We start from the raw sequence: 56848 nt of genomic DNA on the forward strand, positions 1-56848 counted from the left end.
TCCCGGTTGGCCAGTTCCCTGGCGCCAGCAAGGACGACGCTCTGGCGTACTTTGCCCGCAAGTTCGAGGACATCACGGCGGCCATCACCTTGCTGGAGCAGCGGGTTGAGGCCAAGGCCGCCACCGCTGACATGCCCAAGACTCTCGCGCACCTGCGTGAGCAGCTCGGCGAGCGGGTCTCGGTGGGTGACGTCAAGGGCGCACTGGCACGTGTGGACGCCCTCGAGGTGGGTGTCAAGGCTCTGCAGGCCCAGGAACGGGCAAGCCATGAGGCGGCACGTGCGGTTGAGCTGGCAGCCCGTGAGGCGATTGTCGCTGAAGCCGAGGCCGTGGCCGGCGAGGACCCCGCCACCATCTTGTGGAAAGTCAGCAGCGCCCGCATGAACGAACTCTTTGAAGCCTGGAAGCATGCGCAGAAGACCGGCATGCGGTTGGGTAGGGCCACCGAGGAGCAGCTGTGGAAGCGCTTCCGCAGCGCCCGCACCATTTTTGACCGCCACCGCCGCGCCTACTTCTCACAGCTGGATAACAACAACGCCGAGGCAAAGAACGCCAAGGAGGCGTTGATTGCCGCCGCTGAAGAGCTGGCGACCTCTACCGACTGGGGTTTTGCCGCAGGCGAGTACCGGCGCCTCATGGACCAGTGGAAGGCGTCACCTCGCGCCAGTCGAAAGGATGACGACGCGTTGTGGAACCGTTTCCGTGCGGCCCAGGACAAGTTCTTCCAGGCCCGCCAAGGCGCCAATGACGCCATCGATGAGGAGTTTGGCGCCAACCTAGTCGTCAAGGAAGTGCTGCTCACCGAGGCCCAGGCCCTGCTGCCCATCAAGGACCTTGCCTCCGCCAAGAAGAACTTGCAGTCGATCCGTGACCGCTGGGAGGGCGCCGGGAAGGTACCCCGGGCGGACATGGCGCGTATTGAGGCAGCATTCCGTAAGGTTGAGGATGCTCTCAAAGCCGCCGATGAGGACAACTGGCGCCGCAGCGATCCTGAGGCCAAGGCACGCACCAGCAGCGCCTTGAGCCAGTTGGAGGCCACGATCGCTTCCTTGAAGGAGGATCTGGCGAAGGCTGAAAAGGCCGGAGATGCCCGCAAGGTCGCCAAGGCCAGTGAGGCGTTGGCAGCCCGCGAGCTGTGGCTGGAACAGATTCGCAAGGCTGCGGAAGACTTCAGCTAGAAATCTTTTGCTCACATAAAGCCTCCGGGCGCGGGTTGTCCACAATCCGCGCCCGGGGGCCTTTTTTGTGGCTTCCGTTGGGGGCAAGGTGGAGGCATGAGTATTCCGCCGGTGGCAACACCAATTTTGACTCCTGGGTGCGAGTTCACCGTGGCCGAGTTGTCCGCCATGGCCCTGGACGGGGTTTTGGTCAGCGTGTATGGGCTGGCGTTTCGCCCCGTGGCGGAGGCTGAATCCACTTCACTTCGCGCCGCTGCGCTGGCCCACCAGATCCCGGCGGCCCTTGCCGATCGTGCGGCACTGACCCGCCTTTCAGCTGCATGGGTGTATGGTTGCGCACCTGCGCCGGCACTGATTTCCCTGGCGATCAACAGCGCTCACCGCAGCACTGCCCTGCCGTCCCACAGTGGCTGTGTGCTGCATGAGGTCCGGCTGGAGGCGTACGACGTCGAACGCCAAGGGGGTGCGCTGCTCACCAGTGCGGTCCGGACGGCTGTTGACGTGGCCATCCATGAGCGGCCTGAAACCGCCACGGCGGTACTCCGGGCCATGGCGGTCCGCCCAGAACTGTACTGCCCGCTGGGCCGCATCCGTAGCGCCCTGGCTAACACCGTACACAGGCCCGGCAAGCTCCGGGCGCAACAGCTCCTCGAGGACATGCTCAGCCGCGGTGGCTGACTACACGCGTGTCTGACTAGCTCCGTGGATGACTAGACGCGGCGCTGGGTCCCCGAAGTCCTGTAGACGTCGTAGACACCGTCAATGCGGCGCACAGCGTTGAGGACGTGGTGGAGGTACTTGGGGTCGCCCATTTCAAAAGCAAAGCGCGAGACAGCCACCCGGTCGCGGGAGGTGTTGACGCTGGCGGCCAGAATATTCACATGGCTCTCGGCCAGTACCCGTGTCACATCGGAGAGCAGGCTCTTACGGTCAAGGGCTTCCACTTGGATCTCCACCAGGAAAACCCCGGACTGTGTGGGTGCCCAATCGACTTCCACCAGTTTGTCCGGCTCACTCTTGAGGTGCAACAGGTTCGGGCAGTCCTGGCGGTGGACTGACACGCCGGAGCCCTTGGTCACATACCCGGCGATGGGGTCCGGCGGCACGGGGGTGCAACAGCGTGCCAACTTGACCAGCACCTCGCCCACGCCGTGCACTATGACACCGGAGTTTGACACCCTGGAGCGCGTGGTGGAGACGTGCGTGTCAATGGGAGGCGCCGCATCCTCAATGTCATCGTTGACGCCCAAGACGTCACGGAGGCGTTCCATGACGGACTGGGCCGAGGTATGTCCGTCACCCACAGCAGCGTAGAGGCCGGCGATGTCAACATATCTAAAATGCTGGGTGACGGCCATGAGCGCATCATGGGTCATCATCTTTTGTAGTGGCAGGTTCTGCTTGCGCATGGCCTTCGTGAGAAGTTCCTTGCCCTTTTCTATGGACTCTTCGCGGCGTTCCTTACTAAACCACTGCCGAATCTTGTTTCTGGCCCGTGGACTCTTGACAAAGTTCTGCCAATCCTGGCTCGGCCCGGCACCCTCGGCCTTGGAAGTGAAGATCTCCACGGTGTCACCGTGTTCGAGCTCGCTGTTGAGCGGGACCAGCTTGCCGTTGACACGAGCACCGATGGTGCGGTGGCCAACCTCCGTATGGACGGCGTAGGCAAAGTCGACGGGGGTGGAGCCGGCCGGCAGGGAAATCACCTGCCCCTTGGGCGTGTAGACAAACACTTCCCTGGCGTTCATCTCGTACCGCAGGGAATCCAGGAATTCATTAGGATCGGTAGTTTCCTGTTGCCAGTCAACTAGGGTGCGAAGCCAATTCATGTCTTCCTGGCCGGAAACGGTGCTCTTGTTGCCGGTCTTGTATTTCCAGTGCGCTGCCACACCATATTCTGCACGCTGGTGCATCTCGTGGGTGCGGATCTGAATTTCAACCGGTTTGCCGTCGGGCCCGATCACCGTGGTGTGCAGCGATTGGTACATGTTGAACTTGGGCATGGCTATATAGTCTTTGAAACGGCCCGGTAGCGGGTTCCACCGGGCGTGGATGGCACCCAGCGTGGCGTAACAGTCCCGTACTGTGTCGACCAGGATCCGTACACCCATCAAGTCATTGATGTCATCAAAGTCCTTGGCGCGGACAACCATCTTTTGGTATACGGAATAGTAGTGCTTGGGCCGCCCGGTGATCTCGGCCTTGATCTTGGCGGTCTTCAAATCTTCGTTGATTTGGCGCCGAATGACGCTCAAGTGCTTTTCCCGCTCGGGCGAACGGTCTTGGACCATGCGCACCAACTCTTCGTAGACCTTAGGGTACAGGGCGGCAAAAGAGAGATCTTCGAGTTCCCACTTGATCGTGTTCATGCCCAGCCTGTGGGCTAGGGGGGCAAAGATGTCAAGCGTTTCTCTGGCTTTTTTCCCCGAGGATTCAGCCGAGACAAATCGCCAGGTCCGCGCATTGTGCAATCTGTCAGCCAGTTTGATGACAAGCACTCTAATATCCTGGGCCATGGCGATGACCATCTTGCGGACGGTCTCAGCCTGGGCGGACTCCCCAAACTCCACCTTGTCCAGTTTTGTAACACCATCGACAAGTTTGGCGATCTCCTCACCGAACTCCTCACGCAGCTCCGCCAAGGTATAAGACGTGTCCTCTACCGTGTCGTGGAGCAAAGCGGCTGCAAGGGTGGCCCCGCTCATGCCAAGTTCAGCCAGGATGGTGGCAACGGCCACCGGGTGCGTGATATAGGGGTCACCGCTTTTGCGTTTCTGGCCCTCATGAAACTTTTCAGCGACACTGAACGCACGCTGGATGAGCTCAAAATCCTCTTTGGGATTGTTCGCCCGGACAATGCGCAGCATGGGTTCCAAGATGGGCGAGTAGCTTTCGGTGGACCACCCGGTCAGCCGCGCCAGGCGGGACCGCGTCCTTTCGCGACGCCCCGGAAAGGTGGGGCGTACTTCCACGGGATGGCGAGCCAGCTCGTTGCCGGGACCGTTTCCGGTGCCCTTCACCGACTCTTCGTTTGCCAATACCTCATGCGAGGGCGACGGATCGTTCACAACGCATCACCTCCCTCTGTTCCCATTGTGTCCACAGCCCTTTCATAAAAAGGCTTATAGGGCACATGCTTCAAGCATCTCCCTAGTCTAATCCCGGTGCCTTTGCACTTCTGACCAGCCTTGTGCCCGCTGCCGCGCCAAAAAAAGGAAGGCCGGGATATGGATTCCCGGCCTTCCTTGAACACGCTACTGATCGAGGTTATGCGTCTACTGTCTCCGCGCCGCGGCGAGCCTGTACCTTCTTGGCCTGCTTCGCCAGGGCCGGCTCGTTCTGACGCAACCACGCATACATGGGCGCGGCGATGAAGATCGTTGAGAAAGTACTGACGATGATCCCGATGAACAAGGCCAGGGACAAGTCCCGCAGGGTACCGGCACCAAGGAGGAACGCCCCGATGAACAGGATGGACCCCACCGGCAGCACAGCCACCATCATGGTGTTAATGGAGCGGACCAGCGTTTGGTTGACGGCCAAGTTGACCTCTTCACCAAACGTCCGCCGGGTAGAGGTGGCAATGTCGGCCGTATTTTCACGTATCTTGTCAAAGACAACCACTGTGTCGTACAGCGAATAACTCAGAATCGTCAAGAACCCGATGATGGCCGACGGCGTCACCTCAAAGTTGGAGGCAGCGTAGAAACCTGCCGTCACCACCATAACGACCAACAAACCAATAATTGCGGCGATGGACATGCGCCACGTTCGGAAATACAGGGCCATCAGTACTGTGGCAAGCAACACGAAGACGAAGAAGCCGATGATCGCCTGCCGCGAAACGTCCTGCCCCCAGGTGGGCCCAACAAATGTTGAGGTGATGTGTTCCTCGGTAACACCGTAGGCAGCCTTCAGGCTGTCCTTCACCCTCAGGGTCTGGTCATCTGAGAGCCTGTCCGTCTGAACTTGCATGGTGGAACCGGCAATGTTCGTCACCACGGCGACAGTGCCTGGCACCGCCTCAGCAACAGCTTTCTCGCCCAGGGCAGACTCCTTGTGTGCAACATCGGAGATGGTGAACTGTGAACCACCCCGGAACTCAATGCCAAAGTTAAAACCGCCGCCCAGCATGGGAAAAAGGATGGAAAGCAACACGGCAATACCGGCGATGCTGAACCAGATCTTGCGTTTTCCCACAAAATTGTAGGAACGCTCACCCGTGTAAAGCTCATTACCAAAAGTGGCGAAACTCTTCATTATTTGCTCTCCTTGGAGTCGTCACTGGACTCTGACTTCGAGGAACCGGACACCCGGCTACCGGCCATTTGTTCCTGTTTGGCAGCGAGGCGTCGCTCAGCAATTGTTTGGCGGCGTTCTGCTTCACCAGCTGCACGGGCGTTCTTGCTCTTCGAGAAATCGGGGCTGTCCTCGGGTGTGCGGAACCGTCCGGCGCCACGATACAAGGGAACTGCACCGAGCTGTTTGGGATCAAGCCCGGAGAAGTGGTGGCCTTCACCAAAGAACTTGGTACGGGCCAGTAACTGCAAGGTTGGATGCGTGAACATGAAGACCACGATGAGGTCGGCTACGGCCGTCAAACCAAGGGTGAAAGCGAAGCCCTTGACGTTGCCCACGGAGACGAAGTAGAGCACCAGTGAGGCCAAAATATTGACAGCCTTGGAGGCCAAGATGGTGCGCTTGGCACGCATCCAGCCATTTTCGACGGCGGCAATCAGGCCCCTCCCGTCACGAAGCTCATCCCTGACTCGTTCAAAGTAGACGATGAACGAGTCGGCTGTCTGGCCAATGGCCACGATAATCCCCGCTATACCTGCCAGGGAGAGCCGATAGTTTTCCGCCCAACCCAGCAGCACAATGGCCAGGTAGGTCAAGATGCCGGCAATGACCAGGGAGAAGATGGTGACAAGACCGAGGGCACGGTACTGGAACAGGGAGTAGATGACGACCAGGCCCAAACCAATCAGGCCCGCCAACATACCCATTTCTAGTTGTTGCAAACCAAGGGTTGCTGAAATCTGCTCATCAGATTGAATCTCGAAACTGATAGGCAGGGCACCAAACTTCAACTGATCGGCTAGGGCCTTGGCACTGGCCTCCGTGAAGTTTCCGGTAATAGAGGACTGCCCGTCGGTGATGACCGCCATCGACGCCGGGGCGGAGATGACATTTCCGTCCAGAACAATGGCAAATCGTGCCTGGGGATCGTCACGATTGGTCAGGTATTTAGCATTCAGGCGTTGGGTGACTTCCTTGAACGCCTGGGCACCTTCAGGCTTGACCAACGTCAATTGAACCGCCCACGTGTTGGTGGTGACACCTTGGGCGCCGGGCTGTAGGCCATAGGAGGCCGTCTTGATCCACTTGCCGGGAATCTCGACCGGCCCAAGGATGTACTTGACACCGGAGCCGGCCTCGCACGCCACCATGGGTTTGCTGGGGTCGGTCACGGTCGGCAACGGTGTCGTGGGCGCAATGCAGCTGGTCGCCTCAAAGGACTGCATCAAGGCCGCGTCAACCCAGTTGGGGTCGCTGGCGTTCAGCGGTGCCGCTGCCGGCTTAGGCAGCTGGTCCGCTGGTGTGCGAGAGGCCTCGGGCACAGCGCCTGCCGGAGCATTCGTGGAGACGATGACAGGGCGGAAATTCATGTTGGCCGACGCCTTGATGAGATTGCGCTCTTCTGTGGTGGGTACGCCGGGCATCTGAACGACGACGTTCTTGCCACCCTCAGTGGATATCAGCGCCTCAGAAACACCCGATCCGTCAACACGCTGACGGATGATCGACACAGCCTGATCCAATTGTTCGGACGTGATTGCAGCGCCGCCCTCAACTTTGGGCGCCAGAATCATCTGTGTACCGCCCTCAAGATCAAGGCCAAGCTTTGGCGCCCAGGAACTGACTGCTCCTGAAAGCACGCCACCACCTACCGCAAGAGTACAAACAATAATGAGCGCACCAAGCCACAGAAGAGTTCTGCGAGCTGTGGACGTCGGACCAGTTCGTGCCATCAAGGGATCCTTCTATTTGTCACGGGTTCAGTGAACATGGCAAAACTGCCGCGGCCTATCAATGCCCGCAGCAGTTGCCAACTCCGAATAAGGCTAGTTGTCTTTGCTGTTGTCTTTGTTCAAGCGCGCCAACGTCTCTTCAGCCGATTCCGTCGAAGCATCCCGCTTCTCCAGGTCAAGGGTCAAGGAGGAAACATCGTCGGGAATTGAGGCGTTAACATCGTCCATAGGCGCCGTCTCGGGCTCAATGATTTTTGCAACGGTCTGGCTGTGCACTGCCACCGTGACACCCGGGGAGATTTCCAGGTGCAACTTGTTGTTCTCTGCATCTACACCGACAACGTGGCCAAAGAGGCCAAAGTTGGTCATGATGTCTACGCCGGGCGCAAGCTTTGCTTGCTTCTCTTGTGCTGCCGCCTTGGTCTTCTTCTGCTTGCGGAACATCATGAAGATGACGACCCCAAACAAGGCAAACAGTATATAATTCATGGGCTGAAAACCGCCGGACGCGGGGGCCGTACCTTCGGCCAAGATACTACTCAGGGTCACAACAATTTCCATTCCTGTTGACTAGTGGTGTTTACCGGGCGCGAGGACGTGCCGGATGTGGTTACAGTCTAAGGGGTTAAACTGGGTGTCAGGCGTTAATCAAGGAACGACTGGCCGATTTGGGAGGCGCTAGCGATCCCGTTCCTCATATTCCTCGTCGTTAAACGGCAGCATGGCAGCAGCGACTGCGTTGCCTGGCATTTTCAGGCCAAGGTGTTCCCAAGCCGCCGGCATGGCTATGCGGCCACGTGGTGTACGCCCCAACAGCCCTTCACGAACCAGGAACGGTTCAGCCACGGTTTCGACAGTCTCGGGCTCCTCCCCCACAGCAATAGCCAGGGTGGACAAGCCGACAGGGCCGCCATTGAACTTGCTCACCAATGCCATGAGAACCGAGCGGTCCAGACGGTCCAGTCCGCGAACGTCCACCTCATACATGTCCAGGGCCGCCGACGCAGTGCGGGCATCGATGGTTTCCATGCCATGCACCAGCGCCCAGTCACGAACGCGGCGCAGCAGGCGGTTGGCGATACGTGGCGTGCCGCGTGAGCGGCCAGCAATCTCCGCAAATCCAGCGCTCGTCAATTTCAGCTCAAGCATCCCCGCCGAACGTCGCAAGACCAGTTCAATCTCCGCCACGGAGTAAAACTCCAAGTGGCCGGTGAACCCGAACCTGTCCCGCAGCGGGCCGGGCAACAACCCCGCACGGGTGGTGGCTCCCACCAGTGTGAAGGGCGGCAGCTCCAAAGGGATGGCCGTGGCCCCTGCCCCCTTGCCAACAATGATGTCGACGCGAAAGTCCTCCATCGCCATATAGAGCATTTCCTCGGCGGGGCGGGACATTCTGTGGATCTCATCTAAAAACAAGACTTCACCCTCCGAAAGGGAGGACAAAATGGCCGCCAAATCGCCCGCGTGCTGGATGGCCGGGCCGGAGCTTATCCGTAGGGGTGCGTTCATTTCGGCGGCGATAATCATGGCCAACGTTGTCTTGCCCAGGCCAGGGGGGCCCGACATCAACACATGGTCGGCGCTGCGGCCGCGGATCCTGGAGGCTGCCAGGACGAGGGAGAGCTGCTTGCGTACGCGTTCCTGGCCAACAAAGTCATCGAGGTTTTTGGGGCGAAGGGCAGCTTCGAGTTCGCGCTCCTCAGGTGCGGGCACGGGGGCCAGCTCAGCGGCGGGGTGAGGGGCGCCCGTACCACCTCCCAAGGAGATCTGGCCCGGCAGCAGGCCATCGTCATTCATCGCAGCCATGGACTAGCGCATCCGGCTCGACTGGCGGGCACCGTCTTGGCCCAGCCAGCGTAAAGTGGCCCGCAGGATTGCCGCCACGCTTTGGCCCTCCGCAAGCTCCGGCTCGGCCGCGATGGCCGCGTCAATACTCTTGAGGGCATCTTTTTCGTTCCAGCCCAGGCTTGTCATGGCTGCCACCACCTGGTCCTTCCATTCCATGGCGACGGCGGCGGGCGCCTGGGATACGCCAACGCCTGTGGGGACCAGCTTGCCCTTGAGCTCCAAGACAATCCGCCCAGCCACTTTCGGGCCCACGCCGGGGACTTTCGTGAATGCCTTGCCGTCACCGTTCGCCACACCGATCCGGATACTCTCGGGCTCGAGCACCGCCAGGATGGCAAGAGCCAGCCGGGGTCCAATACCACTGACACTGAGCAGGACGTCAAAGACTTCACGTTCTTGGACGTCGGCAAACCCGTATAGGGTCATGGAGTCTTCACGGACGATCATAGACGTGGTCAGACTTGTCTCCTCCCCCAGCCTGAGGCCACCGAGTGTCTTTGGTGTGGCATGGACAAGCATGCCAACACCGTTGACGTCGATCACGGCCTGGGCAAGGGAAAGATGTGCCACCGGCCCGCGGACAAAACTGATCATTGCAACTGCTCCTGACATGCCTCTACCGAACTACCAAACAAGCAACACCCAAGTGTATCGAACATACATACTAACAACTAGCTCCATGTGGCGCCCGGCTTTTCTTTGTTCTTCGTGACCCGCGCCTTCGTCTCGGCGTCGCGCCACAACTGTTGTGCCGCCGTCGTGCCCTGTTTATCCGGCGAGAACGCGTTTCCGCTGCGCCAGGCATGGGCAATGGCCAGGGCCAGTGCGTCGGCGGCGTCCGCTGGCCGGGGAGCCTCGGAGAGGCGCAAAAGTCTGGTGACCATGGCGGTCACCGACGCCTTGTCCGCCCGCCCATTGCCTGTCACGGCCGCCTTGACTTCCGACGGCGTGTGCATCGCCACCGGAATCCCGCGCCTGGCCGCCGCAACCATGACAACTCCCGACACTTGGGCGACGCCCATGACGGTGCTGAGGTTTGTCTGGGCAAAGACCCGTTCGATCGCCAAAACGTCTGGCCTAAACGCCTCCAACCACTGGTCAACGGCATCTGCGATCACCAGCAGCCGGGCGTCCAACAACAATTCATGCGAGCTACCCACCACCCCCACGCCCACCAGGGTGGCCGTACGGTTGGGGGCGACATCTACCACGCCCAGACCGCAACGGGTCAGGCCCGGGTCGACGCCCAGGACACGCAGCGCTAGTCCTCTTCGAGCGCGGCAAGGACCTCCGCGCTGATGTCGGCGTTGGTGTAGATGTTCTGGACGTCGTCAAGGTCTTCCAGTGCATCGTAGAGTTTCATGAACTTGCCGGCGTGCTCCACGTCGAGTTCAACCCGCATCGAGGGGACAAAGCCGGCCTCATCGGTTTCATATTCGATGCCAGCCTCAGCGAGGGCGGCACGAATGGCGGGCAGGTCCGCAGTGTCACAGACAATCTCAAAGTTCTCGCCCTCGTCCTTGACTTCCTCGGCCCCGGCTTCCAGCACGGCCATGAGCAGGTCGTCCTCGGTGAGGCCATTCTTGGGCAATCCAACAATGCCCTTGCGGGTGAACATGTACGCCACCGAGCCGGGGTCGCCCATGTTGCCGCCATTGCGTCCCACGGCCAGACGAACCTCGGAAGCGGCACGGTTCTTATTGTCTGTGAGGCACTCGATCAGGATCGCCGTGCCCTGGGGTCCGTAGCCTTCGTACATGATGGTCTGGTACTCCACGGCCTCGCCGAGTAGGCCTGCGCCACGCTTGATGGCACGCTCAATGTTGTCCGCCGGCACGGAGGTTTTCTTGGCCTTGGTGACAGCCAATTCCAGTGCCGGGTTGCCTTGGAGGTCAGCTCCGCCACCGCGGGCGGCAACTTCAATAGTTTTGATCAGTTTGGCGAAGGACTTCGCGCGGCGGCTGTCAAGAATCGCTTTTTTGTGCTTGGTTGTTGCCCATTTGGAGTGGCCTGACATGGTTACGCTTCTCCTCTAATCATTCGGATAAACAGTTCATGGATGCGGCGCTCACCCGTCACTTCCGGGTGGAACGAAGTGGCCAACAAATGCTGTGAACGAACGGCTACCGCACGGACTTCTGCCACAATTCTATCGTTTTGTGCCCCTGCCTGCGTTGCGCCCTCCGTGGCAGCGCGCTTTTCCACACTGGCCAGCACCTGCACCGACGCTCCGACCCGCTCCACCCAGGGCGCCCGGATGAAGACCGCGTGGACAGGGGTTTCGGCCTCCCCTACGGGGGCAAGCCCCGTAAAGTCCAGGGCCGTTTCAAAGGAATCGACCTGCCGGCCAAACGCGTTGCGTCGGACCGTAATATCCAGCCCGCCCAGTGTTTGCTGGGCGTTGCCGTCCCTGTCCTTGGCAGGATCGGCGATCTCGTTGGCGAGCAAGATCATGCCGGCGCAGCTGCCATACACGGGCAACCCTGCGGCTATGCGATCACGCAACGGATCGCGCAGGCCAAAGATCCGGGTCAGCTTGTCGATGGTGGTCGATTCGCCGCCGGGCAGGATCAAGCCGTCCACGGCAGCCAATTCGGACGGGCGCCGGACGCTGGTCACCGCCGCGCCGCACGCTTGAACCGCCCGGGCGTGTTCGCGCACGTCGCCCTGCAGGGCCAAAATGCCTATCAGCGGCTGTTTGCGGGTGGTGGATGACTGGTTTTCGGGGTTGTTCTCGCTCACTTTCCCATCATAGGTGGGCGCAATCTCACACGATGCACTTCTGGCACTCGCCGCACCTCTTGGCGGGGTGCCAAGCCACAAGCCGGTAGCATTGTGCGAGGACTGACGTACTAAAGATGAGGTAAACCAAGTATGTGCGGAATCGCCGGTTACTACGGTTACGGGACAGATGAAACGCTCCTGCAGGAGATGAACGCGTGCATTGTGCACCGCGGCCCCGACGGTGAGGGCATCTACACGCATGGCAACGTGGGACTGGCGCACCGCCGCCTGTCCATCATCGACGTGGCCCACGGCCAGGAACCCATGTATAGCGCGGACGGTGAAACCGTGCTCGTCTACAACGGTGAGGTCTACAACTACCTTGACCTGCGTGCAGAGCTTGAGGCCCTGGGCAGGACGTTCAGCACCAAGTCCGACACCGAGGTGGTCCTCCAATCCTACGAGGAGTGGGGTGACGCCGCGTTCGATAAGTTCAACGGCATGTTTGGCTTTGCCATCCACGACCGCAAGAACAACCGTCTGGTCCTGGCGCGCGACCACTTCGGTATCAAGCCGCTGTACTACGCCACCGCTGGCACGGCACAGGCCCCCACCTTGCTGTTTGGCTCGGAGATCAAGCCGCTGCTGGCCGCGTCCAAGATCGACACGGCCGTCAATGAGCGGATCCTGTTCCGCTACCTGCAGTTCCGCATCCATGATGAGGAAGCAGAAACCTTCTTTGAAGGCGTCCACAAGCTCATGCCCGGTGAGAAGCTGGTCCTGAGCACGGTGGACAGCGAAGCCGGTCCCGCCGGCACCATCACCATCTGCCCGTACACCCGGTTCAAAGAAGAACTGGCCGAACTGGCCAAGATCGAGACCCCCTACTCACAGGCGGTCATTGCCGAGTACCGGGAGCGGTTCACCGAGGGCGTGCGCCTGCGCCTTCAGTCAGAGGTCCCGGTCGGGACCGCACTGTCGGGCGGACTGGACTCCTCCGCCGTCGTCGTGACCATCAACAAGCTCATGCAGGAGAAAGCCGCGGCCACCGATTCACTCGGTGCGCAGCAGCAGACGTTCTCCGCGGTGTTCCCGAACTCGCTCAATGACGAGGAAAAGTACGCCGACGCCGTGCTGGCCCGCTGCGAGGGCAATGTCATCAGCCACAAGATCCGCCCGCAAGCCTCCGAGTTCGTGCAGGACCTGGAGGACTTTGTGCGCACCATGGAAGAGCCCATCATCTCCTCCGGCCCATACGCCCAGTACCAGGTCATGCGTGAGGCCTCCAAGCACGTCAAAGTCCTCCTTGACGGCCAAGGTGCCGACGAGATGATGGCCGGCTACATCCCGTACTATTTCGCGTACCTGCGCCAGCTGAAGAAGAACGGCCAGAACACCAAGCTAGCCAAGGAACTCGTTTCAAGCTCGGACATCTTGTTCCGCCTGGCCCGGTTCCGCATCCAGGGCGCCCTGACCTTCAAGAAGGCCGCCGGGATCACCCCGCTATTGAACAAAAAGTTCACGGCCAAGTACAAGTCCGAGACGTTCTCCAATATCCCGGACAACCTGAAGCTACGCCTCATTGACGACCTCTTCCACAAGTCCTTGCCGGCCGTGCTCCGCTACGAGGACAAGAACACCATGCGTTTCTCCCTGGAAGGCCGTGTGCCCTTCCTGGACAAGGAAGTGGTGAAGTTCCTCTTCAGCCTCTCCGATGAGTCCATCATCAAGGGCGGCTGGAACAAGCGCATCCTCCGGGACGCCACCCGCGAACTGTTGCCGGAAATGATCAGCAACCGCCGCAACAAGATCGGCTTCACCACCCCGGAAGCCGAATGGTTTGGCTTGATGCAGGAAAAGATCTACGAAATCTTCCTTTCCTCCTCCTTCGGCTCACGCCCGTACTGGAACCAAGACGCCGTCATTTACGCCTTCGAGGAATACCTCAGCGGCAAGTCCGCCGGCTCCACCATGGTCTTCTGGCGCCTGATCAACACCGAGCTGTGGCTGCGCGAATTCTTCGACGAGCCGGCCGTCTTGGCAGGCATTGAGGGCAAGAGCGACTATGTCCCCAACGCCGACAAGAACCTGGACATCACGGTTCCGGACGATGCTGGCACCTTCCGCCGCTACCCGTTGCGCACCGAGGTCTTCTTCAAGGAAACCGACTTCGACCCCGCCGTCATGAAATACGTCAAGCGCTTCTTCGACGGGCTTCCCGACGCCGGCACAGAGCACCTGGCTGCCACCTCCGACACCCCGTGGTACTTGTTTGTCTCGGAGAAGATCGTGGCCATGACTCAGGGCCGGTCCATTCCGGTCTGGGACATCAAGGTCTCCAACGCGGCCCGCTTCTTTAGCAAGTTCGTCACCCGCAACCCCGGCGGCATCGGCCTGGCCAGTCCCTGGTCCATGCAGCTGGCCATCGACGAGGTGGGCCTGCCCCGCATCATGTATGCCTCCGCCCGCAGTGTCCTGGGCAAGCTGCAAGGCAAGTCGGGGGTCTTCTACGAGGTGGTGGGGCACAACATCAACGCGATCGACGGTGCCGCCGGCTACCAGGTGGGCACCTCCACCCACTCGGTGAAATATGCGCCCCTGGACCCCGACGGCGTCGCGGCCCGGCTCAGTGCCCTGGTGAAGGAGCTGGTGCCGGCCGAATACGCCGCCACCTTCGCCGGGACCGCCATCATGGACGCCAACGACCTCGGCGTGGTGGCCCTGGGCCACGACACCAAGCTGTCCAAGACGGTGCTGGAAAACATCTTCCGCGACAACCCGCAGGGGCAGACCACCGAGACGACCCCCATGTCGCTGGTGTTCACCCAGAAGTAGCTCCAACCCCAGCAGGAACGACGGCGGAACCCGGATCCCGCCGTCGTTCCTGCTTAATGTCCCAGCCTGTAATACACGACGAAAGACTCTCATGGTCACCCTTGCCGACTGCCAGCGAACCCAACATGCCTGGTTCAAGGCGTTGGCGGCTGCCACAGGAGGGCGTTCGTTTAGCACTCACCGGATGGAATGGGTGTGGCTACCACGGACCAAGGAGATGCTGTGCATGTTCCCCACGGAAATCAATGAAACGGGGTTGCTGCCAGCCCTGGCCGAGGCCGAACGCCGCGGCGCCGCCGTGGTGGGTGTGTGGCTCAATGCCGCCGTGAAGGGCGCCATGCTGGCCGAATACCGTTTCGAGCCGGGGTGGCAGCCCTGGTGGATGACGCTGCCGTTGGACTTGGAGAGGGTGGCGGCGTCGGGGGACGCTGACACCCGGGTGAGCATCAACAACCCGGCCGGGGAGGTGTGTGTCCTGGAACCCCGCCAGGCCTGGCTTGGCACCGCCCGGGTGGACGGCGACTGGGCCGGGCAGTCATACGTGTTCATGCCGCCCGCCGAGCGCAAGAAAAACCTGGCCGGCATCTTTGACCTGCAGGTGGCTCCCGAGCACCGCCGCAAGGGCCTTGGCACGCAGCTGTTGGACAAGCTTTCGGAAACCGCGTTCGACGCCGGCGCCGAACATCTGCTGCTGAACGCCACCCCCGAGGGCCAAAGGCTATTCAGGAACTACGGATTCGAGCTCATCGGTAAGGGCCAGACCTGGTGGTATCACCTGCCGAGGCAGCCCTGAGACGCCGTCTCACCTTTGACGGGGCACAGGCTACGGCTTGATTGCACAGCGCAAAAGCGCGAATTCTTCCTTGGTGGCAGTGGCAAAGGGACCCCGGGGGCCGTCCGTGGAGAGACCCAAACAGTTTGCAAGGCCGTGGAGCGCCCCCACGGCATGGGGCAACTTCGACAATGCCAAGGCAACGGTTTGCAGGCGGTCCAGTTCGGGGCCTTGGGCGCTTCCGGAAAGGGCTTTGCGCCACACCTGCACGTAGTGTCCGGCAACAGGGCGGCCATGCCACTATGCCAGGCACCGACGCCGGGCAGTTGGGCAAGCAACTGGACATCGGAGCTCAGCCCGATCAAGAACGCGGCACCCACGGAGTCCCGCAACTGCTGTACACGGCCCGCTATGTCCTCCCGCCGCATGGTTTCCTTCACGGCCACCACAGTGGCGTTCTCTGCCAGGAACGCGAGGGTTTGGGGTCTGAGGTCGTACCGCGTCTGGAGCGGCTTGTTGTAAAAGCAGACGGGCAGACTGGTACTTTCAGCCACCGCCGCGAACAGCGACCTAACTTCCCCGTCCGACAACGGCAAATAAGCAAATGGTGCCAGCAAGAGCCCGTTGGGCGTCCTTGGCCAAGTGCCCCACCTCCCTGGTGGAGGCGGCACTCACCGCTGCATAGACCGGCAACCGTAGTCCACTCGTTTCACCGGCCCTGGCAGCTTCAACTGCCGTTTCCACGACGGTATTCCGCTCACCCCGGTCGAAGGTGACCCCTGCCCCGAAGTTGCCAGAACGGTGACCGCCGAAACCCCGGCCGCGGCCGCGTTGCGCACAAGGCCGGTCAAGGCACCCAGCTTGGGTTCGCCGTCGTGCGTCACGAAGGTGATGGGATAGGCGAGAAGGCCTGTGAATGTCTGTGTCACTAGGAAGCTCCCTAGGAGAAGGAAAGTGTGCACAGCGTAAACAGTTGAGGGAGAAATGAATCTCCCTCAACTGTTTACGCAGGAGGCGATACGGGGTTGGTAGGTGTTACCAGCCGCGCTCGGAAAGCCGGTGCGGCTCCGGCAGGTCGGCGACGTTGATGCCTACCATGGCCTCGCCCAGGCCGCGGGATACTTCGGCAATGACGGCCGGGTCGTCGTAGAAAGTGGTGGCCTTCACCACGGCGGCGGCACGCTGGGCCGGGTTGCCGGACTTGAAAATGCCCGAGCCAACGAACACGCCGTCGGCGCCAAGCTGCATCATCATGGCGGCGTCGGCCGGCGTGGCGATGCCACCGGCGGTGAACAGCACCACCGGGAGCTTGCCCGTCGCGGCAATCTCCTTGACGAGTTCGTATGGGGCCGAAAGTTCCTTGGCGGCAACGTACAGCTCGTCCTCGGGCAGCGCCGCCAGCGCGGCGATCTGAGCGCGGATCTTGCGCATGTGGCCGGTGGCGTTGGAGACGTCGCCGGTGCCGGCCTCACCCTTGGAGCGGATCATGGCAGCACCTTCGTTGATGCGGCGCAGGGCCTCACCCAGGTTGGTGGCGCCGCAGACAAAAGGAACCTTGAAGTTCCACTTGTCGATGTGGTGCTCGTAGTCGGCCGGGGTCAACACCTCGGACTCGTCCACGAAGTCCACGCCGAGGGATTCCAGGACCTGGGCTTCAACGAAGTGACCAATGCGGGCCTTGGCCATGACGGGGATGGACACGGCGGCGATGATGGCGTCAATCATGTCCGGGTCGCTGGCGCGTGAAACGCCGCCCTGGGCGCGGATGTCGGCGGGCACGCGCTCCAGCGCCATGACGGCGACGGCACCGGCATCTTCGGCAATCTTGGCCTGCTCAACATTGACAACGTCCATGATGACGCCGCCCTTGAGCATGTCCGCCATGCCTCGCTTGACTCGGTTACTGCCGGTTACGGGTACTGCTTCGGGTGTTGACACAAAAAACCCCTCTGGGAAGGAACAGTATATGAAAGCCCGCAAACGTGATCCGTCGCACGGGCTGGCTAGAGTCTATTCCGGGGCTCAGAGGGGATAAAAACTGCTGTTACTGTCCGTTGAGAGATTCCGCTGCCAGCGCCTGGCTGCGCACCGTAGCCACCCGCTGAAACACCGTAACAAGGCTTGCCAGTGCTAGCAGGACAAGCACGACGGCGAGCACGGCTTCAGGGATGCCCAGCCCTACCAGCCCGGTCGCCACCAGCACCACCACCAGCCTGTCGGAGCGTTCGGCGATGCCGACGTTGGCGCTCATACCCAGGCCTTCGGCACGGGCCTTGGAGTAGGAGACGATCGAGCCAAGCACCAGACAGGTCAGCGCCATGGCGGCGATGAGGTGGTTGTTTCCACCGGTGTAGAACCAGATCACGATGCCAGCAAACACCGCCCCATCACCCACCCTGTCAAGGGTGGAATCCAGGAAGGCGCCCCATTTTCCGGAGCGGCCCAACATGCGCGCCATGAGCCCATCAATGATGTCCGAGAAGACAAACACGGTGATGACCACGGTGCCCCAGAACAGCTCCCCCAAGGGATAGCCAATGAGTGCGCCGGCGGCAACGCCAAGCGTGCCAATGATGGTGACCGCGTCAGGCGAAACTTTCAGGCGCACCAGCAGCGCCGCAACCGGTGTGAAGATGGCTGCAAAGAGTGCACGGGCATACTTGTTAAGCATCAAAAACCCTATTCGACGGTGTTCCAGGCGTTGGCGACCTGTTCGCGCACATCACCCAAGGTTTGGGTGATGGCTTTGGTGCCGGCGATGATTGGTAGGAAATTTCCGTCCCCACCCCAGCGGGGCACAATGTGTTGATGCAGGTGCGCGGCAATGCCGGCACCCCCGGTCACCCCTTGGTTCATGCCCAGGTTGAATCCCGAGGAGTTCGCAACAGCCCGCAACACCCGCATAGCCTGCTGCGTCAGTGCCGCAAACTCGGCTGTTTCAGCCACTGTCAGGTCTGTGTAGTCGGGGACATGGCGGTAGGGGCAAACCAGCAGGTGTCCGGGGTTGTAGGGGAACAGGTTCAGCACCACGTAGGCCAGCTCGCCCCGGTAAACAATGAGTGATTGTTCGTTGCTGCGTGAGGGCGCCTCACAGAACGGGCAGTCGTGGGTGCCCGTGACCTGCTCACCGTTTTTGACATAGGCGAGCCGGTGCGGCGTCCAGAGCCGCTGGAAGGCATCAGGAACTCCTGGGAGTTCAAAATCATCCATCACCGGCCCGGACGCCCCACCGAGTTCACTCACGCTGTACGGTTCCTGACTGCTTCGACGATCCGCGATACTGCCTCTTCAACGGGTACCCCGTTGTCCTGGCTGCCGTCGCGGAAACGGAAGGAGACCGCGTTGGCGTCGGCGTCGTCCCCGCCGGCGATCAGCACAAACGGAACCTTGTCCTTGCTGGCGGTGCGGATCTTCTTTGGGAAACGGTCGCTGGAGATGTCCACCTCGGCACGGATGCCCGCCTTCTTCAACTGGGCGACGACGTCGAACATGTAGTCGTTGAACGCCTCGGCCACCGGGATGGCCACCACCTGTACGGGTGAGAGCCAGGCCGGGAACGCGCCGGCGTAATGCTCGGTCAGCACGCCCATGAAACGCTCCACCGAGCCGAACAAGGCGCGGTGGATCATGACGGGGCGCTGGCGGGAGCCGTCTGCCGCCTGGTATTCCAGCTCAAAGCGCTCCGGCAGGTTGAAGTCGAGCTGGATGGTGGACATCTGCCAGGTGCGGCCCAGGGCATCCTTGGCCTGCACCGAGATCTTGGGGCCGTAGAACGCGGCGCCCCCGGGATCGGCGACCAGTTCCAGCCCGGAGGCTTCGGCAACCTCGGCGAGTGTCGCGGTTGCCTCCTCCCAGATGGCGTCCTCACCCACAAACTTATCCGGATCCTTGGTGGACAGTTCCAGGTAGAAGTCGTTCAGGCCGTAGTCCTTGAGCAAGGAAAGGACAAAGTTCAGCGTCTCGGTGAGCTCGTCCTTCATCTGTTCCTTGGTGCAGTAGATGTGGGCGTCGTCCTGGGTCATGCCGCGCACGCGGGTCAGGCCGTGGACCACACCAGACTTTTCGTAGCGGTAGACCGAGCCGAATTCGAACAGGCGTAGCGGAAGTTCCCGGTAGGAGCGCCCGCGAGAACGGAAGATCAAGTTATGCATGGGGCAATTCATGGGCTTGAGGTAGTAGTCCTGGCCGGGCTTGCGCACCGTGCCATCCTCATTCAGTTCCGCATCCACGTGCATGGGGGGGAACATGCCGTCGCGGTACCAGTCCAGGTGGCCGGAGACCTCGTACAGGTTGGCCTTGGTGATGTGCGGGGTGTAGACAAAGTCATAGCCGGCCTCAACGTGGCGCTGGCGCGAGTAGTCTTCCATCTCCTTGCGGATGATCCCACCCTTGGGGTGGAACACGGGCAGGCCGGATCCCAGCTCGTCGGGGAAGGAGAACAAGTCAAGTTCCACACCGAGCTTGCGGTGGTCGCGACGTTCGGCCTCGGCAATGCGTTCCTGGTACGCCTTCAGAGCATCCTTGGTGGGCCACACCGTGCCGTAGATGCGCTGCAGCTGCTGGTTGTTCTGGTTACCCAGCCAGTAGGCGGCGGAGCTGCGCGTCAGCGCGAACGCGTTGGAGATCAACTTGGTGTTTTGCAGGTGCGGGCCGCGGCACAGATCGCACCACACTTCTTCACCGCTCTTACGGTCAATATTGGCGTAAATGGTGATGTCACCGGCACCCACCTCGACGTTCACGCCCTCGGCGGTCTCGGCAGTGTCATCGTTTTTTTTGCCCAGCAGCTCCAGCTTGTAGGGCTCGTTGGCCATGGCCTCGCGGGCCTGATCCTCGGAGACCACGCGGCGGGCAAATTTTTGGTTTTGGTTGACGATCTTGAGCATCATCTTCTCAAGGGTCTTCAAGTCATCGGGGGTGAACGGCTCTGCCACATCGAAATCGAAGTAGAAGCCGTCGGTGATGTACGGGCCAATGCCCAGCTTGGCGTCGGGGCGCAATGCCTGCACTGCCTGGGCCATGACGTGGGCGGTGGAGTGGCGCAGTACGTCCAAGCCGTCCGGGGAATCTATGGTCACGCCCTCAACGAGTGCACCCTCCGCCAGTGGCTGGTCAAGGTCCTTCAGGACCCCGTCCACCCGGGCAACAACTACCTCGCGGCGCTCGAAGAACAGTTCCGCGCCGGTGGTGCCGGTGGCCACCGTCGTCGCAACGCCCTCGACATTGATGGTGATCTGTGTATCCACTGGCACGGTAACTCCTTGATTTGTCATGTGCGGCTCCTTGTTTAAGCAACATACGGGGGTTGCTGTGAGCCACTTTGATGGTATCGGTTCACCGGCGCACCAACCAACACGGGCTGGTGAACCTGTTTGGCTACCGGCAGGATCTACCGGCAGGCAAGAGGACCCGCGGATAAATCCTTAGAAACGCCCGGCGGAAGCGGCTGGCTCAAATCCCAGGCCTCGAGCGCCTGCAAGCTGATACCCCGGGGTCCAGTGCGCCGGGTCAGCCCGCGGATCAGCAGCATGCGGGTGCCAAAGAGCAGGGGGCCGGACTTTTCCTGCGCCTCGGTGAAGAAGGTGGCATCCACGCACCCGGTGCCGTCGTCGAGGCTGATGAAGACCACCCGTTTTCCCCCGCGCATGGGTGGTGTCTGGGTGGCTACACGGACCCCGGCCACCAGCACCTCGGTGTTGTTGCGCAGCCCCAGTAACCCCTCCGCACGGGTGACCCCCAGCCGGCTCAGCAGCGGCGCGTAACTGTCCATCAGGTGGGCGCTGGCATCCAGGGACAGCAGGTCCAGCTCGGTGCGCACCGTCTGCTCCACGGTGGGTGCCGGCAACAGGGCCGGTAGGGTGCCCAGCTCCAGTTCGCCGAGCGGAAAATGCAGTTGCCCGACCATGGGCTCGTTGCGCTTGCCCGGCTTCAGTGCCGGAAGGCTGTTCACATGCGCAATGAGATCGGCCCGGTTGGCCGTATTGCCACTGATGCGTTGGGCCGATTGCTGCAAGGAATCCAACGCCCCCAGCTGGGCCAGGCGTTTGAGGATGGGCAAGGACACCTTGGCCCTCTCACGCAGGTCCGCCAGCGAATCATAGGGCTGCCCTGCCACTATCCGTCGCAGTTCAGCCCCGGAGAGGCCATAGACGTCCGCAAGGCTGAGGCGGATACCCGTGACGGGCTTCGTTCCGGTCACGGCCTGCGTGCGCTCGGCCCTGTATTCGCCGGTGCTGGCGTTAATGTCCAGGGGCAGGATGGGGATGCCCATGCGCCTGGCCTCCGCCACGAGCAGCCGCCGCGGGTACATGCCAGGATCGTGCTCCCACAACCCGGCAAGGAACTCGGCCGGGTGATGTGCCTTCAGCCACGCCGACTGATAGGTGGGCACGGCAAAGGCTGCGCCGTGGGCCTTGCAAAAGCCGAAGCTGCCAAAAGCAGCCAGCGTCCCCCACACTTCCTCGATGACAGCCTGGCTGTAGCCGCGTCCGGCGGACTTGTCCCTAAAATCCTTCTCCACGGCAGGTTCCTGTGCCGGGTTGCCCAGCCTGCGTCGGTGTTCGTCGGCCTGCGACAGGGAACACCCCGTCATGACGTGGAAGGTGCGCAGTACCTGCTCATGGAACACCGTCACCCCGTGAGTCTCCTGCAGTGCCGGAACAAGATCGGGGTGGGCGTAGTGTGCGGGGGCAAATCCTGCCCTGTATTCCAGGAACGGTTTCACCATGTTCGATTTCATGGGCCCTGGCCTGAACAAGGAGATATCGATGACCAGGTCGCTGAACTCGCGCGGGGCCATCTTCCCCACCAGTTCGCGCTGACCAGGAGATTCAATCTGGAAGCAGCCCAGCGTGTGGGTGCTGCGGATCAGCTCAAAGGTGGGTTCGTCGTCGAGCGGGATGGCGTCAAGATCAAGGTGACCGGCCTCAGAGACATAGGCCGGCCCCTGCCCCTGCTCGTCAACAGGATGCTTTCCAGCCTCCACCACCTGGGCTTTGGATGGATGCAGGCGGATGATTTCACGCACCGCATACGCCATGGCGCTTTGCATCCGCACGCCCAGGACGTCCAGCTTGAGCATGCCCATGGCATCCATGTCGTGCTTGTCGAATTGGCTCATGGGCAGTCCCATGCCGCTTGCCTGCACCGGGGTCCTGTTCAGCAACTTCGAATCCCCCAGGATCACCCCGCACGGGTGCATGGAAATATGTCGGGGCAGCCTGTCCAGCCGTTCGGTCAGGTCCACCAGGAGATCAAGCTGGCCCTCCCCCTTTCCACCCAGGCGGCTCCGTTCAACTCTTGCCGCAAATTCCCGAAGTTCCGGCTTTTCCGCCAGGGCTTCCCTGAAGGAGCTGGCCGAGAACCGCCACAGCTCCTTCGCAATCCCGTCGATCTCCCCTTGCTCCATACCCAAGGCAAGGCCGGCATCACGCACGGCACCCCGGGCCCGGTACCCGTTTTGCATGCTCATCAAGGTCACGCGTTGGGAGCCAAACCGTTCAAAAATCTTGTGGTAGACCTTGTGCCGTTGGGCGCTTTCCACATCAAGGTCAATGTCCGGCAGGGTGGAGCGGTCCCGGGACAGGAACCTTTCAAAGAGCAGGTCGTTGGCGATGGGGTCCACGGCGCTGATCCCCAGCAGGTAGTTCACCAACGACGACGCCCCGGAACCTCGCGCGGCCCGGCGCACCCCCATGGTGCGGATCATCTCGGACACTTCGGCGACAGTGAGAAAGTAAGAGGCGAATCCCAACTCGTTGATGGTGTCCAGTTCAGTGGTGAGCCTGTGCTGGACCGCCTGGAGTTGCTGGCCCCTGAGCCCGGGGAAACGGTGCTCTAGGCCGGCATGCGTGCGCTGCCACAGTTCTGCGGACGGGGCCTGGGTCAAACCCATCACGGAGGCTTCCGGGGTGGTCGGCGTCTTCCAGCCAAGATCCGCGGAGGGATCCAGCCGGCACTTGTCAGCGAGCTGGTGGGTGTTGGTCCACAGCTGGGTCAGCTCAGCAGTGTCAAAGCCGCCTTGATGGACGATCTCTTGGGCAACCTTGCGCATTTGCCCAGCACTTTTGAGCCAGCCCTGGCCCGTGGGCTGTAAATCATGGACCTGCCTTAAGGGTGCAATAGCCCTGGCCGCATCCAATACATCAGCGGTGGGAGCGTCATCTTCGCTGCTGTAACGCACGGCGTTGCTAAGCACTGCCGGGACATCAAACTCTTCGGCCAGTTTCAGCATGCGCACAGCGTGTGCAGTGCTCAGCGGTGTGCCGGGTGCACTGAGATGGCTCAGGATCTCCACCGCCAAGGTACCCGGTGGCATGGCGGTATTCCAGGCCCGGAACTTGCTGCGCGGCAGCAGATACTTGCGCCCGTTCATGGCCTTGCCTACGTCTGAGAACGGGCCCAGCAAAACCGTCAACGCCGGCTCCCGGGATTCCGGGTCCAGCACCCCTGCCGCCAGTTCCGCCAGCGTGAGCCCCACCGGCCCCTTGGGCCGGGCGTGGGCCGTGGAGATCAGTCGGCAAAGCGCCGCATAGCCAGCACCTGCCGGCAGACTCTGACGGCCGTGGGCCAAAATGACAACCCTTCCGCTCTCCACCAGTGCCTGCCTTCCCGCACCAAGGTCCACCATGTCAAGAACCGCCAAGTCCACACCCAGCAGCGGGTCAATCCCGGCAGCCATGCACGCCTTGACGTGCTTGACCGCGCCGTAAAGGCCGTCCCTGTCGGTGCTTGCCACGGCATCGGCCCCGTCGGCAATGGCGGCCTGCACCAACTCCTCCGGCCAGGAAACGCCGTAATGGGCGCTATACGCGGAGGCAGTATGCAGGTGCACAAATCTAGCTCCCATAACCTTGCTCCTCCACCGGATCAGCCGTACCGGCCGTGTCCTTTGTTTCGTTGAGTGCGTCATGGACCTTGATCACCCGCCAGCGCCCTGCCGGCAGGTACTTCACCAGATCAAGGGTCAATAGGGGCACCCCTGGCGGTGTGCCGTCGCGGCGCACCTGGACCCGCCAAACCTCGCGGTCAACCAGGCCCCCGCCGAATCCCGGGGGTGCCCGGAGTTCCTCATCCCACCAACAGCGCCGTTCGTACCAGCGCAGGGGCTCGGCGGCGAGCGTGTAAGAACGCCCCTGCCACAGTAAGTGCAAGGGCACTCCTGCCATGGTTTGCACCACGTCAATGCCATCGCTGAAGATGCCCATCCGTGCCTGCCACCTCCGCCTGCAGTCCCTTGCACACCCACAATGTACGTAGACCAATCGTGTAACTAGAATATATATTCTAAGAGATTTAAGTGTACGCTCACTTTACGCGACAAGAAAGTCGCCAATTGGGAAGAATTTCACAAAGAGCAACCACTCGCCAGCTCCATATTGCGTGATACAGATAGCTGTCAGGGCGCCATACGTCTAGCATGGCTTTATAGTCATCGACGTGACTTATGCTGCTGGCGACTCAACGATTCTAAGGAGCGTTCCATGACTGACATGGTCACCCTCATCGCTAAAACCACACCCCTTGAGCGGGAACTGAAAACAACGTCCCGCACGGTCCATGAGTCCGATCTGCCCCGCCTGGGTGAGCTATACTTCACCGCCTATGAGCCCGGCATCGCTGGCGATTCCATGCAGGCTGCCATCGACGACATCAGGGCCTCCATGGCAGGGAAATACGGACAATTCCTGCCCGACGCTTCCCATGTTGCCCTCGATGAAACCGGCAAGATCGTGGCGGCAGTGCTGGTTGTTGAGCGTGCGATCGGTGATGACACACCCGAGTCCCCCTTTATCATTGAGCTCATCACGGACCGCCAGCACCGCCGCCGCGGACTGGCCGAGGACCTGGTGCTGCTCACCATGGACACGCTTTTCAACGCCGGCCAGCACGATGTGGCCCTGCGCGTGGAGGGAACCAACTCGGCAGCGCTTGCCCTCTACCTCTCCCTGAACTTCCGCCGCTGGAGCCCGGAAGAGAACGAGGACTGAGCCTGCCGTTGGCTGTGAATCAGCTAAGACTTTGCACAAAAACAACCGCCACAGGAGGGTTTCCCCAGCGACGCATGTGAACATTGTTGAACGCTGGCAGCACGCCGGCATGGACAATGCGGCTTGGGGACGCGGCGAGGAGCGCACCCTTGAGCTTGTACGAGCAACTTCGTTCACGGGATGTCTCGCGTAAACGACGCAGGCGCATCACCTACTCCATTGTGGCGGCCCTGGCCGCCATCGCCCTGTCGGTCACCGGCTACGTCGCTTTCGTAGCGGTCCAAGCCAACAGCAACGTCAGGCGTTCGAACGCACTGGCGGCCCTGGCCGGGGTGCCCAAGCTGACGAAGGACACCAACATTTTGGTGATGGGCCTGGACTCCCGGGTTGACGAACAAGGCAAGCCGCTCTCGGTGGCGCTCTATGACGCACTCGACGCTGGGGACCAGAGCATTGGCGGCTACAACTCCAACGTGCTCATGCTCATCCACATCCCCGCCAACGGCCAAAAGGCGACGGCTATCTCCATTCCGCGGGATGACTACGTGCAGATTGAGGGGATCCCCGGACAGTCGTTTGAGGCCAAGATCAAGGAAGCCTATGGGTACGGTCTGGCCGCCGAGCAAACCGCCCTGCTGGCAGCCGGCAAGCCCCATAACGACACCACGTACCAGCAGGCGCGCGACGCCGGCCGCCAGGCCGAGCTGGCCACCGTTTCAGCGTTTTTGGGCAGCGTGCACATCGACCACTTTGTGGAGGTTACGATGGCAGGATTTTATGAGGTATCCCAGGCTGTGGCCCCCATCACGGTCTGCGTGAACCAGGCCACTTTCGACACGTATTCGGGCGCCGAGTTCAAAGCTGGCATGCAACAAATCGACGCAAAGCAGGCCATGGCGTTTGTCCGCCAACGCAGAGACACCAGTGATCCACGCTACGACTTCTCCGACCTTGACCGTGAACGGCGCCAGCAGGCGTTCATCGCCTCGGTCATACACCAGCTCAAGCAGGCAGGCACATTCACCGACATCCCTAAGATGGAATCGGTGCTCAACGCCGTGAGCAAGAACATCGTGGTGGACTCCGGGCTGAACCTCATTGAGCTCATCCAGCAGGCCGGCTCCATCACCTCAGGCAACATCTCCTTCACAACCTTGCCCATCACCGGCTTCGGCACCTCTCCGTCCGGGGAATCCATCAACACCGTAGATGTGGCGGCGGTGCAGGCCACCGTGCGCGAACTCCTCACTCCGGCGGCGCCGGCACCCACCCCCGCACCGGGCACCTCCCCAACGCCCGGGGCTCCTGCCCCAGCGCCGACAGCCTTGGCAAGTCCCAGCAGTGGGGACTCCAGCTATTCCGACTGGACCGGGGCCCTGCAGGGCGGTTCCATCCCGTGCGTGAAGTAGGGCCCCACACCATGATGGGGATCAACTTTGCCGTCCTTCTCTCCATCACCGTCCTGGCCGGGGCCGCCCGGCTCCTCACGGCGGGCCCGCTCCCAGCCAAGCTCGACGCCGTCACGCTCACCGTCGCCGCCCTGGCACCGGCCTCGCTCATAGGGGCCTGGCCGGTTGACTGGGCACCGTACCTGGCACTTGCCTGCGCCGCACTTTGGTTCCTGTGGCGCGTGGTGGCACCGCGCACCGCGGGTCAGGGCACAGCTGGTGCCGGCAGAGGTGCGGCCTTCTACAGGCTCCTGTTCACGGGCGCTGCCGCGTGGATCACTGTGTCATTGGCCAGCTCACATGCGTTGGGACCGGGTGGGCAACTGGGCGGCATACTCTTGCACACGATCGCGGCCGTGGCTTTGGTCTTTGCGGCTGCGGCTTGGCTCTTGGTGACATTTGCCCTGCCGCAAGAAAGTGCGCCGCAAGACAGTGCGCCGCGATACAGTACGGGAGGGAAGATCCATCCCGCCGTGGGCCTTCATGAGGCCCTCGTGGCCGGCGTCGTGGCGCTCTGCTTCTTTGCCCTTGTTTAGAATGATTTGTCTAGAATGGCTTGTCTAGAACGAGCCGAGTGGGACAATCAATTCTGGTCCGTCGTTGCGGACGTTGCCAACCTCAGGCCGCACGGCGTCCACGCTCCAGCTGGCCGCGACTGCGTATGCTTGGGCCAACACGCTCTCCAGCAGGGCCGCTGGCTCCCTCATATCCGGCGCGAGCCACTTTGCCATTGTTTCTTTCTCCAGTGGAACCGGAAGCCTGTCGTGCAAGGTAGCCAATTCGCCGTCGGGCGGGGATGCCATGGTCAAGATGGTGCACGAGAGCAGCCACTGATCAGAGGCGCCCTCCTCCTTGGCGGGGTCCTTCCACCACTCATACAAACCGGCAAAGACGATCAGTGACCCGGTCGCACTGTGCACAAAATAGGGTTGTTTGGACTTGCCGTCCCTGCCTTTCTTCCACTCGTAGTAGCCCTGGACCGGGACGGCGCAGCGCTTGGATTTGATCGCTGCGCGGAAGGTGGGTTTTTCAAGGACCGTCTCAGCCCTGGCGTTGAACGCCCGCACACCCGCCGATGCATCCTTGGCCCAGCTCGGCACCAGCCCCCATTTCGCCACATGGACCTGACGGTGCACCTCCTTGCCGACAAGGCGCTCCAAGACGATAGGTACATCGGTGGTGGGCGCCACATTGTAGGACGCCCGCAGTTCCAAGCTGGCCTCCGCCTCGGCTTCCAACTCCGCCACCAGGTCACCAACAGCCTTGGCCATCACGTATCGTCCGCACATGCCCCTATGCTGTCACGGTTGCCGCAAAGGTGGGAATAGGCCTCCCAGCCGGTAGCGTTGTGACTTAAGCACGCAAAAACCTATGCCTAGGAGCAAAAAACGTGGAGTACACCCCTGAAGCCGGCACCATCACCATGTTTTCCACCGTTTGGTGCGGATACTGTAAGCGTCTGAAGAAGCAGCTTGAGGCCAAAGGCATCGGCTATACCGAAATTAGCATTGAGGACACGCCCGGTACCGCCGAGCTTGTGGAGAAACTCAACGACGGCAACCAGACCGTTCCCACCGTGATCTACCCGGATGGCACGTCCGCGACAAACCCGTCATTGAACGATGTCATGGCAAAACTGGGCCTCTAACCAGTCCCCGCAATTCAGCACTTCTAAGGAGCAAAAAATGGTACACAAGGTTCAAGGCGCCGTGGTCCTTTCCAAGGATGCCCCTGTCACGCTGCTGACCGTTCTGGTCCCTGACCCCGGCCCGGGCGAGGTGCTGGTGGATATTCTCACGAGTGGCGTCTGCCACACCGACCTGCACTACAAGCAGGGTGGGATCAGCGATGACTTCCCCTTCCTGCTCGGCCACGAGGCAACAGGCGTCGTAAACACCGTGGGCGCCGGTGTCACCAATGTTGTCCCAGGCGACAGGGTCATCTTGAACTGGCGCGCAGTGTGCGGTAACTGCCGCGCATGCGCCAAGGGCCAAGCCCAGTACTGTTTCAACACGGCCAACGCGACCCAGAAGATGACGCTCGAGGACGGCACAGTGCTTTCTCCCGCACTGGGCATCGGCGCCTTCATTGAAAAGACCCTGGTCGCTGCAGGGCAGTGCACCAAGGTGGACGCCGACGTCGACCCCGGCACCGTCGGCCTGTTGGGCTGCGGCGTCATGGCCGGCATTGGCGCGGCCATCAACACCGGCGGCGTCAAGCGCGGGGACACCGTTGCAGTGATCGGCTGCGGCGGGGTCGGCTCGGCCGCCATCGCCGGTGCGGTCCTGGCTGGCGCCACCACCGTCATTGCCGTGGACCGCGACCCCAAGAAGCTCGTTGTAGCCAGGGCCCTTGGTGCAACCCATGCAGTTGATTCCTCGGTTGAGGACGCCGTGGAAGCCATCCGCAACCACACCGGCGGGTTCGGTGCCGATGTGGTGATTGACGCCGTCGGACGTCCCGAGACCTACAAGCAGGCGTTTTACGCCCGGGATCTGGCCGGAACGGTTGTTTTGGTGGGCGTGCCCACACCCGAGATGACCCTGGAACTGCCGCTGCTGGACGTGTTTGGCCGCGGCGGTTCGCTGAAGTCCTCTTGGTACGGCGACTGCCTGCCCTCGCGTGATTTCCCCATGCTCGTGGAGCTGTACAAGCAGGGCAAGCTTGACCTTGACACCTTTGTCAGCGAACGCGTCACCATCAACGATATTGAGGCCGCGTTCACGAAAATGGGCGAAGGCTCCGTGCTGCGTTCGGTGGTGGAGTTCGCATGAGTGCCCGCATTGAACGTCTGATCACCTCGGGAACTTTTTCGCTCGACGGTGGCACCTGGGATGTTGAGAATAATGTGTGGATCGTCGGTGACAACGCGCAGGTGTTTGTGATCGACCCCGCCCATGACGCGGCAGCCATCAAGAAGGCTGTGGGGGAACGTTCCGTCAAGGCCGTTTTGCTGACGCACGGACACGACGACCATATCCGCTACGCCCGGAAGTTTGCCGAAATGGTGAGTGCACCGGTAGTCATGAACCCGGCCGACCAGATGCTGTGGGAGGACATTTACCCGGGAACCACCCCGGACTCCCCCATCGCAGAAGGCGACGTGTTTGAGGTGGCGGGAACACGTTTGGTGTCACTGCACACCCCAGGGCACTCCCCCGGGTCAACGTGCTTCTACGCAGCGGACCTCGGCACGGTGTTTACCGGCGACACGCTGTTCAACGGCGGCCCCGGGGCCACAGGGCGATCCTACAGTGACTTCCCCACGATTGTGAAGTCGATTTCCGAGCGGCTCATGACGCTGCCACCGGAGACCGTCGTCAACACCGGCCACGGCGACTCAACCACCATCGCGGCCGAGGCTCCTGGTATCAGGGCAGCGCAACCCTAAGGTCGGTGTGCTGTGCGTACGCCGCCAGGACTGCTGCTTCCACGGCCTCCACTGTGAGACCGGGAAGCAGGTCCTCGGCGGCGCCCGCGGTGGCCGGATCCCAGTCAAGGTCCAACGCCGCATAACAGTCTGAAAGAACCTGGCGAATGGGTGCCGAGTTTTCCACCACAATCACGGAACTGAACAGCCACGCTCCGGAAACCACCCGCTGTGCTGTACCTACCAGCTTGATGCTGTGAGCCGGGCCGCGGCCGTAAACACTAAACTCTCCGGGACAGTACTCCCCTGGAATCTCGCCCACCCCCGCGTCCACGCCCAAGGAGCGCAGGGCTTGTGTGAACAATCCGCCAAAGAAGCCAAAGCGCGCCTTAGCCAGTGCAATAGCGTCGTGATCGGTCTGGATGTGATCAATAATCAGCGTGCCTTGATGGTATGCCGCCGCGCGGCCCCCAGCCCGGCGGACGGTGGGAGTGAAACCTCTCGCCAGTGAGGCCCGGCTCGCCTGTCCAAATCCCGGCAGCCGGGTGTCACGCTGCCCAAAGGCCATCGTGGGTTCTGGTCGGTAAAGGCGCAACATGGCGGGAGTTTCGCCGTTCCTTACCTCAGCCAGCAGGTCCAGGCCCCGGTTTAGGTCTGCCTCAGCCCCGAGACTCACCTGTTGGCGGTGCACTTGAAGCCGCGGCGCCACCATCGGCATCATTTGGCGAGCGGGATGGGGCGAACCGTCAAGATCTGCTCCGTACGGCCAAAGGGGCCCTTGATGTCGTTGAGGACGGAGGAGGTCAAGCCTATACCGTCACCGGCGAGGGTGACGTGCGTGTCCAGACCCAGCCATTCGCCCACGGGTTCGCGGTAAATGTGGATAGACAGGTCAACATTGGGGAACATGTAACCTCCGGGCACCGGCGCCAGCCGGGCCGCGACGCCGTTGGCGCTGTCGGCCAGGCCCAGCAGGCGTACCAGCGGGGAGGCTAGTTCCCCGCCGTCGAGCATGGTGAAGGGGCTGTGCAGCCAGGCACGTCCGCGGCCGGGGCGGTGACCGGGGACCGAACGGCCTTCAAGGGTCTTGATGAAACCGCCGGGCCAGACGCTCATGCCATCCCAGGGGACAGAGCTCTCCAGACTGGCCAGGGCCTGGTCTTCATAGGCTTCAACGGCCGTGGTGTCATTTTTTTGCAAGCGCCAAGCCGTGACGCGTACGGCTACGCGGCCCTCAGAGAGAAGTTCCCCCTGCAGCAATTCGATGGTTTTGCCCGGACGCAGAAGAGTGGTTTCAATGGTGAACTCGCCGGCGGGGATGAGCCCTAGAATGTCGAAATTCAGGCGGGCCAGGCGCATGTCGGGCCGCGGCTGGAATTGCTCCAGGGCATGGACCATGAGGCCGCTGACCGGCGCCATATGCTGTTCGTGTGTGTTCCACGCCCCCTGGGCGTGGATGGTTGACTCATAGTGGTTCCCGCCCAGGTGGCGGTAGTACGAGCTGGCTTCAACGGCTGCTTGCATTGTGGTCTCCGACATGGTCACGACTCTACCGCCAGCCAAGGCACACACAGCACATTACCCATGGCAGCTCCTGCGCCGGGCGCTCAGGCCCCGAAGGCGGTAGGGCGCTCGACTGCGGGGACGGGGATCTCTGCACCCATGACAGGGCAGTCATCCATGGCGCTTTGGTCAAGCTTGCGGGTGCGTGAGACCCGGAAAAGGTGGATGCCCAAGACCAGGGCACCCACGGCCAGCACCAGCAGGATCAGGGCCATCGGGGAACCCGCGGCGGCGGCAATCGCAGCCTCAAAGGCGGCCAAGCCGACCGTTGCGTAGATGCAGGCCCAAACAATGGAACCAACCACTGTGGCGGGAATGTAGCGGCGCAAGGGCATGCGGCCCAGACCGGCGGACATGTTGATCGCGGTTTGGACGCCGATAGTTAGGAAACTGACACTGACGGCGGGGGCACCCCAACGGGCAATGATCTTCTCAGCACTCAGCACAGCTGGCGAATCAAGGTGCTTCTGCAATTTAGTCTTGCGGCCACCAGCAGCAAGACCACGGCCTACCCAGTAGGTAGCGTTGGAGCGCAGCATGACGATGAAAAACAGAATAAGGAAAGCCCACACGAACGGAAGTGAAACGATGCTGTCCATCATGAGTGCGAGGTACCCCCGGGGGAAGAAAATAATATAGCCACAGAATGCTGTGCTATTAGCATTACCTTATCCTATAAACAATTGGTTAGCGAAGCCTAATTCGACGGGAGTGATAATGCACGCACCGGCCACGGCTACCAGCCGTGGGGCAGCATCCCGAATCTGGATCGGGCTTCCTGGAACCGCACAGTCTTGACCCCGGGGTTCGCCACGCCACCCTGTTGGATTCAGGCGAACCGCTCGGGATGGCTCACGCGGCTGTATGCGTCCTGCGGCACATCGTACTGCCGCCATTGGGCGCCGGACTCAACAACTGAACCAGCACGGTCCCGGAGCACCGCTGACGCAAACTGGGGCCTGACCAACAGGTTTTCCATACGCCGCACCTTACCTCGGTGAGTTAGCTCGCATTAACCCAACGCCGTACTACCATCGTCACATGACCACTGACGTTCATTACTCCTCCGCCTCCGGCACCTCCTCGACACCCCTGCTGGAGGAAACCATCGGCGCGAATTTCCAACACGCCGCACTGCGCTTCCCCGACCGTGAGGCCCTGATAGACAGGCCGTCCGGGCGCCGCTGGAGCTATGCGGAGCTAAACCACGACGTCGATGCGCTGGCCCGCGGCCTGCTCGCCGCCGGGGTGGCCAAGGCAGACAGGGTGGGCATCTGGGCGCCCAACGTACCCGAGTGGGTGCTTTTGCAATACGCAACGGCCAAAATCGGTGCCATCCTGGTCAATGTCAACCCCTCCTACCGGGTACACGAGCTCAAGTACGCCATCCAACAATCAGGCATGTCCATGATTGTGGCACTGCCCGAGTTCAAGGGCTCCAATTACCAGGCCATGGTCGAAACGGTCCGGCCGGAATGCCCGTTCCTGGCAGCGGCAATATACATCGGGACGTCTTCCTGGGACGCGCTCGTGGCGGGCGGGGAATCCGCCCCGGCGGACGCCGTCGAGCATGCCATGGCGGGCCTTGACCCCGACGAGCCGATTAACATCCAGTACACCTCCGGCACCACCGGCTACCCCAAGGGCGCCACCCTTAGCCACCGCAACATCCTCAACAATGGCTACTTCGTCACCGAAACCATCGGATTCACGGAGCAGGACAAATTGTGCATGCCGGTGCCGTTCTACCACTGCTTCGGCATGGTCATGGGGAATCTGGGTGCCACAACGCACGGGGCGGCAATCATCATTCCGGCCCCGTCCTTTGACGCTGCCGCCACGCTTCGGGCTGTCCAGGAGGAACGTTGCACCGCCCTGTATGGCGTACCCACCATGTTCATTGCCGAGCTAAACCTGCCCGACTTCGCCAACTACGACCTCTCCAGCTTGCGCACCGGCATTATGGCAGGCTCGCCGTGCCCAGTGGAGGTCATGAAGCGGTGTATGACGGAGATGCATATGGGGCAGGTGTCCATCGCCTATGGCATGACGGAGACCGCGCCAGTGTCGATGCAAACACTGCCCGACGACGACGTTGCCCACCGCACGCGGACAGTGGGCAGGGTGCACCCCCACCTCGAGGTCAAGATCGTAGATCCGGCGACGGGACTGACGGTCCCTCGCGGTACGCCGGGTGAATTCTGCACGCGCGGCTACTCGGTCATGCTGGGTTACTGGAACGATCCCGAAAAAACTGCGTCCGCGATTGACGGTGGCCGCTGGATGCACACCGGGGACCTCGCCGAGATGCTCCAAGACGGCTACGTGAACATTGTTGGCAGGATCAAGGACATGGTGATCCGGGGCGGGGAAAACCTGTACCCGCGCGAAATTGAGGAGTTCCTGTACACGCACCCTGACATTGCAGATGTCCAGGTGATCGGGGTCCCGGATGAGAAGTACGGTGAGGAACTGTGCGCATGGATCCTCATGAAGCCCGGGTCGGCAGTCCTGGATCAGGCTGGCATGGCGGCTTTCTGTGAGGGGCACCTGTCCCGGCACAAGATTCCTCGCTACGTGCTGGCGGTGGACGAATTCCCCATGACTGTCACCGGCAAGGTGCGCAAGATGGACATGCGGGCAACGACTGTGGAGTTGCTGGGGTTAGGCTAACCGGCGCGCAACGGGCTGCCACATCCGGCCACGACCAATCCCCGGCCCGGACGGCTGTAGCCTTGGCACATGGACAGCGAGAACTTATGGGAAGCAAAAAAACGAAACAATCCCGGCCATTCAGCCTGGTTCATTGCCCGCTTCGCCGGTGTGCGTGCCGAGGGCCTGGACCTGGACGGGGAGGCCAGGCTGGCAGACGCACTGGCGTCCCGCTCATCCCGGATCCTGGATGCCGGATGCGGCACCGGCCGGGTCGGCGGGGAGCTGGCCCGGCGCGGGCACCGGGTGGTGGGAGTGGATTTGGATGCTGAACTCATCGAGGCCGCGCGGCTGGACTACCCCGACGTTGACTGGCGGCTGGGCGACCTGAGCACTTTGTCACTGCCCGGAGAGGAATTCGAGCTGATCGTGTGCGCCGGGAACGTCTTGCCGTTCTTGGCCCCCGGCACCGCGGCGTCGGTACTCACCGGCTTCCGGGACCATCTGGCACCGGGCGGCCGTGTAATCGGGGGCTTTGGCGCTGGCCGCGGCTATGACTTTGCGGATTTCTTCGGCGACGTGGAGCGCTCCGGGCTCACGGTGGCCGGCCGCTTCGCCACCTGGCAGCTGCATCCGCTGACGCCGGAGTCGGACTTTGTGGTGGCACTGCTGGAGCTGCCCGCCGCCAGCGCCTAAGGAAGACACGCGGTGAATCAGCCGCCGCCTGCTCCTTCGAGCCGCTGTCTTAACGCCGGCCAGGCCGCCGCGAACCCCGGGTGCAGCGACAGCTTCGCGACATCCTCCGGGGTGAACCAATCCAATGCCAAGCTTTCGGGATCGCTGATGACCGCCTCAAACGGGACGACGGCGGCCACAGCCACCGTCGTGTAACTCCAGTAGCCGATGTCCCAGGCGGAGGTGAACAGCAGTTCAACGTTCGCCCGCGGGACGCCGGCTTCCTCCCACGCCTCCCGAAGGGCACCGTCGACGGCTGCCTCTCCACTGTGCAGGGCTCCCCCGGGAAGGCCCCAGGTGCCGCCGTGGTGGGACCAGATCGCCCGGTGCTGGAGCAGAACTCCGCGCCCGGCGTCGAACACGAGCAGACCGGCGGAACCAAACTTTCCCCAGAACTTACCGGCGGGACCCTCAACCCAGGCGTCACCAGCATCGCGGATGCCACCCAAATGCCCCGGACGCACCACAGCCGCGGCATCCCGGACAAAACGGGCTGCCGCGGCTGTTGAATGGTTCTCAGACAAGGGCTAGAAGTCCCAGTCCTCGTCTTCGGTGTTGACGGCTTTGCCGATGACGTAGGAGGATCCGGAGCCGGAGAAGAAGTCGTGGTTCTCATCCGAGTTCGGCGAGAGCGCGGACAGGATCGCCGGGCTCACATCGGTCACGGCGGCCGGGAACATGGCCTCGTAGCCCAGGTTCATCAGCGCCTTGTTGGCGTTGTAGTGCAAGAATTTTTTGACGTCCTCGGCCAGGCCAACGGCGTCGTAGAGGTCGTGCGTGTACTGGACCTCGTTCTCGTACAGCTCGAAGAGAAGCTCGAAGGTCCACGCCTTCAACTCGTCGCGGCGCTCCTGGGAGACCTTCTCTAGGCCCTTCTGGTACTTGTAGCCGATGTAGTAGCCATGCACGGCCTCATCACGGATGATCAGGCGGATCAAATCTGCCGTGTTCGTCAGCTTGGCCCGTGAAGACCAGTACATGGGCAGGTAGAAGCCCGAGTAGAACAGGAAGGACTCCAGTAAGGTGGAAGCAATTTTGCGCTTGAGCGGGTCGTCTCCGTAGTAGTAGGACTCAATGATCTGCGCCTTCTTCTGCAGGTTCACGTTCTCCACCGACCAGCGGAACGCCTCGTCGATTTCCTTCGTGGAGCACAGGGTGGAGAAGATCGAAGAGTAGCTCTTGGCGTGCACCGACTCCATGAACGCAATGTTCGTGTAGACGGCTTCTTCGTGCGGGGTGATGGCGTCCGGGATCAGCGAGACGGCGCCCACCGTGCCCTGCAGGGTGTCCAGCAGGGTCAGTCCGGTGAACACGCGCATCGTCATGAGCTGTTCTTCAGGGCTCAGCGTGGCCCACGACTGGATGTCGTTGGACAGCGGCACCTTCTCCGGCAGCCAAAAGTTGTTGCACAGACGGTTCCAGACCTCAACGTCCTTCTCGTCCTCTATGCGGTTCCAGTTGATGGCCGTTACGTGGTGGGCCAACTTCAGCTTGTCCGGTGTCATGACTGCTTCTCTCCTCATTTAAATCTTGGGGCCCTCAAGGCCAAATCAATCTTAAGCCAAAGGCACGACGGCGGGAACTACCCGCCGTCGTGCTGTTCAGTTATGTGGTGCTACAGCTGACATGAAACACAGTTTTCCACTTCGGTCCCTTCCAGCGCGAGCTGGCGGAGACGAATGTAGTAAATGGTCTTGATGCCCTTGCGCCAGGCGTAAATCTGCGCCTTGTTGATGTCACGCGTGGTGGCGGTGTCCTTGAAGAACAACGTCAGGGACAGGCCCTGGTCCACGTGTTGCGTGGCAGCGGCGTAGGTGTCGATGACTTTCTCGAAGCCGATCTCGTACGCATCCTTGTAGTACTCGATGTTGTCGTTGCTCAGGTACGGGGCCGGGTAGTACACACGACCCAGCTTGCCTTCCTTGCGGATCTCGATCATGGAGGCGATCGGGTGGATCGAGGAGGTGGAGTTGTTGATGTAGCTGATGGAGCCTGTGGGCGGGACGGCCTGCAGGTTCTGGTTGTAGATGCCGTGTTCCATGACGGAGGCCTTCAGCTCACGCCAGTCCTCCTGGGTGGGGATGTGCACGCTGTCGAACATCTGCAACACCTTTTCGGTCTGCGGCAGCCACTGACCATCGGTGTACTTGTCGAAGAAGGCGCCGCTGGCGTAGGTGGAGTTTTCAAAGCCGGCGAAGGTGCTCCCGGTTTCGATGGCCAACAGGTTCGAAGCCCGGATGCAGTGGTACACCACCGTGTAGAAGTAGATGTTGGTGAAGTCCAGGCCTTCAACGGATCCGTAGTGGACGCGTTCCCGGGCCAGGTAGCCGTGCAGGTTCATCTGGCCCAGGCCGATGGCGTGCGACTGGTCGTTGCCCTTGGCGATGGAGGGCACGCTGGTGATGTTGGACATGTCAGAGACAGCCGAGAGTGTGCGGATGGCCGTCTCGATGGTGCTGCCCAGGTCGGGGGAATCCATGGCCTTGGCAATGTTCAGCGAGCCAAGGTTGCAGGAGATATCCTTGCCGGTCTCGTTGTAGGAGAGGTCATCGTTGTACGTGGTGGGCGCTGAAACTTGCAGGATCTCCGAGCACAGGTTGCTCATGATGATCTTGCCCTCGATGGGGTTGGCGCGGTTTACCGTGTCCTCGAACATGATGTAAGGGTAGCCGGATTCGAACTGGATCTCGGCGAGGGTCTGGAAGAACTCTCGGGCCTTGATCTTGGTCTTCTTGATCCGCGCGTCGTCAACCATTTCGTAGTACTTTTCGGTGACCGAAATGTCGGAGAACGGCATGCCGTAGACCTTTTCGACGTCGTACGGGGAGAACAAGTACATGTCCTCATCGCGCTTGGCCAGCTCAAAGGTGATGTCCGGGATCACCACACCGAGTGAGAGGGTCTTGATGCGGACCTTTTCATCGGCGTTCTCACGCTTGGTGTCCAGGAAGCGGTTGATGTCGGGGTGGTGGGCGTGCAAGTACACGGCGCCGGCACCCTGGCGGGCGCCAAGCTGGTTGGCGTAGGAGAAGCTGTCCTCGAGAAGCTTCATAACCGGGATGACGCCGGAGGACTGGTTCTCGATCTGCTTGATGGGTGCGCCCACTTCGCGGATGTTGGTCAGTGCAAAGGCCACGCCGCCGCCGCGCTTGGACAGCTGCAGGGCCGAGTTGATGGAACGGCCAATGGATTCCATGTTGTCTTCAATGCGCAGCAGGAAGCAGGAGACGAGCTCGCCGCGCTGGGCCTTGCCAGCATTCAAGAAGGTGGGGGTGGCGGGCTGGAAGCGGCCGTCGATGATCTCATCGACGATCTTGGTGGCCAGTTCCTCGTTGCCGCGGGCCAGGTGCAGGGCCACCATGCAGACGCGGTCCTCGTAGCGTTCCAGGAACCGGTTGCCGTCGAAAGTCTTCAGCGTGTAGGACGTATAGAACTTGAACGCGCCTAGGAACGTCTCGAAGCGGAACTTCTTCTTGTACGCGTGCTGGTAAAGCTCGCGGATGAAGTTCATCGTGTACTGGTCAAGGGTTTCGCGTTCGTAGTACTCGTTCTTGACCAAGTACTCCAGCTTTTCTTCCAGGTCGTGGAAGAACACGGTGTTGTTGTTCACGTGCTGGAGGAAATACTGGCGGGCTGCTGCCTTGTCCGCGTCGAACTGGATTTCGCCGTCCGCGTTGTACAAGTTCAGCATGGCGTTGAGCTCGTGGTAGCTCATACCTTCCCATGCCGCAGGCATCGACTTGGACGCCTTCACTGTTGAGTCTTGTTCTGAGACAATCGTGTCCAAAATTCTTCCAATCCTTCGCGAACCCGGTCCACGTCTTCCGACGTGCCCATCAGTTCAAAACGGTATAAATGCTGTACGTTGCACTTTTCAGCGACGATGTCACCGGCGAGGCAATAGGTTTCGCCAAAATTTGTGTTTCCTGCGCCAATGACGCCACGGATCAAGTTCCTGTTTTCTTTTACGTTGAGAAACTTGATGACCTGTTTCGGAACTGCGCCCAGCCGATTTTCCCCGCCGTAGGTGGGAAGAACCAAGACGAAGGGCTCCTGTGCCAGGAGCGTTTCCTCAGAGGTGTAAATCGGTAACCGGGCCCCGTCCACACCCAGTTTCAGGACGAAACGGTGGGTGTTGTCCGAGGCTGAGGAGAAGTAGATCAGCCGGTTGGCGGTGTATCGCGACGCTATCTGACCAACAGCGGTTTCTGCTGTTAAGGCTGACATGAGAATCACTTTCCAACAATTTACTTGCGGTTGTGGGGCCGAACGACTAACTGCTCGGCCCCACTTATCTGCGCTGGCGCAGGCTAACGGATGACGCTCCTGCGGGTCGGGGACCCGCCAGTCGTTACGCTACGTTCGAGGCTTCCTGGACGGCGGCAGCCAATTCGGCGATCTTGTCCGGGCGGAAGCCCGACCAGTGGTCGGCGTCCGTGATGACCACGGGGGCCTGCTGGTAGCCCAGGCTCAACACATGCTCCAGGGCTGCCGGATCCGTGGAGATGTCCACGCTCTGGTACGTGATGCCCTTTTTGTCCAAGGCCCGGTAGGTGGCGTTGCACTGGACGCATGCAGGCTTGGTGTAAACCGTGACGGTCATGATCGAGATCCCCTTTTTTCCTGAAAAAATTCTATGTTGAAGCACCGCTTCGAGTTGGCATTCGCAGGCCCTTGAGGCCACTCACTGTCGGTGGGGCCGAACAGCTTCCGCTATGGCCTCGCCAGTGTTTCAGGCCCTGGCCCGAAACACTTGAAATGATGTATTTGATACTACATGTAGTGCACGCCGCAGGGAACGACCCCAACATGATGTATTACAAGTATGTCATTTTATGCACCGACAGTCCACAGCTTCGAAGAGTTAAAAGTGCGAAAATTCAACGTTTAACCCCCGACTATCCACAGGCTGTGGAGTACTTCCTCACTTAATCAGGCACGGCGTGTCGGAAGTTCCGGCGTGTCGTCCGTAGTGTCCTGCGTTCGGCTGGTTCGCGCTGACCGGGTGCTAAGGACGGGTGAGAATACCAGCACCAAGATTCCGGCCAGGGGCACTACCAGCAGCCCCACGCGCAAGGACGTGACATCGGAAATGGCTCCAACCACAGGTGGGGAGATCAAGAAGGCCACACGCATCAACCAACTCACCACCGTCAGTCCCGTCCCCGCCGGCAGCCCGGGCAAGGTGTCGGCAGCGTGCATGGCCGCTGGCACCAACGTGGCCACGCCCAAGCCCGCGGCCGCGAAGCCGGCAATGGTTCCAGGTACGGTGGGCCACAACAATGCAAGCCCCATGCCGAGTGCCACTATCAGGCCACCGGCCCGGGCGACTTGCCGCTGGCCGAAGCGGTCAACCAGTCTGTCACCGAGCATCCGGCCCACAAACTGGGCAGCCACCAAGGCAACGAAACCCAGCCCGGCCAGGGCCAACGGGGCTCCGAGTTCGCCGGCGAGATAGACAGAGGACCAGGTGCTGCCGGCATCCTCCACCAGAGTGCTGCCGGCCGCGATCAGCACCAGCGCCGTCAGGACAAGGTACTTGTGCCGCCACCAAGGGCTCCGCACCACGGCACCGCCGCTCGTCGCAGGGCCTCCCAGATCGACGGCGTCGACCATCGTTGGCTCCTGCCCGGCCAGCAAGAGGTGCAGGCAGGACAGTGAGACGGCTGCTAAGACCGCCCCCGACACACCAAGGTGCAGCAGCAATGGCGCCCTCCATCCCGCAGCTGCGGCTCCCATGAGCCCGCCGGCCACCGCCCCGATACTCCACACTGCATGGAAGGAATTGAGGATGGAACGGCCATACAGCCGCTGCACACGCAACCCGTGCGAATTTTGTGCCACATCGGTGATGGCGTCCATGGCCCCAGCCAGGCACAGTGCCGCCGCGAACACTATCCCCGACGGCGCCGCACCGACAAGCATGATGCCCAGGGCCGTCAGCACGGTTCCGGCCACGGCCACTCTGGAGGAGCGGAAGCGCCTGATCAGGAACCCGGAGGCCAGTCCTGCGGCCAGCGCCCCCACCGGGAACGACGCCACGGCAAGGCCAAACTCAGCATTGGAAAGCCCCAGCGCCTCCTTGATGGCAGGATAGCGGGGAACCAGGTTCGCGAACAAGGCACCGTTGGTGAAGAACAACGCTGCTACGGCAACGCGCGCCCGGCGCAGTTCGCTGGCGGGTTTCATGCCTTACCAACCATTCTCTCAGCAACGTCCTTGACCGGCTCATTGGGAACCGAATCAAAGGCCACCCTACTGCGGGCCAGTGAAAGTCCCAGTTCAGAGTTGACCGAAGCCATGGTGGCAGATGCCGTGATCACGTGCCAGTGGGCCACATATGCTTGCAGGAATACCCTACCCGTTCCGCAAAGGAGCACGCGGTGATCAACCCGATCCACCTCAAGACCCTGCAGGAAGTGATCCGTCGAGGATCATTCGCCGCTGCAGCCACACAACTGGGCTATACGGCGTCGGCCGTGTCCCAGCAAATGTCGGCCCTGGAACGCGATACCGGCGTCGTACTTTTCCGCCGTTCGGCACGAAGCGTTCAACCCACAGATGCGGCCCTGGTGATGAACCGGCACGGCGCCAAGGTTCTCACCGACATCGACGCCCTGCTTGCTGCCAGTTCCCGCACCCAGGAAGGCACCAGCCAGGAACTGCGTTTGGGCATCTTTCCCTCGCTGGCCACCTATGTCCTCCCCCGGCTGTTGCGCAGTCCACAATGGCCAGGCCTGGGCATCAACCTCCATGTTTCCGTGGGTGAACCTCAGCAAACCATCGCCGGGCTGCGCGCCGGTGGCGAGTTGGATGTGGCACTGGTGTACCAGGTGGGCCAGGCGGGTTTGGCCTGGCCCCACACCATCAATCGGCAGTGGATTGGCGACGACAACTTTCGGGTGGTGTTGCCCAAGGAGTGGGGTATTCAGGCTGGCTCCGAGGTGGCCGCGGCGCAGTTGTCGGACATGCCCTGGATCATGCATCACCCCGGGACCAGCGATGCCACAGTCATCGAAAGGCTCTTTGCCAGCTGTAACCTGCACCCGCGCGTTGCAGCGTACAGCGACGACTTCAATGCAAGCCTGCAGCTTGCCTCGGTAGGCTTGGGCGCGGCCCTTGTCCCTGAACTGGCGCTGACACACCGCCCGGACAACGTGGTGGTGCTGGACGTACCCGAGATTCGGCTGGCCAGAAACATCTTTGCCCTGCTGATCAACGACAAGCACACGGCCCGCATTGGGGTTTTCGTCGACCAGCTGGCGGGCATTCTCCACGAACTGAACCAGACAAGTTCGCTGAAGGGCCCCACATGAGCATCCACTTCCGGCTCAATTCCACCAGTACTCAGCCACTGGAAACCCTGTTTGGCCGCTCGCTGAACATCGAGGACCATGTGGCCTCCATGGCCGCGTCCGGAGAAAACGCCGTTGGTGGTGTGAGGGCCGGAGAAATTGGGCTTGGCGAATCCGTCACCTGGCAGGCGCGCCACTTTGGCATCAACTTTCGCATGACGTCCCTGATCACGGAGCTGGATGCACCCCACGGCTTTGTTGACCAGCAGATCAAGGGCCCCTTCAGGGACTTCCGCCATGAGCACCGCTTCACAACGGACGATGGCTGCACCACGATGATCGATGACATCACCTTCACGGCGCCTTTTGGTCCGCTGGGCTGGCTTGTTGAACGACTCGTGTTGGCCAGGTACCTCCGGCGGCTGATCGAGGCCCGCAATGACTACCTCTGCAGATCCGTCTAAGCCTTCCGGAATTTCTTGGCCGGAGCAACAAATCGCTTGATGATTTGCTTGGTGATGGCACCAAACGGCGGGTAGATCAGGGACAAGGTATCAGGGGAAAGCGGCTTTTCCAGGATGGCCTTGTGGTGGGAGAAGGTATCGATGGAATGCTTGCCGTGATAGCTTCCCATGCCGCTCTCCCCTACCCCTCCAAAGGGCAGGCCGGGCACGCTCAGGTGCACCACGGGAACCCCAAAGTTCAGCGCCCCCGACGACGTCTGTTCCGTAAAGGCCTTCCGCACGTCCTTGTCTTCGCTGAAGACATATAGGGACAGCGGCTTGTCCCGGACGTTGATAAAGTCAATGGCCGCCTGTGCTGACGCCACGGTCACCAGGGGCAGGACGGGGCCGAAAATCTCGTCTTGCATTAAGGCGGACTCCGCATCGACGTGCATCACCGTCGGTTCAATGTAGCGGGTGGCAGCATCTGTTGCCCCTCCGGAAATCAGGGCCGAGCCGGTATCTTCTCGCAGATCCACCGCCAGCATCCCGGCCACCCGGGAGAAAGCGCCGTCGTTGATCATGCGCCCGTAAGCCAAACTATGAGCCGGCTGGTCCCCGTAGAGGGCACGGATGGCACCAGGAAGTTCATCGGCCAAGCGGGCCAAGGCTGTATCGGTCCCCAAAACATAGTCGGGCGCCACACAGGTTTGTCCCGCATTCATGAACTTCCCCCAGGCGATACGGGCTGCGGCGGCCCGGGCATCCACCGTGTCGTCAATGTAGACCGGGGACTTGCCACCGAGCTCCAAGGTCACCGGCGTGAGGTTTTTCGCAGCGGCCGCCATGACGATTCTGCCCACCCGGCCGTTGCCCGTGTAGAAGATGTGGTCAAAGCGTTGCGCCAGCAAGGTGGTTGTTTCCGGTACGGCACCCTCTACGATGCTCACTGCCCCGGCTAGATACTGGGGAACGATCCTGGCAAGGACAGCGGAACTGGCCGGCGCCAGCTCGCTGGGTTTGGCCACCACAGTGTTCCCGGCTGCGAGCGCACCGATGATGGGTGCCAGGAGAAGTTGGATGGGGTAGTTCCACGGTGCGATGACCAGGACGACGCCGAGAGGTTCCAGTACCGTTGTGGCCTTGGCTGGCAGCAGTGCCAGCGGCACGGGCGTCTTCCGTGGCGCCAGCCATGTGGACAAGTGTTTGACCGTGTGGGCTATCTCCGCGGTGAGGAAGCCGATTTCGGTGAGCCATGCCTCTGCCGGGTGTTTGCCAAGGTCGGCTGCGAGCGCGGCGGTGAAGTCGTCCCGGTGCTCGGTTAGCATTCGGTTCATTGCCTTAAGTTGCTCCAGCCGCCAGTCGAGAGGTTTGGTGATTCCCGAGGTGAAGAGTTGGCGGGCGGCATCCACCGCGGCCGGGATGGTGTTCGTTGCCGTGATGTCTAGTTCCTGTGCGCTCATGGCCCCAATCTACTCCTTGCCTGTTACTTGTCCCGCCTCCTGTCAGTTCCGGGAAGGGTTGGTCTGGTGGAGGCGTACTGGTGCCCGGTGGGGGTGATGACGGCCCCGTCCGGGGCGTTTGCCCAGCCGAGACTCTCCTTGGCCAGGTTGCATGCCTGGCACAGCCCCTGTCCGTTGCCTACGGTCGTTCTTCCCCCTGCGGCGAAGGACTTGATGTGGTCGTACTCGCGGATGGGCGCGTCGCACCATGGTGTGGCGCAGAGTTGGTCCTGGTCGAAGAGGAATCTCTTCATCCCGTCAGGGAAGAGTCTGGCCTTGGAGTCCATGGCTATGAGCTCTCTTGTATCCGGGTGGGTGTAGAGGCGCCTGAGCCATACCTGCGCCTGGCCTGCCGTGTTCATCACCATCCGTTGCGCCACAGGTGCTGGTATGGGTTGATAGCCGGTGAGAACTGCAGGCTCGTTTGCTCCGTCGAAGAGCGAGCCGTCGGTCATGATGAGGTCCAGATGGACATCTGCCTCCCGTGTGGAGAAGCAGTCCCCGCGCCTGGAATTCGCAGCTTGGTCACCGTTGCCCGTTGGTGTGGGTTCCCCGTCACCTACGCATGGCAGGTGACAGGCAAGTCTGTGGACCAGGGCGTCGGCCATGAGCTGGCCTTTGCCCCTGCCGTCCCCTTGCGCGCGGGCAGAGTCTGCCGCTTGGGTGAGTGATTTCAAGGCAGCTACCCCCTGCCGCAATGGCAACAAAGCGGATAGGTACGTCATCCCGTCAGCTGCCGGGCGCAGGGTGACGCATCGCTGTGACTCCGCCTTGGTCAGCCGTTTCACAAAGGCGTCCGGTTCCATCCTGTAGGCCATAACCCGAACTGCTGACACGAGCTGCTTGTTGCCCATGGTTTCCAAGACCCCTGGATCGGTAGCCAGTTCCGCGTCGATCCGCGAGCGCTGCTCGGGAGAGAGGAATTCTGACTCGGTGGCAATTATCTGGCCCCTGTATTCGGTGAGGGCACCGGTCGAACAGACTGCCAGGACCTCAGGGAATTCGCGCACCAGGCGAATCGCTGACTTCAGGAGGCGTGCACCAACAACGGGCGACTCACGCCGTGCCAGCGCTATCTGGGCCGCAGTCCCCTTGCCAAGGTCTTCCCCCCTGACACCTGCGTACAATTGACGGGCTTGTTCCACTACGGCAAACAGCACCTCGGCTTTTGCTTGCGCGGCGGCGGCAGCATTTTTGGCGTTCTCCAACTCTCTGATGGCCCCTATCAGGGCAGCACCTGCCTGGGCCAGGACAGTGTCCACTGAAACTGAACAAGCGTCGACGGATACTTGTGGCAAGCGGGCAGCCTGCGCCATGGCAAGGGCCACGTCAACGGCTTCGAACACGGGCGCGCCGAAGCCATATAGCAGGGCATCAATGAATTCCAGGGAGTGCGCCACCGCCTCAGTTGCGGAGTGGACGACTCCAGGGACATCCGGTCCGGGCTGCCCGGTACGTGGGGCTCGCAGCCCAGCCCCACCAGCACCGTCCTCCCACCCAGGTATATTCACCACGTCATCCTTACCGTCTTTTGCAGGGTATCTCCCTGCCCTGGTTTTCAAGCCTAACCATCGACAGTTCCAGCACAAGACGCAAATTAGAATATGTGTTCGAGCGCGGTTCTGGAGGTGCCTGTGGAGGGCTGAACCCGGCGTAAAGTGCCAAGCGGCGGTCCTTGCCTCCCCATGGGCAGGCAAGGACCGCCGTCGACCATCAATGGATGAACACCAGGGGTGGGGATCAGACCAGCTGTGCGCGGACCTCCCTGGTGGCCTGGACCAGGTTGCGCAGGGACTCCTCGGTCTCGGCGTAGCCGCGGGTCTTCAGTCCACAGTCGGGGTTGACCCAGAGCTGGCGGGCGGGGACGTGCTTGACGGCCGTGCCGAGCAACTCGGTGACCTCGGCCTGGCCGGGGACGCGGGGGCTGTGGATGTCATACACTCCCGGGCCCACGCCGCGGCCAAAACCGTGCGCTTCCAGGTCGTTGACAACATCCATGCGGGAGCGGGCGGCCTCGATGGAGGTCACATCGGCGTCCAGCCCGTCAATGGCGTCGATGATGACACCGAACTCGGAGTAGCACAGGTGGGTGTGGATCTGGGTGCCGTCAACAGCACCGGCGGTGGCCAGACGGAAGGAGTTCACGGACCAATCAAGGTAGGCGGCCTGGTCGGTGCGGCGCAGCGGCAGCAACTCGCGCAGGGCGGGCTCGTCGACCTGGATGATCTTGATGCCGGCAGCTTCCAGGTCCGCGATCTCATCGCGCAGGGCCAGGCCCACCTGGTTGGCGGTATCACCCAGGGGCTGGTCGTCACGGACAAAGGACCAGGCCAGGATCGTGACCGGGCCGGTCAGCATGCCCTTCATGGGCTTGTTGGTCAGCGACTGGGCATACTCGGCCCAGTCAACCGTGATGGCCTTCTCGCGGGTGACATCTCCCCACAGGATGGAAGGACGGGTGCAGCGGCTGCCGTAGGACTGGACCCAGCCGTGCACCGTGACGTCGAAGCCCTCAAGGTTCTCGGCAAAGTACTGAACCATGTCGTTGCGCTCGGGCTCGCCGTGGACCAGCACGTCAAAGCCCAGCTCTTCCTGCAGGTTCACGACGCGCTTGATCTCATCTTTCATCAGCTGCTCGTAGTCACCGTTCGTGATGACACCCTTGTTGGCGCGGGCGCGGGCGCTGCGGATCTCGCTGGTCTGCGGGAAGGAACCAATGGTGGTGGTGGGCAGTGGGGGCAGGTTCAAGGCGGTGTCCTGGGCGGCTTCGCGGACGGCAAAGGCGGAGCGGTTGAAGCTGGCCGGTGTCAGGGCGGCCAGGCGGGCGCGCACCTCGGGGCGCTGGACCCCTGCAGCCGTGGCACGGGAGGCGATGACGGCGCTGGCCTCGGCAATGGCGGCAGCGGACGACGCCGGGTCCACCAGGTGGGCGGACAGGGTCACCACTTCGGCGACCTTCTGGTCAGCGAAAGCCAACCAGCTGCGCAACTCCGTGGACAGCGTGGTCTCTTCATCGACGTCGTGCGGGACGTGCTGGGTGGAGGTGGAGGTGGAGACCGTCACGGCAACCCCGGCAGCCTTCAACGCATCGAGCTTGGCTGCGGAGACTGCCAAGTCGTTGCGCCAGATGTTGTGGCCGTCAACCACCCCGGCAACAACGGTCTTGCCTGCCAGCAGGGCCAGCTCCTGTGCTGAAGGCACGGCGCCCTTGAACGCGTCAATATGCAGGGCCTCAATGTTGGAGGCGGCCAGGGTGGGCAGCAGTTCGCTGAGCGCGCCAAAGGGCGTGGAGACCAAGATGGCGGGGCGCTCGGCGGCTGAGGTCAGGACCTCGTAGCTGCGGGCCACGGCGGCCTGGATCTCGGTCAGTGGCACGTCCTGATCGGCAACCAGGGCCGGCTCGTCCAATTGCACCCAGCTGGCGCCGGCGGCGGCCAGGAGTGCAAGCAGTTCTGCGTAAACAGGGAGGACATCCTCCAGGCGTGAGAGCGGGGAGAAGCCGGCGGGGGCGCCGTCGGAGGCCTTGCTCAGCAGCAGGTAGGTTACCGGGCCCAGCAGGTACGGGCGGGTGATGAAGCCGTTGGACTTGGCGAATTCAAACTGCTCCACGATGCGGTTGGAGGTGAGTGAGAAGTTAGTCTCCGGGCCGATCTCCGGCACCAGGTAGTGGTAGTTGGTGTCAAACCACTTGGTCATTTCCAGCGGCTGCTGCTCTCCCGTGCCGCGGGCCAGGGTGAAGTAGGCGTTGATGTCCAGTTCGCCGGCAGCGTTGCGAAGGTCCCCAAAACGGGCGGGGACGGCACCGATGTGGGTCGTGGCGTCCAGAACCTGGTCGTAGTAGGAGAACGTACCAGGGATCGCGGCGGCCTCGTTCAGGCCCAGGTCCGAGAGGCGGCGGGCGGCGACGAGCTGGATTTCCTTGGCGGCTGTGTCCAGGGCGGCCTCGTCGATCTTGCCGGCCCAGAACGCCTCAATGGCTTTCTTCAATTCACGACGGCGGCCGATGCGCGGGTAGCCAAGCAGGGAGGCGGAGGGGAAAACGGGGGTGTTCGACATGGGAAGATCCTTTGCGGTGATTGTGGTGTGATGTCTACAGCAGGTGCCGGAGTAAAAACTCAGGCCTGCACAAGTTGTGCGCCGGCGCCGAGCCGGCGGCCCACGAGGGGCCGTCCTGGGCGGAGCAGTTGGAGCTTGTCCAGCACGTCCAGGGCGGCGGCGTGCTCGTTGAAGGTGTACAGGTGGATGCCGGGGGCTCCGGCGTCGAGTGCGTCCCGGGCCAGGTCAACGGTGGCAGCAACGCCGATGCGGCGGCTCTCCGCGGCGTTGTCCGCGCGTCCCAGCGCATCCAGCAGCGAGTCCGACGGCGCGACGCCGGTCAGGTCGCCCAGGCGCTGGACGCGGCGCAGGCTCGTCAGGGGCATGACGCCGGGGATGATCGGGATGCTGACCCCGGCCCGTCGTGCCCGTGTCACCAGGTCCTTGTATTGGGAGGCGTGGAAGAACACCTGGGTGATGGCAAAGTCTGCGCCGGAACGCTGCTTGGCCAGCAACACCTCGACGTCATGTTCGACGCTGGGAGATTCCGGATGCCTGGTGGGGTAGGCGGCAACACCGATGGCCACCTTGCCAGCGCACAGCAGTGCTGACCGGCGCTGCTCAACCCGACGGATGAGCTCAATCAGGTCCTGGGCATACTCCAGCTTGCCGGCGCGCGGTTCGGCTGGGGCGTTCTTCGGCAGGTCCCCGCGTAGCGCCAGAATGCCGCGCACCCCGTGGTCCAGGAGCTCGGAGATGACCTCGGCCAGCTCATCGGCGGTACTTCCCACACACGTCAGGTGCGCCAGGGGGCGCAGCGAGGTTTCCGTGAGGATACGGTTCAAGAGATCCATCGCGGTGTCGCGGTTGCTGCCGTTGGCACCATAGGTGACTGCCACGTAGTCGGGGTTGGTGCATTCAAGCTCCCCAATGGTGTCCCACAGCGATGCCGCGGCGGCTTCATTGCGGGGCGGGAATAGCTCATAGGACAGGGCGATCGGCGCGCCGGCGCCGCTGGAAGGTGTCGCCTGTATAAGGCTGGGAGGGGACATTTGCTGATCCTTGACGATGGGTTGCCCTGCTGCCCCAACGGCGTCTAGAACACCCTTGGCACGCACAGCAAATTTTCTGGAGGTGGGGGCGGCACCGCCCGAAGGAACCATGGAAAAACGGTTCGTTGGGACGCGCTCCGCCAGCAAATGTCAGGCCCACATGGGGGCACCCACACCCTTGCAAGGCAAGAGTCGCTGACACACGTTGAAGATCTAACGTGGTTATGACACTACGCGCACAAGTTCCCGTGGCGCAAAATCAGAACAGAATTACTACGCCATTTTACGCAATATGACCGCCGATTTGAACTGTGCGTCGATTCAATGCCGGTGCCGTGCCGAATTAGTCACTGATACAGCTACCAGGGCTTGTCATAAGCCTTCGGGGAATCCTGCGCATAATCCTGCTTGAGTTGCTGGCTTTTGGCGCGTTCCTTCTGTGCGTCGGTGCCTTGGTTCTTAAGTTGGTCCATCTTTTCTTGGGCCGGGGCAGGGGCGTCCGCGGAATCCTGCGGCGCACCCTCCTGGCCGTCCGCTTCTGCGGGGTCTGCGGGCTGCTCTTGCTTGTGCCCCAGTCTTTCTCCGGCAGCCTTGAGCTTGTCCCCTTCCCCCTCACCGTTGCCCTCACCTTGGGGCGTAAAACAGCCCTGGGGTGCGTCGCTGACCACTGCGCTGCCCTCCTGATAAAACGCCAGGGCCGACGCCGGGTCCCCGGCTTCTGCCCTGGCGTCACCGAGCTTCTCCAAGCTGAGCACCAAGTTCACCCTCACCTTGCAGGATTCAGCAGCCGGCGCCAGCACCAAGGCTGCAGCAAAACTGCTCCGGGCTTGTGCAAAGTCGCCCTTGAGGACGTAACCGTCACCGAGCGCAAAGGGTGCCTTATAGCGTTCCACGAGGTTCAGCGTGCCCAGGCCGTGGGCTGCCCGGAGCGTGCCGTCACCCTGGTTGGCGGCAAAGGAGGTGGCGCTCTGCCCGGCCAAGAGCGGCAGGCTCAGCAGCTTCACCGCCAGCAGCACGGCAAGTAACATAACAGGCCCGGACCAAAGGAGCAGGCGTCGGCGCTTCTTGTGCAGTGCCGTCACGGTCTTCCCACCCTCTGCCATCACGGCTGTCCCGGTTTGCGGCGGAGTTCACTGTAGGCCCGCCCGTAGATCACAAGTTCCCACAGGGCCATGCCAAACGCGGCCGCGGCGAACACCCAGTACCCTTCCAACCTACCGGCGCCTGCCTTGTCTCCCGCTGCGCCGTCAATGGTCGTCGCCGCCCGCGGGGAAGCGTCCTTCATGACAGCTGAGAGGTCTGAGGCATTTTCCCGGTGAAGGTAGGGCACGCCCAGTTGCGTGGCAATGGCCTGCAAGGACACTTCATCCAGAACAGATACGGCCGGGCGGTAGATGTCAGTGGATTTATCCATGATGTAGGGTCCTGGCCGTTCGGGATCGAACCCGTTTTCACGCATCTTACCGCCTGTGGCTGTGCCGTATCCAAGGACGGCTCCGCCATCGATGAGCCCGGTTCCAGCGGCAAAGGGTTCAGGCACCTGGGCCGAGGTTTGTTCGCCGTCACCGAGGTAGAACACCAGGCGTGGACGTTCCGGGTGGGTTTTTTCCGCAGCCGCCAATCGGGCCGCGAGTTCCCCTTTTGCGCTGCTGACACTGCTGCCCTTGGACGCGTACACCGAACGGGCGGACAAGACCGCCGTCATGGTGCGTAAGGCTGTGGCGTCCGTTGTGAGCGGAAGCACCGTCTTGGCCACATTGTCGAAGGAGATCAGGGAAAAACGGGCTCCTGCCAGTTCGGCGCCAATGGCGTTGATGTCACTTTTCATCCCGGTAATGCGTGTCTGGTTTCCGTCGTAGTCCTCCGCCGCGGAACTTGGTGAGGTGTCAACAACAAAGAACACATTCAGTTCCGTCGTGGTCACGGGGTCATTCCCACCCACCACTGACGGCCGTGCCGCGGCAATGACCACCAGCAGGACTAGGGCGGCAAAACGCCAGCGGGCAGTGCGGGCGGCCGCAGAGACAGTGCCCGTCTTCACCGTTCCCCTCAGTACAGTTCCCCTCAGTACAAGGACGACGGCGGCGCCCAGCAGCAGTGCTGCCAGCGGCCAAAAGATCCACGCAGGGAGGATGGGGAGGAAGCTCATTGGCGCACCTTCCCCAGCGCCGCGCCCAGGCCAAGGAGTGCCAGCAAGGCCACACCCAGCGGCACGGCCGGCTGGTCGGCCAGTGACTTGACCGGTGCACCTTTCAGTTTGGCCGCCTCAGTGGCTTGCACCTTTTGCACTATCGAAGGCACCGCTGCGCCGGAGTCCAAGGCGTAGTAGAGCCCTCCGGTGGTGGTGGCCGCGTTCTTCAGTTCCAGGGCCTCATCCATTGGGTACTGTTGGCTTCCATAGTCGTTGGGGTTCAGCGCATACACGCGTACCTGTGCGTTCTTGGCGAGCGTGGTTGCTTCGGATAATTTGAAGATCGGTTTTCCGGCCAACATGTTATCTGTTGCAAAAATGATGGAACGGGAGCGTTTTGTGGCGCCCTCGTCGGTGAAGCCGTTGACGCAGCTGAGCAGGCCGTCACCGATGAGCGAGGATCCGGTGGCCTCGTAGGTGCCGTCAAAGAAGCTAAAATCACCGCCCATGTGGCCCATGGCCTCTTTGGCGATCGTCAACTGCTCCGCCACAAATTCGTAGTCGTCCGTGAGCGGGAAAACCTGCACGGCACTGGAGTCAAAAATTGTCAGGCCAATCCGTTCGCCTTTGAACGCGGTCACCATCTGGGCAAACACACCAACAATTGCCTCGTCCGTGTCGATCATGGACCCTGAGACGTCCAGGCAGAGCATGATGTCTCGGTTGAGGTGTTCTGGAATGCTGGTGCTTTCCTTCACTGGACGGGATGCTGCCAGCAGCAAGGACGCCGCCAGTACCAGCACACTGATCACAGCGACGGCCAGCCAACGCTTTTGCCGTGCCATGGCCTTTTGGTAGGACGGCAACGCCGTCAACCTGTCGGCGTGGGCAACAAAGGTTTGGGGTGCCGGCCGGCCCGGGCGGCGCCAGATCCACACCAGGACCGCAACAATGGCAGCAGCCCCCACCAGCAGCATCCACCAGTATTTCAATGCCATGAGCGCACCACGTTTCGTGCCACGTCAGCGGAGACCGCAAGGGGCTGGTCCGCGTGGGAGTGGTTGTCGGCAAACTCTGCCGGATAGAAGCTGGCGACGGCGTCGGCCAGCAAGGGGAATTGCCGTTCACGTAGCTCGCCAAGTGTCATGCGCTGGGCCCGCACCCCCGTCATTTCATGGGCAAAGGAGCGCACGGCCGCGCTGAGCTCGAGGTGTGCGGCCCGCCCGCTCAGCCCTTCGGCGTCGTACCGGTGCTGCACTTGCGATATCAACGCCAGGTATTTTGCACGCACTGTGTCAGGGTTACGGGGGGCCACGAACCCAGGGACGTCGGCATGATTTCCTGGGCGCGTGGACAAGAACACCCACCCCACCCAGCCAAGGCAGAGAATCACCAGGGCAGCACCCAGCAGTGGCCACACGATGGAGTAACCCTCGGGAGCAAAGAATTCGCCCTGCGGCAGGAGGGCTGGTGCCAGGGAGACTGGCGCCCGCAGGGTTTCAGTGAGCACGGCGGTGCCTTTCCAGCAGGGAAAAGACTCTGCCCACCACCTGGTCGGTGTGCCCCATCCCGGCCATGGCTATGCCGTTGGTCTGCAAAATCTGTGACAGTGCCCTCGCCCTCGCGGCCGTGGCCGCGTCGTAGTCGCGGGCAAGCTCGGGATCTTTGGCTAGCAGAGTCAGTACGGTGCCCATCCCAGCCACGTCCTGGACCGTACCGCCGGGTGCCCGCTCACCGGCAAGCTGGGCGTCGTCGATTTGAACCCACAGGATCTCATGCTGGGCGGCCAGGCGGCGCAGCACCTTGGCACAGCTCTCCTGGACCTCCAGCTCATCGGCGATGACCACCAGCAGCATGCGCCGCTTGTAGTGGGCGGCGGCGTACTCCAGGGTCGCTGCCAGATCGCTTGGCCCCGACGCCAGCGACACGTCATCCACGATCCGCAGGAGCCGTTCAAGGTGACTTTCGGTGCCCTTGGCGGGGATCGCCACCTGGGCGTGGGCGTCACCGTGCACCAGGGCCACGGAGTCGCCGTGGCCCAGCGCCAGGGCGCCGATGACGCCCATGACCATGACGGCGATGTTTTTCTTGACCTCCCCGCCTTGGGCCACCGCCGCCATGTTCCGCCCCGTGTCGGCCACAAAGAGGACTTGCTGGCGGCGCGTGGCCACATAGCGTTTGACCAGGGGCACCCCCACGCGGGCCGTGGCCTTCCAGTCGATGTCACGGACTTCATCGCCCGGGACGTAGGCCCTCAGGTCGTCAAAGTCCAGGCTGCGGCCGCGAAACACGGAGGCGTATTCGCCACTGAGCATGCCGCGGGCTTTGCGGTGGGCGAAGATATACATCTTCGACTTCACCGCCTGAAGAAGGGAGGTCACGGATTTCCTACGGTGTCTGGACGGAGCCGACGATGGCCTCGATGATGGTTTCCACGGCAATGCCTTGGGCAACTGCCTCGAAGCCGAGGATGATGCGGTGGCGCAGGACCCGGACCGCCAGGGCTTTGACATCTTCGGGGATGACGTGGTCTCGGCCAGCCAGTAACGCCATGGCACGGGCCGCCTGGGAGAATGCGATGCTGGCGCGGGGGCTGGCACCAAATTCGATCAAGGCCGCAAGTGCCGGGTCAATATACTTTTCGGCGTGCCGTGTGACGTAGACCAGGCCCACCATATATTGCACTAGGGCAGGGTCAAGGTAAACGTTTTTGACGGTGCGCTGGATCATGCGCACCTCGTCCAGGCTGGCCACGGCGGTGGGCGTCGCCTCGGCGGAATAAATACCGGCGTCGATGCGGTGGATCATCTCCGCTTCCTCCACGGGGCTGGGATAGTCCAGGACGTCCTTGAGCATGAACCTGTCCATCTGCGCCTCAGGCAACTGGTAGGTGCCTTCTTGCTCAATGGGGTTTTGGGTGGCCAGCACCAGAAAGGGTGAGGGAAGTGCATAGTTTTGGCCGCCAATGGTGGTTTGGCGTTCCTGCATCGCTTCTAACATCGCCGACTGGGTCTTGGCGCTGGAACGGTTGATCTCATCCAACAAGACGATGTTGGCGTGCACCGGCCCCAGCTGTGTGACAAAGGTGCCTTGGGCGGCGTCGTAAATCTGGGTCCCCACAATGTCGCTGGGCAGCAGGTCCGGTGTGCACTGGATCCTGTGAAAAACGGCACTGATGGAATCGGCAAGGGTTTGTGCCGCCGTCGTCTTGGCCAGGCCGGGAACCGATTCGAGCAGGACGTGCCCGCCGGTCATCAACGAGATCAACAGCGTTTCCCGCAACCGGGCCTGGCCCACAACTTTTGCCGCGAAACTGGCCGAGACGGCGCCAACAACTTGTTGCACCCGCACCAGCTCACCGGGCTCGATGCGGGCGGACGTACTCGTTTGCAACAAAGCGGAAGCCTTTCCTGGTTCAACAAAAATGTGGGTCGCCAGACCCTACACCCCAGTCCACCTGTTCCGCGCCCGGCCCGCAATGGGGAGAACTTCCCATCGCGCCCTGTCCACACCACCGTGGTGCGGACTAGGGTGTGAGCATGAACCAGTTACCAGAGTCATACGCGCATTATCTGCAGGACAGGGACGACGCCTTCATCGACACCGTCCGGCCCGTTCTGCAGCAGTCCGTGGCCGACATGAACTTCGGCGTGCGAGTGGTCCTGCTGCCGCATGGTGTGCAGGCGCGCCTGGATGAGAGCATCCCCTACGGTCAAGTAGTGGAGAGCGTGGATTAAGCAGGAGGGAGCGGGCTAGTCCTTGGCGTCCAGCAACAGCTGGGCGGCGTTGGGACTGAACGCTTTCTCCATGACCAGGCAGGCGGCCCCGAACGCCTCCTCGCCGGAGTTCAGTTGCGTGCCTACGACGTCCACGGAATGAACGTTCGTGGTGACACTGAGTTGTGTCAGCAGTTCCGGCACCTGCGCCAGATAGGTGGGCGCCAAGGCGGGCCAGAACGGGCCGCCGAAGACCACCCGTTCCACGTCGAGTAAATTGGTCAGCACAGAGGCTGCCCCGGCCATCCGGTAGGCCGATCGTGACAGGATGCCTAAAGCGACGCTGTCACCGCTTGCGGCAGCGCCGGCAAGATCGCTCATGTCCTGCGGCAGGGATGGCGGGTCCGCCGGGTCCACGGCACCGAGCACGCCCCGTTGGCGTGCTTCGGCAACGAGCGTCTCTGGCATGCAGGTGACCTTGATGCAGCCACGGCGTCCGCAGTCACATGCCGGGCCGTCGGGGTCGACGATGATGTGGCCAATCTCGCCGACATTCCCGGATGCACCCCGCACCACCTGATCGTCGATGACCAGTCCGGAGCCAATACCGGTGCCAATGTAGATGTAGATGAAGTTGGTTGCGCACGTAGCGCCCGTCCACAGTTCTGCCACGGCAGAAGCTGTCACGTCCTTGTCCATCACCACGGGTAGGCCCGTGGTTTCATGCAAAATATCGCGCAGGGGTACGCGTGTCCAGCCTGGCATGTGGGGCGGGTCAACCACCATGCCGCGGTCGGCGTCAACAGGGCCGGGGGTTGCCACTCCGACACCGGCGATGCGCAACTCGTCCACGCCTGAGCGAGCGATCATGGCCCGGATTTCGGCTCCCATGGCCGTGATGGCCATGCCTGGGGGGCTGGCCAGGTCCGTCGCCATCTCTTTGGATTCCAGGATGGTTCCCACGGCGTCGACCAGGGCAAAACTTGTCAGTGCCGGGTCAATGTGGACGCCCACGGCGAACATGCCGTGGGGGTTCAGCCGCAAAATGGTGCGCGGCTTGCCCGGGCCGGATGTTTCCTTGCCAGCTTCCATGATCAGTTCAGCGTCAAGGAGCCTGCGGCAAATATTGGACACGGTCTGTGCCGCCAGACCGGCCGAACCGGCCAGTTCCACCCTGCTCAGCCCTTCTTTAGAACGGCGGATGGACTCCAAGATGACGGCCTGGTTGAAGTCACCCATCTTCGGCAGATTCGTGCCACGACGGCGCTGCGAGAATCCGCCCTCGGAAACAACCAACATGATCTCCTTGAATAAATTCGTCTGCCAAAAACCATTGCGAGGCCTGCGCCCCAGCTGACAGAATACCCCCCCTAACTGTCACCTGGCTGAATGGGGCCAACTAGGCGCGCCATGGCGGAAAGGGGCTCAAGACCGTATCCGGGAGGGGCGCGGGAACATCAGCTGACTTTGCGCGAAACTGCGACCGTGAACTTGGGGTTGCGCCCTATGATGGTGGTGCGACCGACGC

General features: G+C 61.9%; 55 protein-coding genes (2 of these 55 only partly in view). 15 read left to right on the top strand and 40 right to left on the bottom strand.

Features of this window, described 5'->3' with window-relative positions:
- Both AOC05_RS07655 and AOC05_RS07660 read left to right on the top strand, forming a co-directional pair.
- Nucleotides 1-1178, top strand: partial view of a DUF349 domain-containing protein gene (locus AOC05_RS07655; RefSeq protein ID WP_062006723.1) — the 3' portion only. 316 nt of this gene lie to the left of the window's left edge; only the last 1178 of its 1494 coding nucleotides appear in the window; its start codon lies off the left edge, out of view; the stop codon is at nucleotides 1176-1178.
- A 96-nt stretch (nucleotides 1179-1274) separates the two neighbouring features.
- Nucleotides 1275-1856 carry a hypothetical protein gene (locus tag AOC05_RS07660; protein ID WP_062006724.1) on the top strand — a complete coding sequence of 194 codons (582 nt, stop codon included), beginning with the start codon at nucleotides 1275-1277 and terminating at the stop codon, nucleotides 1854-1856.
- Between the two features lie 32 nt (nucleotides 1857-1888).
- Here AOC05_RS07660 and AOC05_RS07665 read toward each other — a convergent pair whose 3' ends face one another.
- The 9 genes from AOC05_RS07665 to pdxT all read right to left on the bottom strand — a co-directional run bounded on the left by AOC05_RS07665 (nucleotide 1889) and on the right by pdxT (nucleotide 11800).
- Nucleotides 1889-4165, bottom strand: a complete 2277-nt coding sequence (locus AOC05_RS07665; protein WP_230085672.1) for a RelA/SpoT family protein — start codon at nucleotides 4163-4165, stop codon at nucleotides 1889-1891.
- 280 nt (nucleotides 4166-4445) lie between these two features.
- Nucleotides 4446-5438 carry a protein translocase subunit SecF gene (gene secF / locus AOC05_RS07670; protein ID WP_062006725.1) on the bottom strand — a complete coding sequence of 331 codons (993 nt, stop codon included), beginning with the start codon at nucleotides 5436-5438 and terminating at the stop codon, nucleotides 4446-4448.
- On the bottom strand, nucleotides 5438-7210 hold the full coding sequence (secD, locus tag AOC05_RS07675; RefSeq protein WP_062006726.1) for a protein translocase subunit SecD: 1773 nt from the start codon (nucleotides 7208-7210) through the stop codon (nucleotides 5438-5440). Before secD ends, secF begins: the two co-directional genes overlap by 1 nt.
- Before the next feature lie 93 nt (nucleotides 7211-7303).
- Nucleotides 7304-7759 carry a preprotein translocase subunit YajC gene (locus AOC05_RS07680; protein ID WP_062006727.1) on the bottom strand — a complete coding sequence of 152 codons (456 nt, stop codon included), beginning with the start codon at nucleotides 7757-7759 and terminating at the stop codon, nucleotides 7304-7306.
- 129 nt (nucleotides 7760-7888) lie between these two features.
- Entirely contained in the window at nucleotides 7889-9016 is a 1128-nt protein-coding gene (ruvB, locus tag AOC05_RS07685) for a Holliday junction branch migration DNA helicase RuvB (RefSeq protein WP_230085254.1), read from the bottom strand.
- Between the two features lie 3 nt (nucleotides 9017-9019).
- The gene (gene ruvA, locus AOC05_RS07690; protein ID WP_062006729.1) at nucleotides 9020-9652 is read right to left on the bottom strand and encodes a Holliday junction branch migration protein RuvA; all 633 of its coding nucleotides are present in this window, start codon (nucleotides 9650-9652) and stop codon (nucleotides 9020-9022) included.
- 77 nt (nucleotides 9653-9729) lie between these two features.
- Complete coding sequence (gene ruvC, locus AOC05_RS07695) at nucleotides 9730-10317, bottom strand: crossover junction endodeoxyribonuclease RuvC (RefSeq protein WP_062006730.1); 588 nt, start codon at nucleotides 10315-10317, stop codon at nucleotides 9730-9732.
- 2 nt (nucleotides 10318-10319) lie between these two features.
- A complete protein-coding gene (locus AOC05_RS07700; protein ID WP_062006731.1) occupies nucleotides 10320-11075 on the bottom strand; it encodes a YebC/PmpR family DNA-binding transcriptional regulator in 756 nt (251 codons plus the stop codon).
- Between the two features lie 2 nt (nucleotides 11076-11077).
- On the bottom strand, nucleotides 11078-11800 hold the full coding sequence (gene pdxT / locus AOC05_RS07705; protein WP_062006732.1) for a pyridoxal 5'-phosphate synthase glutaminase subunit PdxT: 723 nt from the start codon (nucleotides 11798-11800) through the stop codon (nucleotides 11078-11080).
- A 132-nt stretch (nucleotides 11801-11932) separates the two neighbouring features.
- On the opposite strand from pdxT, the gene asnB reads away from it, so the two are divergent.
- Together asnB and AOC05_RS07715 are read left to right on the top strand one after the other, a co-directional pair.
- The gene (gene asnB / locus AOC05_RS07710; protein WP_062006733.1) at nucleotides 11933-14617 is read left to right on the top strand and encodes an asparagine synthase (glutamine-hydrolyzing); all 2685 of its coding nucleotides are present in this window, start codon (nucleotides 11933-11935) and stop codon (nucleotides 14615-14617) included.
- A 226-nt stretch (nucleotides 14618-14843) separates the two neighbouring features.
- A complete protein-coding gene (locus tag AOC05_RS07715) occupies nucleotides 14844-15410 on the top strand; it encodes a GNAT family N-acetyltransferase (protein ID WP_186759686.1) in 567 nt (188 codons plus the stop codon).
- Here the strand turns inward: AOC05_RS07715 and AOC05_RS20745 are convergent.
- The 8 genes from AOC05_RS20745 to AOC05_RS07755 all read right to left on the bottom strand — a co-directional run bounded on the left by AOC05_RS20745 (nucleotide 15389) and on the right by AOC05_RS07755 (nucleotide 24595).
- Nucleotides 15389-16060 carry a dihydrodipicolinate synthase family protein gene (locus AOC05_RS20745; protein ID WP_082357838.1) on the bottom strand — a complete coding sequence of 224 codons (672 nt, stop codon included), beginning with the start codon at nucleotides 16058-16060 and terminating at the stop codon, nucleotides 15389-15391. The two genes, AOC05_RS07715 and AOC05_RS20745, sit on opposite strands and share 22 nt — an antisense overlap.
- Nucleotides 16061-16318, bottom strand: coding sequence for a hypothetical protein (locus tag AOC05_RS07725; protein ID WP_062006736.1), 258 nt, complete (start codon nucleotides 16316-16318; stop codon nucleotides 16061-16063).
- A 106-nt stretch (nucleotides 16319-16424) separates the two neighbouring features.
- Nucleotides 16425-17273, bottom strand: a complete 849-nt coding sequence (pdxS, locus tag AOC05_RS07730; RefSeq protein WP_231687225.1) for a pyridoxal 5'-phosphate synthase lyase subunit PdxS — start codon at nucleotides 17271-17273, stop codon at nucleotides 16425-16427.
- Nucleotides 17274-17433: 160 nt separating this feature from the next.
- A complete protein-coding gene (gene pgsA / locus AOC05_RS07735) occupies nucleotides 17434-18060 on the bottom strand; it encodes a phosphatidylinositol phosphate synthase (RefSeq protein ID WP_062006738.1) in 627 nt (208 codons plus the stop codon).
- A gap of 8 nt (nucleotides 18061-18068) precedes the next feature.
- Nucleotides 18069-18599 (bottom strand): HIT family protein, encoded by a 531-nt coding sequence (locus tag AOC05_RS07740; RefSeq protein WP_062009513.1) that lies wholly within the window; start codon nucleotides 18597-18599, stop codon nucleotides 18069-18071.
- Nucleotides 18600-18628: 29 nt separating this feature from the next.
- Nucleotides 18629-20662: a threonine--tRNA ligase gene (gene thrS / locus AOC05_RS07745; protein ID WP_062006739.1), complete on the bottom strand. Its 2034-nt coding sequence runs from the start codon at nucleotides 20660-20662 to the stop codon at nucleotides 18629-18631.
- Nucleotides 20663-20778: 116 nt separating this feature from the next.
- The gene (locus AOC05_RS07750) at nucleotides 20779-24237 is read right to left on the bottom strand and encodes a DNA polymerase III subunit alpha (RefSeq protein ID WP_062006740.1); all 3459 of its coding nucleotides are present in this window, start codon (nucleotides 24235-24237) and stop codon (nucleotides 20779-20781) included.
- Entirely contained in the window at nucleotides 24227-24595 is a 369-nt protein-coding gene (locus AOC05_RS07755) for a DUF6504 family protein (protein WP_062006741.1), read from the bottom strand. The genes AOC05_RS07750 and AOC05_RS07755 overlap by 11 nt, the downstream gene beginning before the upstream one ends.
- A 276-nt stretch (nucleotides 24596-24871) precedes the next feature.
- On the opposite strand from AOC05_RS07755, the gene AOC05_RS07760 reads away from it, so the two are divergent.
- From AOC05_RS07760 to AOC05_RS07770, 3 genes are all read left to right on the top strand, one after another.
- Nucleotides 24872-25378 carry a GNAT family N-acetyltransferase gene (locus tag AOC05_RS07760; protein ID WP_062006742.1) on the top strand — a complete coding sequence of 169 codons (507 nt, stop codon included), beginning with the start codon at nucleotides 24872-24874 and terminating at the stop codon, nucleotides 25376-25378.
- A 149-nt stretch (nucleotides 25379-25527) separates the two neighbouring features.
- The gene (locus AOC05_RS07765) at nucleotides 25528-26787 is read left to right on the top strand and encodes an LCP family protein (RefSeq protein ID WP_231687199.1); all 1260 of its coding nucleotides are present in this window, start codon (nucleotides 25528-25530) and stop codon (nucleotides 26785-26787) included.
- On the top strand, nucleotides 26775-27362 hold the full coding sequence (locus tag AOC05_RS07770) for a hypothetical protein (protein WP_157374931.1): 588 nt from the start codon (nucleotides 26775-26777) through the stop codon (nucleotides 27360-27362). The genes AOC05_RS07765 and AOC05_RS07770 overlap by 13 nt, the downstream gene beginning before the upstream one ends.
- Nucleotides 27363-27386: 24 nt before the next feature.
- Here the strand turns inward: AOC05_RS07770 and AOC05_RS07775 are convergent, their stop codons facing one another.
- On the bottom strand, nucleotides 27387-28115 hold the full coding sequence (locus tag AOC05_RS07775) for an SOS response-associated peptidase (protein WP_082357840.1): 729 nt from the start codon (nucleotides 28113-28115) through the stop codon (nucleotides 27387-27389).
- Nucleotides 28116-28216: 101 nt separating this feature from the next.
- Between AOC05_RS07775 and AOC05_RS07780 the strand changes: the two genes are divergently transcribed.
- From AOC05_RS07780 to AOC05_RS07790, 3 genes are read left to right on the top strand one after another with little or no spacing between them, the layout of a single operon-like run.
- On the top strand, nucleotides 28217-28474 hold the full coding sequence (locus AOC05_RS07780) for a mycoredoxin (protein ID WP_062006745.1): 258 nt from the start codon (nucleotides 28217-28219) through the stop codon (nucleotides 28472-28474).
- A gap of 37 nt (nucleotides 28475-28511) precedes the next feature.
- Nucleotides 28512-29600 (top strand): S-(hydroxymethyl)mycothiol dehydrogenase, encoded by a 1089-nt coding sequence (locus AOC05_RS07785; protein ID WP_062006746.1) that lies wholly within the window; start codon nucleotides 28512-28514, stop codon nucleotides 29598-29600.
- On the top strand, nucleotides 29597-30217 hold the full coding sequence (locus AOC05_RS07790) for an MBL fold metallo-hydrolase (RefSeq protein WP_062006747.1): 621 nt from the start codon (nucleotides 29597-29599) through the stop codon (nucleotides 30215-30217). Before AOC05_RS07785 ends, AOC05_RS07790 begins: the two co-directional genes overlap by 4 nt.
- On the opposite strand, the gene AOC05_RS07795 is transcribed toward AOC05_RS07790, so the two are convergent.
- The 4 genes from AOC05_RS07795 to AOC05_RS20750 form a co-directional block, all read right to left on the bottom strand.
- Nucleotides 30198-30908 carry a lipoate--protein ligase family protein gene (locus AOC05_RS07795; protein WP_231687200.1) on the bottom strand — a complete coding sequence of 237 codons (711 nt, stop codon included), beginning with the start codon at nucleotides 30906-30908 and terminating at the stop codon, nucleotides 30198-30200. The genes AOC05_RS07790 and AOC05_RS07795 overlap by 20 nt on opposite strands.
- Before the next feature lie 5 nt (nucleotides 30909-30913).
- Nucleotides 30914-31735, bottom strand: a complete 822-nt coding sequence (locus tag AOC05_RS07800; protein ID WP_154605464.1) for a thioesterase family protein — start codon at nucleotides 31733-31735, stop codon at nucleotides 30914-30916.
- A gap of 68 nt (nucleotides 31736-31803) precedes the next feature.
- Nucleotides 31804-32361, bottom strand: a complete 558-nt coding sequence (locus AOC05_RS07805) for a DedA family protein (RefSeq protein WP_230085256.1) — start codon at nucleotides 32359-32361, stop codon at nucleotides 31804-31806.
- A 227-nt stretch (nucleotides 32362-32588) separates the two neighbouring features.
- Nucleotides 32589-32738, bottom strand: a complete 150-nt coding sequence (locus AOC05_RS20750) for a DUF6226 family protein (RefSeq protein ID WP_420480381.1) — start codon at nucleotides 32736-32738, stop codon at nucleotides 32589-32591.
- A 62-nt stretch (nucleotides 32739-32800) separates the two neighbouring features.
- Between AOC05_RS20750 and AOC05_RS07810 the strand changes: the two genes are divergently transcribed.
- Nucleotides 32801-34432: an AMP-binding protein gene (locus AOC05_RS07810; protein WP_062006749.1), complete on the top strand. Its 1632-nt coding sequence runs from the start codon at nucleotides 32801-32803 to the stop codon at nucleotides 34430-34432.
- 69 nt (nucleotides 34433-34501) lie between these two features.
- The gene (locus tag AOC05_RS07815) at nucleotides 34502-35107 is read left to right on the top strand and encodes a class I SAM-dependent methyltransferase (protein WP_062006750.1); all 606 of its coding nucleotides are present in this window, start codon (nucleotides 34502-34504) and stop codon (nucleotides 35105-35107) included.
- A gap of 17 nt (nucleotides 35108-35124) precedes the next feature.
- On the opposite strand, the gene AOC05_RS07820 is transcribed toward AOC05_RS07815, so the two are convergent.
- From AOC05_RS07820 to AOC05_RS07845, 6 genes are all read right to left on the bottom strand, one after another.
- The gene (locus AOC05_RS07820) at nucleotides 35125-35613 is read right to left on the bottom strand and encodes an NUDIX domain-containing protein (protein ID WP_186759950.1); all 489 of its coding nucleotides are present in this window, start codon (nucleotides 35611-35613) and stop codon (nucleotides 35125-35127) included.
- 60 nt (nucleotides 35614-35673) lie between these two features.
- On the bottom strand, nucleotides 35674-36651 hold the full coding sequence (nrdF, locus tag AOC05_RS07825; RefSeq protein ID WP_062006751.1) for a class 1b ribonucleoside-diphosphate reductase subunit beta: 978 nt from the start codon (nucleotides 36649-36651) through the stop codon (nucleotides 35674-35676).
- Between the two features lie 110 nt (nucleotides 36652-36761).
- On the bottom strand, nucleotides 36762-38882 hold the full coding sequence (gene nrdE / locus AOC05_RS07830) for a class 1b ribonucleoside-diphosphate reductase subunit alpha (RefSeq protein WP_062006752.1): 2121 nt from the start codon (nucleotides 38880-38882) through the stop codon (nucleotides 36762-36764).
- 14 nt (nucleotides 38883-38896) lie between these two features.
- The gene (gene nrdI / locus AOC05_RS07835; RefSeq protein ID WP_062006753.1) at nucleotides 38897-39373 is read right to left on the bottom strand and encodes a class Ib ribonucleoside-diphosphate reductase assembly flavoprotein NrdI; all 477 of its coding nucleotides are present in this window, start codon (nucleotides 39371-39373) and stop codon (nucleotides 38897-38899) included.
- A 124-nt stretch (nucleotides 39374-39497) separates the two neighbouring features.
- Complete coding sequence (gene nrdH, locus AOC05_RS07840) at nucleotides 39498-39749, bottom strand: glutaredoxin-like protein NrdH (protein WP_062006754.1); 252 nt, start codon at nucleotides 39747-39749, stop codon at nucleotides 39498-39500.
- A gap of 329 nt (nucleotides 39750-40078) precedes the next feature.
- Nucleotides 40079-41335, bottom strand: a complete 1257-nt coding sequence (locus tag AOC05_RS07845) for an MFS transporter (RefSeq protein WP_082357841.1) — start codon at nucleotides 41333-41335, stop codon at nucleotides 40079-40081.
- 194 nt (nucleotides 41336-41529) lie between these two features.
- Here AOC05_RS07845 and AOC05_RS07850 point away from each other — a divergent pair, with 194 nt between their 5' ends.
- Both AOC05_RS07850 and AOC05_RS07855 read left to right on the top strand, forming a co-directional pair.
- Nucleotides 41530-42462 (top strand): LysR family transcriptional regulator, encoded by a 933-nt coding sequence (locus AOC05_RS07850; protein WP_062006755.1) that lies wholly within the window; start codon nucleotides 41530-41532, stop codon nucleotides 42460-42462.
- Nucleotides 42459-42905 carry an SRPBCC family protein gene (locus AOC05_RS07855; RefSeq protein ID WP_062006756.1) on the top strand — a complete coding sequence of 149 codons (447 nt, stop codon included), beginning with the start codon at nucleotides 42459-42461 and terminating at the stop codon, nucleotides 42903-42905. Before AOC05_RS07850 ends, AOC05_RS07855 begins: the two co-directional genes overlap by 4 nt.
- On the opposite strand, the gene AOC05_RS07860 is transcribed toward AOC05_RS07855, so the two are convergent.
- The 10 genes from AOC05_RS07860 to AOC05_RS07905 all read right to left on the bottom strand — a co-directional run bounded on the left by AOC05_RS07860 (nucleotide 42902) and on the right by AOC05_RS07905 (nucleotide 55000).
- Nucleotides 42902-44347, bottom strand: coding sequence for an aldehyde dehydrogenase family protein (locus tag AOC05_RS07860; protein WP_062006757.1), 1446 nt, complete (start codon nucleotides 44345-44347; stop codon nucleotides 42902-42904). The genes AOC05_RS07855 and AOC05_RS07860 overlap by 4 nt on opposite strands.
- A 23-nt stretch (nucleotides 44348-44370) precedes the next feature.
- A complete protein-coding gene (locus tag AOC05_RS07865) occupies nucleotides 44371-45897 on the bottom strand; it encodes an HNH endonuclease (RefSeq protein ID WP_231687201.1) in 1527 nt (508 codons plus the stop codon).
- 229 nt (nucleotides 45898-46126) lie between these two features.
- A complete protein-coding gene (metE, locus tag AOC05_RS07870; RefSeq protein WP_062006759.1) occupies nucleotides 46127-48442 on the bottom strand; it encodes a 5-methyltetrahydropteroyltriglutamate--homocysteine S-methyltransferase in 2316 nt (771 codons plus the stop codon).
- A gap of 59 nt (nucleotides 48443-48501) precedes the next feature.
- Nucleotides 48502-49473 carry a methylenetetrahydrofolate reductase gene (locus AOC05_RS07875; protein ID WP_062009521.1) on the bottom strand — a complete coding sequence of 324 codons (972 nt, stop codon included), beginning with the start codon at nucleotides 49471-49473 and terminating at the stop codon, nucleotides 48502-48504.
- Between the two features lie 359 nt (nucleotides 49474-49832).
- Nucleotides 49833-50555, bottom strand: a complete 723-nt coding sequence (locus AOC05_RS07880; protein WP_186759733.1) for a hypothetical protein — start codon at nucleotides 50553-50555, stop codon at nucleotides 49833-49835.
- A 20-nt stretch (nucleotides 50556-50575) separates the two neighbouring features.
- On the bottom strand, nucleotides 50576-51622 hold the full coding sequence (locus AOC05_RS07885; protein ID WP_062006761.1) for a VWA domain-containing protein: 1047 nt from the start codon (nucleotides 51620-51622) through the stop codon (nucleotides 50576-50578).
- Nucleotides 51619-52602: a vWA domain-containing protein gene (locus AOC05_RS07890; protein ID WP_062006762.1), complete on the bottom strand. Its 984-nt coding sequence runs from the start codon at nucleotides 52600-52602 to the stop codon at nucleotides 51619-51621. The genes AOC05_RS07885 and AOC05_RS07890 overlap by 4 nt, the downstream gene beginning before the upstream one ends.
- Nucleotides 52593-53114: a hypothetical protein gene (locus AOC05_RS07895; protein ID WP_062006763.1), complete on the bottom strand. Its 522-nt coding sequence runs from the start codon at nucleotides 53112-53114 to the stop codon at nucleotides 52593-52595. Before AOC05_RS07895 ends, AOC05_RS07890 begins: the two co-directional genes overlap by 10 nt.
- The gene (locus AOC05_RS07900) at nucleotides 53104-53985 is read right to left on the bottom strand and encodes a DUF58 domain-containing protein (RefSeq protein WP_062006764.1); all 882 of its coding nucleotides are present in this window, start codon (nucleotides 53983-53985) and stop codon (nucleotides 53104-53106) included. Before AOC05_RS07900 ends, AOC05_RS07895 begins: the two co-directional genes overlap by 11 nt.
- A gap of 7 nt (nucleotides 53986-53992) precedes the next feature.
- On the bottom strand, nucleotides 53993-55000 hold the full coding sequence (locus tag AOC05_RS07905) for an AAA family ATPase (RefSeq protein ID WP_062006765.1): 1008 nt from the start codon (nucleotides 54998-55000) through the stop codon (nucleotides 53993-53995).
- Between the two features lie 143 nt (nucleotides 55001-55143).
- On the opposite strand from AOC05_RS07905, the gene AOC05_RS07910 reads away from it, so the two are divergent.
- Entirely contained in the window at nucleotides 55144-55341 is a 198-nt protein-coding gene (locus AOC05_RS07910; RefSeq protein WP_062009523.1) for a hypothetical protein, read from the top strand.
- 15 nt (nucleotides 55342-55356) lie between these two features.
- Here AOC05_RS07910 and AOC05_RS07915 read toward each other — a convergent pair whose 3' ends face one another.
- Both AOC05_RS07915 and AOC05_RS07920 read right to left on the bottom strand, forming a co-directional pair.
- Nucleotides 55357-56619, bottom strand: coding sequence for an ROK family transcriptional regulator (locus AOC05_RS07915; RefSeq protein ID WP_231687202.1), 1263 nt, complete (start codon nucleotides 56617-56619; stop codon nucleotides 55357-55359).
- A 158-nt stretch (nucleotides 56620-56777) separates the two neighbouring features.
- A protein-coding gene (locus tag AOC05_RS07920) for a class I SAM-dependent methyltransferase (protein WP_335337613.1) crosses the window boundary here: on the bottom strand, nucleotides 56778-56848 show its final stretch. It continues 1111 nt past the right edge of the window; 71 of the gene's 1182 nt are visible here — the last part of the coding sequence; its start codon lies off the right edge, out of view; it ends in the stop codon at nucleotides 56778-56780.

Source organism: Arthrobacter alpinus (assembly GCF_001294625.1).
GTDB classification, from domain to species: Bacteria; Actinomycetota; Actinomycetes; order Actinomycetales; family Micrococcaceae; genus Specibacter; species Specibacter alpinus_A.

What these genes read in the sequence shown, in the direction of transcription:
- AOC05_RS07660 (WP_062006724.1), top strand. Translation starts at nt 1,275, where the DNA reads ATGAGTATTCCGCCGGTGGCAACACCAATTTTGACTCCTGGGTGCGAG.
- secF (WP_062006725.1), bottom strand. Translation starts at nt 5,438, where the DNA reads ATGAAGAGTTTCGCCACTTTTGGTAATGAGCTTTACACGGGTGAGCGT.
- secD (WP_062006726.1), bottom strand. Translation starts at nt 7,210, where the DNA reads ATGGCACGAACTGGTCCGACGTCCACAGCTCGCAGAACTCTTCTGTGG.
- ruvB (WP_230085254.1), bottom strand. Translation starts at nt 9,016, where the DNA reads ATGGCTGCGATGAATGACGATGGCCTGCTGCCGGGCCAGATCTCCTTG.
- ruvA (WP_062006729.1), bottom strand. Translation starts at nt 9,652, where the DNA reads ATGATCAGTTTTGTCCGCGGGCCGGTGGCACATCTTTCCCTTGCCCAG.
- AOC05_RS07700 (WP_062006731.1), bottom strand. Translation starts at nt 11,075, where the DNA reads ATGTCAGGCCACTCCAAATGGGCAACAACCAAGCACAAAAAAGCGATT.
- asnB (WP_062006733.1), top strand. Translation starts at nt 11,933, where the DNA reads ATGTGCGGAATCGCCGGTTACTACGGTTACGGGACAGATGAAACGCTC.
- AOC05_RS07715 (WP_186759686.1), top strand. Translation starts at nt 14,844, where the DNA reads ATGTTCCCCACGGAAATCAATGAAACGGGGTTGCTGCCAGCCCTGGCC.
- pdxS (WP_231687225.1), bottom strand. Translation starts at nt 17,273, where the DNA reads ATGGCGGACATGCTCAAGGGCGGCGTCATCATGGACGTTGTCAATGTT.
- pgsA (WP_062006738.1), bottom strand. Translation starts at nt 18,060, where the DNA reads ATGCTTAACAAGTATGCCCGTGCACTCTTTGCAGCCATCTTCACACCG.
- AOC05_RS07740 (WP_062009513.1), bottom strand. Translation starts at nt 18,599, where the DNA reads ATGGATGATTTTGAACTCCCAGGAGTTCCTGATGCCTTCCAGCGGCTC.
- thrS (WP_062006739.1), bottom strand. Translation starts at nt 20,662, where the DNA reads ATGACAAATCAAGGAGTTACCGTGCCAGTGGATACACAGATCACCATC.
- AOC05_RS07750 (WP_062006740.1), bottom strand. Translation starts at nt 24,237, where the DNA reads ATGGGAGCTAGATTTGTGCACCTGCATACTGCCTCCGCGTATAGCGCC.
- AOC05_RS07755 (WP_062006741.1), bottom strand. Translation starts at nt 24,595, where the DNA reads ATGGGCATCTTCAGCGATGGCATTGACGTGGTGCAAACCATGGCAGGA.
- AOC05_RS07760 (WP_062006742.1), top strand. Translation starts at nt 24,872, where the DNA reads ATGACTGACATGGTCACCCTCATCGCTAAAACCACACCCCTTGAGCGG.
- AOC05_RS07775 (WP_082357840.1), bottom strand. Translation starts at nt 28,115, where the DNA reads ATGTGCGGACGATACGTGATGGCCAAGGCTGTTGGTGACCTGGTGGCG.
- AOC05_RS07785 (WP_062006746.1), top strand. Translation starts at nt 28,512, where the DNA reads ATGGTACACAAGGTTCAAGGCGCCGTGGTCCTTTCCAAGGATGCCCCT.
- AOC05_RS07790 (WP_062006747.1), top strand. Translation starts at nt 29,597, where the DNA reads ATGAGTGCCCGCATTGAACGTCTGATCACCTCGGGAACTTTTTCGCTC.
- AOC05_RS07795 (WP_231687200.1), bottom strand. Translation starts at nt 30,908, where the DNA reads ATGGTGGCGCCGCGGCTTCAAGTGCACCGCCAACAGGTGAGTCTCGGG.
- AOC05_RS07800 (WP_154605464.1), bottom strand. Translation starts at nt 31,735, where the DNA reads ATGTCGGAGACCACAATGCAAGCAGCCGTTGAAGCCAGCTCGTACTAC.
- AOC05_RS07805 (WP_230085256.1), bottom strand. Translation starts at nt 32,361, where the DNA reads ATGATGGACAGCATCGTTTCACTTCCGTTCGTGTGGGCTTTCCTTATT.
- AOC05_RS20750 (WP_420480381.1), bottom strand. Translation starts at nt 32,738, where the DNA reads ATGGAAAACCTGTTGGTCAGGCCCCAGTTTGCGTCAGCGGTGCTCCGG.
- AOC05_RS07810 (WP_062006749.1), top strand. Translation starts at nt 32,801, where the DNA reads ATGACCACTGACGTTCATTACTCCTCCGCCTCCGGCACCTCCTCGACA.
- AOC05_RS07815 (WP_062006750.1), top strand. Translation starts at nt 34,502, where the DNA reads ATGGACAGCGAGAACTTATGGGAAGCAAAAAAACGAAACAATCCCGGC.
- nrdF (WP_062006751.1), bottom strand. Translation starts at nt 36,651, where the DNA reads ATGACACCGGACAAGCTGAAGTTGGCCCACCACGTAACGGCCATCAAC.
- nrdE (WP_062006752.1), bottom strand. Translation starts at nt 38,882, where the DNA reads ATGCCTGCGGCATGGGAAGGTATGAGCTACCACGAGCTCAACGCCATG.
- nrdI (WP_062006753.1), bottom strand. Translation starts at nt 39,373, where the DNA reads ATGTCAGCCTTAACAGCAGAAACCGCTGTTGGTCAGATAGCGTCGCGA.
- nrdH (WP_062006754.1), bottom strand. Translation starts at nt 39,749, where the DNA reads ATGACCGTCACGGTTTACACCAAGCCTGCATGCGTCCAGTGCAACGCC.
- AOC05_RS07845 (WP_082357841.1), bottom strand. Translation starts at nt 41,335, where the DNA reads ATGAAACCCGCCAGCGAACTGCGCCGGGCGCGCGTTGCCGTAGCAGCG.
- AOC05_RS07855 (WP_062006756.1), top strand. Translation starts at nt 42,459, where the DNA reads ATGAGCATCCACTTCCGGCTCAATTCCACCAGTACTCAGCCACTGGAA.
- AOC05_RS07860 (WP_062006757.1), bottom strand. Translation starts at nt 44,347, where the DNA reads ATGAGCGCACAGGAACTAGACATCACGGCAACGAACACCATCCCGGCC.
- metE (WP_062006759.1), bottom strand. Translation starts at nt 48,442, where the DNA reads ATGTCGAACACCCCCGTTTTCCCCTCCGCCTCCCTGCTTGGCTACCCG.
- AOC05_RS07875 (WP_062009521.1), bottom strand. Translation starts at nt 49,473, where the DNA reads ATGTCCCCTCCCAGCCTTATACAGGCGACACCTTCCAGCGGCGCCGGC.
- AOC05_RS07885 (WP_062006761.1), bottom strand. Translation starts at nt 51,622, where the DNA reads ATGAGCTTCCTCCCCATCCTCCCTGCGTGGATCTTTTGGCCGCTGGCA.
- AOC05_RS07890 (WP_062006762.1), bottom strand. Translation starts at nt 52,602, where the DNA reads ATGGCATTGAAATACTGGTGGATGCTGCTGGTGGGGGCTGCTGCCATT.
- AOC05_RS07910 (WP_062009523.1), top strand. Translation starts at nt 55,144, where the DNA reads ATGAACCAGTTACCAGAGTCATACGCGCATTATCTGCAGGACAGGGAC.
- AOC05_RS07915 (WP_231687202.1), bottom strand. Translation starts at nt 56,619, where the DNA reads ATGTTGGTTGTTTCCGAGGGCGGATTCTCGCAGCGCCGTCGTGGCACG.